At 47.6% G+C, this 57,671-nt stretch carries 46 protein-coding genes (1 of these 46 running past the window's edge); 18 read left to right on the top strand and 28 right to left on the bottom strand.

The genetic code is table 11. From position 1 onward, the window contains the following. Positions 1–196 precede the first annotated feature (196 nt). Positions 197–2,131 (top strand): aconitate hydratase, encoded by a 1,935-nt coding sequence (locus ACYQ2M_RS12635; RefSeq protein WP_459916709.1) that lies wholly within the window; start codon positions 197–199, stop codon positions 2,129–2,131. Between the two features lie 154 nt (positions 2,132–2,285). Here ACYQ2M_RS12635 and ACYQ2M_RS12640 read toward each other — a convergent pair whose 3' ends face one another. The 3 genes from ACYQ2M_RS12640 to ACYQ2M_RS12650 form a co-directional block, all read right to left on the bottom strand. Then, entirely contained in the window at positions 2,286–2,786 is a 501-nt protein-coding gene (locus ACYQ2M_RS12640) for a GNAT family N-acetyltransferase (RefSeq protein ID WP_459916710.1), read from the bottom strand. A gap of 158 nt (positions 2,787–2,944) precedes the next feature. Continuing rightward, entirely contained in the window at positions 2,945–4,555 is a 1,611-nt protein-coding gene (locus ACYQ2M_RS12645; RefSeq protein WP_459916711.1) for a long-chain-fatty-acid--CoA ligase, read from the bottom strand. Positions 4,556–4,788: 233 nt separating this feature from the next. Continuing rightward, positions 4,789–4,974: a hypothetical protein gene (locus tag ACYQ2M_RS12650; RefSeq protein WP_459916712.1), complete on the bottom strand. Its 186-nt coding sequence runs from the start codon at positions 4,972–4,974 to the stop codon at positions 4,789–4,791. 800 nt (positions 4,975–5,774) lie between these two features. On the opposite strand from ACYQ2M_RS12650, the gene ACYQ2M_RS12655 reads away from it, so the two are divergent. Then, positions 5,775–6,770, top strand: coding sequence for an FmdE family protein (locus ACYQ2M_RS12655; RefSeq protein ID WP_459916713.1), 996 nt, complete (start codon positions 5,775–5,777; stop codon positions 6,768–6,770). Positions 6,771–7,201: 431 nt separating this feature from the next. On the opposite strand, the gene ACYQ2M_RS12660 is transcribed toward ACYQ2M_RS12655, so the two are convergent. The 3 genes from ACYQ2M_RS12660 to ACYQ2M_RS12670 form a co-directional block, all read right to left on the bottom strand. Next, positions 7,202–7,888, bottom strand: coding sequence for a response regulator transcription factor (locus ACYQ2M_RS12660; RefSeq protein WP_459916714.1), 687 nt, complete (start codon positions 7,886–7,888; stop codon positions 7,202–7,204). Positions 7,889–7,893: 5 nt separating this feature from the next. After that, positions 7,894–10,080 carry a cache domain-containing protein gene (locus tag ACYQ2M_RS12665; protein ID WP_459916715.1) on the bottom strand — a complete coding sequence of 729 codons (2,187 nt, stop codon included), beginning with the start codon at positions 10,078–10,080 and terminating at the stop codon, positions 7,894–7,896. Positions 10,081–10,319: 239 nt separating this feature from the next. Next, positions 10,320–10,709, bottom strand: coding sequence for a response regulator (locus ACYQ2M_RS12670; protein WP_459916716.1), 390 nt, complete (start codon positions 10,707–10,709; stop codon positions 10,320–10,322). A gap of 1,087 nt (positions 10,710–11,796) precedes the next feature. Here ACYQ2M_RS12670 and ACYQ2M_RS12675 point away from each other — a divergent pair. Next, complete coding sequence (locus ACYQ2M_RS12675; RefSeq protein WP_459916717.1) at positions 11,797–13,440, top strand: ABC transporter substrate-binding protein; 1,644 nt, start codon at positions 11,797–11,799, stop codon at positions 13,438–13,440. A 28-nt stretch (positions 13,441–13,468) separates the two neighbouring features. After that, a complete protein-coding gene (locus ACYQ2M_RS12680; protein WP_459916718.1) occupies positions 13,469–15,307 on the top strand; it encodes a sensor histidine kinase in 1,839 nt (612 codons plus the stop codon). Here ACYQ2M_RS12680 and ACYQ2M_RS12685 read toward each other — a convergent pair. Then, on the bottom strand, positions 15,299–16,717 hold the full coding sequence (locus ACYQ2M_RS12685) for a sigma-54-dependent transcriptional regulator (protein ID WP_459916719.1): 1,419 nt from the start codon (positions 16,715–16,717) through the stop codon (positions 15,299–15,301). The genes ACYQ2M_RS12680 and ACYQ2M_RS12685 overlap by 9 nt on opposite strands. A 16-nt stretch (positions 16,718–16,733) precedes the next feature. Next, positions 16,734–18,503, bottom strand: a complete 1,770-nt coding sequence (locus ACYQ2M_RS12690) for an adenylate/guanylate cyclase domain-containing protein (protein WP_459916720.1) — start codon at positions 18,501–18,503, stop codon at positions 16,734–16,736. A 500-nt stretch (positions 18,504–19,003) separates the two neighbouring features. Between ACYQ2M_RS12690 and ACYQ2M_RS12695 the strand changes: the two genes are divergently transcribed. Continuing rightward, on the top strand, positions 19,004–19,921 hold the full coding sequence (locus tag ACYQ2M_RS12695; protein WP_459916721.1) for a tetratricopeptide repeat protein: 918 nt from the start codon (positions 19,004–19,006) through the stop codon (positions 19,919–19,921). A 110-nt stretch (positions 19,922–20,031) separates the two neighbouring features. Here ACYQ2M_RS12695 and sfsA read toward each other — a convergent pair whose 3' ends face one another. Then, positions 20,032–20,745 (bottom strand): DNA/RNA nuclease SfsA, encoded by a 714-nt coding sequence (sfsA, locus tag ACYQ2M_RS12700; RefSeq protein WP_459916722.1) that lies wholly within the window; start codon positions 20,743–20,745, stop codon positions 20,032–20,034. Next, positions 20,742–21,560: a TIGR02757 family protein gene (locus ACYQ2M_RS12705; RefSeq protein ID WP_459916723.1), complete on the bottom strand. Its 819-nt coding sequence runs from the start codon at positions 21,558–21,560 to the stop codon at positions 20,742–20,744. The genes sfsA and ACYQ2M_RS12705 overlap by 4 nt, the downstream gene beginning before the upstream one ends. A 175-nt stretch (positions 21,561–21,735) precedes the next feature. Here ACYQ2M_RS12705 and proC point away from each other — a divergent pair, with 175 nt between their 5' ends. After that, entirely contained in the window at positions 21,736–22,587 is an 852-nt protein-coding gene (gene proC / locus ACYQ2M_RS12710) for a pyrroline-5-carboxylate reductase (protein ID WP_459916724.1), read from the top strand. Positions 22,588–22,596: 9 nt separating this feature from the next. On the opposite strand, the gene ACYQ2M_RS12715 is transcribed toward proC, so the two are convergent. From ACYQ2M_RS12715 to ACYQ2M_RS12730, 4 genes are all read right to left on the bottom strand, one after another. After that, positions 22,597–23,100, bottom strand: coding sequence for a DVU0298 family protein (locus tag ACYQ2M_RS12715; protein ID WP_459916725.1), 504 nt, complete (start codon positions 23,098–23,100; stop codon positions 22,597–22,599). After that, complete coding sequence (locus ACYQ2M_RS12720; RefSeq protein ID WP_459916726.1) at positions 23,030–23,335, bottom strand: ferredoxin; 306 nt, start codon at positions 23,333–23,335, stop codon at positions 23,030–23,032. Before ACYQ2M_RS12720 ends, ACYQ2M_RS12715 begins: the two co-directional genes overlap by 71 nt. A gap of 199 nt (positions 23,336–23,534) precedes the next feature. Further along, on the bottom strand, positions 23,535–24,083 hold the full coding sequence (locus ACYQ2M_RS12725; RefSeq protein ID WP_459916727.1) for an NADH peroxidase: 549 nt from the start codon (positions 24,081–24,083) through the stop codon (positions 23,535–23,537). 30 nt (positions 24,084–24,113) lie between these two features. Then, positions 24,114–24,341 (bottom strand): hypothetical protein, encoded by a 228-nt coding sequence (locus tag ACYQ2M_RS12730; RefSeq protein ID WP_459916728.1) that lies wholly within the window; start codon positions 24,339–24,341, stop codon positions 24,114–24,116. Between the two features lie 849 nt (positions 24,342–25,190). On the opposite strand from ACYQ2M_RS12730, the gene ACYQ2M_RS12735 reads away from it, so the two are divergent. The 5 genes from ACYQ2M_RS12735 (at position 25,191) to rd (ending at position 28,440) form a co-directional block, all read left to right on the top strand. Further along, positions 25,191–25,370, top strand: a complete 180-nt coding sequence (locus tag ACYQ2M_RS12735; RefSeq protein WP_459916729.1) for a hypothetical protein — start codon at positions 25,191–25,193, stop codon at positions 25,368–25,370. Positions 25,371–25,441: 71 nt separating this feature from the next. Continuing rightward, entirely contained in the window at positions 25,442–26,752 is a 1,311-nt protein-coding gene (locus tag ACYQ2M_RS12740) for a cytochrome ubiquinol oxidase subunit I (protein WP_459916730.1), read from the top strand. A gap of 67 nt (positions 26,753–26,819) precedes the next feature. Then, complete coding sequence (cydB, locus tag ACYQ2M_RS12745; RefSeq protein WP_459916731.1) at positions 26,820–27,836, top strand: cytochrome d ubiquinol oxidase subunit II; 1,017 nt, start codon at positions 26,820–26,822, stop codon at positions 27,834–27,836. Positions 27,837–27,857: 21 nt separating this feature from the next. Next, the gene (locus ACYQ2M_RS12750; protein ID WP_459916732.1) at positions 27,858–28,061 is read left to right on the top strand and encodes a YgaP family membrane protein; all 204 of its coding nucleotides are present in this window, start codon (positions 27,858–27,860) and stop codon (positions 28,059–28,061) included. 220 nt (positions 28,062–28,281) lie between these two features. Next, positions 28,282–28,440, top strand: a complete 159-nt coding sequence (rd, locus tag ACYQ2M_RS12755; protein ID WP_459916733.1) for a rubredoxin — start codon at positions 28,282–28,284, stop codon at positions 28,438–28,440. Positions 28,441–28,785: 345 nt separating this feature from the next. Here rd and ACYQ2M_RS12760 read toward each other — a convergent pair whose 3' ends face one another. The 4 genes from ACYQ2M_RS12760 to ACYQ2M_RS12775 all read right to left on the bottom strand — a co-directional run bounded on the left by ACYQ2M_RS12760 (position 28,786) and on the right by ACYQ2M_RS12775 (position 33,303). Then, positions 28,786–29,139, bottom strand: a complete 354-nt coding sequence (locus ACYQ2M_RS12760; protein ID WP_459916734.1) for a DVU0772 family protein — start codon at positions 29,137–29,139, stop codon at positions 28,786–28,788. Between the two features lie 581 nt (positions 29,140–29,720). Next, entirely contained in the window at positions 29,721–30,701 is a 981-nt protein-coding gene (locus tag ACYQ2M_RS12765) for a DHH family phosphoesterase (RefSeq protein ID WP_459916735.1), read from the bottom strand. After that, positions 30,679–31,794, bottom strand: coding sequence for a hypothetical protein (locus tag ACYQ2M_RS12770; RefSeq protein WP_459916736.1), 1,116 nt, complete (start codon positions 31,792–31,794; stop codon positions 30,679–30,681). Before ACYQ2M_RS12770 ends, ACYQ2M_RS12765 begins: the two co-directional genes overlap by 23 nt. A gap of 132 nt (positions 31,795–31,926) precedes the next feature. Then, the gene (locus ACYQ2M_RS12775; protein WP_459916737.1) at positions 31,927–33,303 is read right to left on the bottom strand and encodes a TIGR01777 family oxidoreductase; all 1,377 of its coding nucleotides are present in this window, start codon (positions 33,301–33,303) and stop codon (positions 31,927–31,929) included. 626 nt (positions 33,304–33,929) lie between these two features. Between ACYQ2M_RS12775 and ACYQ2M_RS12780 the strand changes: the two genes are divergently transcribed. Genes ACYQ2M_RS12780 through ACYQ2M_RS12790 form a run of 3 tightly spaced genes read left to right on the top strand, consistent with a single transcriptional unit; the run spans position 33,930 to position 39,690 of the window. Further along, on the top strand, positions 33,930–35,306 hold the full coding sequence (locus ACYQ2M_RS12780) for an efflux transporter outer membrane subunit (RefSeq protein WP_459916738.1): 1,377 nt from the start codon (positions 33,930–33,932) through the stop codon (positions 35,304–35,306). Next, complete coding sequence (locus ACYQ2M_RS12785; RefSeq protein WP_459916739.1) at positions 35,303–36,598, top strand: efflux RND transporter periplasmic adaptor subunit; 1,296 nt, start codon at positions 35,303–35,305, stop codon at positions 36,596–36,598. Before ACYQ2M_RS12780 ends, ACYQ2M_RS12785 begins: the two co-directional genes overlap by 4 nt. Continuing rightward, positions 36,595–39,690 carry an efflux RND transporter permease subunit gene (locus ACYQ2M_RS12790; protein WP_459916740.1) on the top strand — a complete coding sequence of 1,032 codons (3,096 nt, stop codon included), beginning with the start codon at positions 36,595–36,597 and terminating at the stop codon, positions 39,688–39,690. Before ACYQ2M_RS12785 ends, ACYQ2M_RS12790 begins: the two co-directional genes overlap by 4 nt. Positions 39,691–39,842: 152 nt before the next feature. Here the strand turns inward: ACYQ2M_RS12790 and ACYQ2M_RS12795 are convergent, their stop codons facing one another. After that, positions 39,843–40,508, bottom strand: coding sequence for a class I SAM-dependent methyltransferase (locus ACYQ2M_RS12795; RefSeq protein WP_459916741.1), 666 nt, complete (start codon positions 40,506–40,508; stop codon positions 39,843–39,845). 281 nt (positions 40,509–40,789) lie between these two features. Between ACYQ2M_RS12795 and ACYQ2M_RS12800 the strand changes: the two genes are divergently transcribed. After that, a complete protein-coding gene (locus tag ACYQ2M_RS12800) occupies positions 40,790–41,014 on the top strand; it encodes a hypothetical protein (RefSeq protein WP_459916742.1) in 225 nt (74 codons plus the stop codon). Positions 41,015–41,080: 66 nt separating this feature from the next. Then, positions 41,081–41,914, top strand: coding sequence for an amino acid kinase family protein (locus ACYQ2M_RS12805; RefSeq protein ID WP_459916743.1), 834 nt, complete (start codon positions 41,081–41,083; stop codon positions 41,912–41,914). A 94-nt stretch (positions 41,915–42,008) separates the two neighbouring features. Here the strand turns inward: ACYQ2M_RS12805 and ACYQ2M_RS12810 are convergent, their stop codons facing one another. Both ACYQ2M_RS12810 and ACYQ2M_RS12815 read right to left on the bottom strand, forming a co-directional pair. Next, positions 42,009–42,968 carry an AEC family transporter gene (locus ACYQ2M_RS12810; protein WP_459916744.1) on the bottom strand — a complete coding sequence of 320 codons (960 nt, stop codon included), beginning with the start codon at positions 42,966–42,968 and terminating at the stop codon, positions 42,009–42,011. A 189-nt stretch (positions 42,969–43,157) separates the two neighbouring features. Further along, positions 43,158–44,216: an HAD family hydrolase gene (locus ACYQ2M_RS12815; RefSeq protein WP_459916745.1), complete on the bottom strand. Its 1,059-nt coding sequence runs from the start codon at positions 44,214–44,216 to the stop codon at positions 43,158–43,160. A 214-nt stretch (positions 44,217–44,430) separates the two neighbouring features. On the opposite strand from ACYQ2M_RS12815, the gene tyrA reads away from it, so the two are divergent. Beyond that, on the top strand, positions 44,431–45,564 hold the full coding sequence (gene tyrA / locus ACYQ2M_RS12820) for a bifunctional chorismate mutase/prephenate dehydrogenase (RefSeq protein WP_459916746.1): 1,134 nt from the start codon (positions 44,431–44,433) through the stop codon (positions 45,562–45,564). On the opposite strand, the gene ACYQ2M_RS12825 is transcribed toward tyrA, so the two are convergent. The 7 genes from ACYQ2M_RS12825 to ACYQ2M_RS12855 all read right to left on the bottom strand — a co-directional run bounded on the left by ACYQ2M_RS12825 (position 45,561) and on the right by ACYQ2M_RS12855 (position 55,678). Continuing rightward, positions 45,561–46,868: a TRAP transporter large permease gene (locus tag ACYQ2M_RS12825; RefSeq protein ID WP_459916747.1), complete on the bottom strand. Its 1,308-nt coding sequence runs from the start codon at positions 46,866–46,868 to the stop codon at positions 45,561–45,563. The two genes, tyrA and ACYQ2M_RS12825, sit on opposite strands and share 4 nt — an antisense overlap. Position 46,869: 1 nt before the next feature. Next, complete coding sequence (locus ACYQ2M_RS12830) at positions 46,870–47,364, bottom strand: TRAP transporter small permease subunit (protein ID WP_459916748.1); 495 nt, start codon at positions 47,362–47,364, stop codon at positions 46,870–46,872. Then, positions 47,361–48,458 carry a TRAP transporter substrate-binding protein gene (locus ACYQ2M_RS12835; RefSeq protein ID WP_459916749.1) on the bottom strand — a complete coding sequence of 366 codons (1,098 nt, stop codon included), beginning with the start codon at positions 48,456–48,458 and terminating at the stop codon, positions 47,361–47,363. The genes ACYQ2M_RS12830 and ACYQ2M_RS12835 overlap by 4 nt, the downstream gene beginning before the upstream one ends. Positions 48,459–48,764: 306 nt before the next feature. Next, positions 48,765–49,619, bottom strand: a complete 855-nt coding sequence (locus ACYQ2M_RS12840; protein WP_459916750.1) for an ABC transporter substrate-binding protein — start codon at positions 49,617–49,619, stop codon at positions 48,765–48,767. Between the two features lie 143 nt (positions 49,620–49,762). Beyond that, on the bottom strand, positions 49,763–51,157 hold the full coding sequence (locus ACYQ2M_RS12845; RefSeq protein ID WP_459916751.1) for a sigma-54-dependent transcriptional regulator: 1,395 nt from the start codon (positions 51,155–51,157) through the stop codon (positions 49,763–49,765). Next, complete coding sequence (locus ACYQ2M_RS12850; RefSeq protein ID WP_459916752.1) at positions 51,147–53,414, bottom strand: ATP-binding protein; 2,268 nt, start codon at positions 53,412–53,414, stop codon at positions 51,147–51,149. Before ACYQ2M_RS12850 ends, ACYQ2M_RS12845 begins: the two co-directional genes overlap by 11 nt. 467 nt (positions 53,415–53,881) lie before the next feature. Next, positions 53,882–55,678 carry a methyl-accepting chemotaxis protein gene (locus tag ACYQ2M_RS12855; RefSeq protein WP_459916753.1) on the bottom strand — a complete coding sequence of 599 codons (1,797 nt, stop codon included), beginning with the start codon at positions 55,676–55,678 and terminating at the stop codon, positions 53,882–53,884. Positions 55,679–56,726: 1,048 nt separating this feature from the next. Here ACYQ2M_RS12855 and ACYQ2M_RS12860 point away from each other — a divergent pair. After that, positions 56,727–57,671, top strand: partial view of an ABC transporter substrate-binding protein gene (locus ACYQ2M_RS12860; protein ID WP_459916754.1) — the 5' portion only. Its footprint extends 174 nt past the window's final position; the window shows 945 of its 1,119 coding nt (coding positions 1–945); its start codon is at positions 56,727–56,729; the stop codon falls past the right edge of the window.

Consider the following 57,671-nt stretch of genomic DNA (forward strand, 5'->3'; position numbering starts at 1 on the left):
ACTACCTTTTCATATAACATACATGGCAGTAAACACCTGCCACAACGAAAGTTGAAACTCTCATTATTACAGCACTTTGGACGGAGTTTCTTATAAACATACATGGCAGAAGAACCTGCCACAACGAAAAAAGAAAGTTCTTTAATTCCAGCATATTGGTGAGACTTTCATATAAAAAAACAAAAGGTACAGATGGATGGCGCAAAATATTGTAGAAAAAATTTTAAAGGCTCACCTCAAAGCGGGTGAATATGTCATAGGCAAAGAGATAGGGATAAGAATCGATCAGACGTTGACCCAAGATGCCACGGGTACCATGGCATTCTTACAGTTTGAAGCTCTGGGGTTAGACAAGGTTCAAACCGATTTGTCCCTCTCCTATGTGGATCATAATACCGTCCAGATCGGATTTGAAAACAACGATGATCATGCCTACCTGCAAAGTGTGACACAAAAATTTGGCGTGGTTCACTCCAGGGCAGGGAACGGCATCTGTCACCAGGTTCATCTGGAAAGATTCGGCAAACCCGGGACCACCCTTTTGGGAAGTGATTCGCACACCACCACAGGCGGGGGAATCGGACAATTGGCCATTGGGGCGGGTGGCCTGGACATTGCCGTTGCCATGGGGGGGGGTAATTTTTATACCCTGTGTCCCAAGGTCTATAAAGTTAATTTGACAGGAAAGCTGCGGCCATGGGTGACGGCAAAGGATATTGTGCTGAAAATGTTGTCCATTCTCTCAACAAAGGGAAATGTGGGAGTCATCCTGGAATATGGGGGGGAGGGGGTAGCGACACTATCCGTTCCCCAGAGGGCAACCATTGCCAATATGGGGGCAGAGATGGGGGTGACGACGTCGATTTTCCCTTCAGATAACAATACCAGGACATTTTTAAAGGCCCAGCAGAGAGAATCGGACTGGATCGAGCTGAAAGCGGACCCCCAGGCACAGTATGAAAGAATATTGGATATTGACCTGGCACAACTTGAACCTCTGGCCGCGTGTCCCCATTCTCCGGGAAATATAAAATCCATAAGAGAGCTGGAAGGGATGAAAGTGGATCAAGTATGCATTGGCTCCTGTACAAACGCTTCATACCGGGATATGACAGCAGTGGGTGAAATCCTGGATGGAAATACTGTGCACAGAAATGTAAGTCTGGGAATCGCCCCGGGATCACGGCAGGTTTTTCAGATGATTACCCAGAATGGTACATTATTAAAGATGATCAATTCCGGTGCCAGAATTCTGGAGAATGCCTGTGGCTTTTGCATTGGAAATCATTTCTCCCCTGGAAGTCATGGCATCTCTTTGAGGACATCCAACAGAAATTTTGAAGGAAGAAGCGGCACTCAGACGGCTGAAATATACCTTGTCAGCCCTGAAATTGCAGCACTTTCAGCCCTTAACGGCAAAGTCACACGTCCGGAAGATACCCATGTATCTTATCCCACAGTGATGGATCCGGAGGCCTTCTCCATTGATGATTCTTTGTTTGTTTTTCCTTCTAAAACCAACGAAGATATTAAAATTTTAAGGGGACCAAATATCGGTACTCCCCCGAAAAACGACCCCCTGCCCCCCTATATTGCAGGGGAGGTGATGCTCAAATTGGAAGACAACATCACCACAGATCATATTATGCCCGCCGGCCCCCGGTTAAAATACCGAAGCAATATTGAAACCTATGCCCGTTACGTTTTTGAGCATATTGACGCTGATTTTTCAGAGCGTTGTCTTATCAATAAAAAGGCACAGCGTCACAATATCCTTGTGGCAGGAGAGAGCTATGGGCAGGGTTCCAGCCGGGAACATGCCGCAATGTGTCCCATGTATCTGGGCATCAAGATGGTGCTGGTTAAAAGCATTGAACGGATACATGCAGCAAACCTTGTTAATTTTGGAATTCTGCCCCTTATTTTCAATGATCCTGGAGATTATGACAAGATAACTGCCGGTGATTGTCTGGAAGTAAAGGCCATCGGAACTGCTTTGGAAAATCCCGATACCATATGTGTTCTGAATAAAACTCAAAATTTCACCATGACAGTTTCTTGTCAACTTTCAGACCGGCAAAAGAAAATTTTGTTGGCCGGAGGGCTGCTGAACCATACTCGGCATCAGTGATGAACCGTTCTCCCGGAGGTGGTCATCACATGGGTTTATGCTAAAGCAGCAGCCCCCATAGAGATCCCATGATGGGCCAGGGGAAAATAGGGGGGAGACCGCCCTCTATTTCCCCATTATTCCCAGCCAACTGTGAAACGCCTATGGGAAGGCTTTAAAACTGCTTGGCCACCTTTTTCAAGGTGTCAGGAGCAAACCGGTAAATGCGCATATTGTCAACGCAAAAGGCCCCCATCTCTTTATAAAACCTGATGGATGTTTCATTCCAGTCCAGGCACCCCCACTCCAGACGTTTACATCCTCTATTAATGGCAAGATTTGCAAGAAAAGCCATGGTGATTTTTCCAAGTCCCTTGAATCTCATCTTCTCATCAACGTAAAAACCGTCTATATACATTCCCCGTTGTCCGATAAAGGCAGATGAATTATTGTAGAAGTAAGCAAAAGCAACAATTTCTCCATCATATTCACCAAAAACAGCTTCCCCTCTTTTCTCGGCCAATATCTTTTGCATCTCCCCTTGTGATGCAATGATTTTGTCCTCCATTTTCTGATAGGCACCAAGTTTCCTCATATATGCCACTACGATCCCCGCATTGTCCGGCTGGGCAAATCTGATGCTGAACCTTGGATCTTTTGTTTTTATGGCTTCCACACCTGTCTCCTTTCCTTGAATAAAATTTAGTCCGCCTTACCTACCCACGCCAGCAGAGGCAAGACGCTGATGCTAAATTGAGAACCCTATATTGACTTCCGGGGGTTTCCCCCGAAGGTCAATATAGCAATTCAAAAAAAGGGGGGCCACCTCATTTTTTAATTCACGCGCTGTTTCTGATCGCCCCACTCCTTATCCCGGAGCATGAATTTTTGAATTTTTCCTGTGGAAGTTTTCGGCAGTTCGCAAAACGCAATGGATTTCGGGGCTTTAAAACGTGCAAGGTTGTCTTTACAAAAGGAAATAATATCGGTTTCCGTGGTATTTGAATTGTTTTTAAGGGTAATAAAGGCCTTGGGCACTTCGCCCCACTTGCTGTCCGGCACAGCCACTACAGCCACCTCAAGCACATCCGGATGCTGATAAATCGCATTTTCAACTTCCACAGTGGAAATATTTTCCCCACCGGAAATAATGATATCTTTTTGACGATCCATGATCTGAATATAGTTGTCCGGGTGCATGACCGCCAGATCGCCGGAATGAAACCACCCACCGAAAAAGGCCTTTTCCGTTGCGTCTTCATCCTTATAATATCCCAGCATCACAATATTTCCCCGCATGACAACCTCACCGATGGTCTTTCCGTCCCGGGGCACAGGTTCCATGGTATCAGGATTAACAACATCAAGGAATTGACTCACCGTGTATGCCACACCTTGGCGGGACCGTACCACTGAACGTTCCTGTTCCGGCAGTTCGTCCCAGTGCTTATGCCAGGCACAGACCGTATAAGGACCGTACACTTCTGTCAGACCATACACATGGGTAATATTGGCACCAATCCGTTCCATCTGCTGGATAATTGTTGGTGACGGAGGCGCCCCGCCCACGGCGATTTCCAGGGGCCTGTCCAACTTCAAACCACTGGATGCCGGGTGATTGGTAATCCCTATCAGCACAATGGGAGCGGCACACATGTGCGAAACCTGCTCTGTTTCCAGAAGGCCAATGATTTCCGCCGGGTCCACCTTGCGAAGACACACATGGGTTCCCCCCACCGCAGTAACGGCCCAGGGAAAACACCAGCCGTTGCAATGAAACATGGGAAGGGTCCACAGGTAAACGGAATCACTGTTCATTCCCATTTCCAGGCAATCACCAAGGCCGTTCAAATAGGCCCCTCTGTGATGATACATGACCCCTTTGGGTTTTCCGGTGGTGCCACTGGTATAATTAAGGGCGATAACGTCACGCTCATCTTCCACCGACACAGGGACATCTTCGGTTGAACCGGTTTCAAGAAACGACTCGTAATCGGTACCCGCCAGAGGACATCCCTCTCCGGCATCGCAAATATTGATAAAGGTTTTTATAGCAGGCACCTGGTCAAGGATGGGCAGTACCAGATTTGCAAACTCATTGTCCACAAAACACACCACGGTATCCGAATGATTGAGGATATACCCCACTTCCTGGGAAGATAAGCGGATATTGACAGAAACAAGAACAGCACCGATCATGGGAACAGCAAAATGGGCTTCCAGCATGGGGGGGATATTGGGCGAAATAAAGGCGACCTTATCGCCCTTTCCGATGCCGATATTCTTCAGTGCACTTGCCAGCTGATTCACCCGTTGATTGAACTGACTGTAGGTGAAGCGCTGGGTGCCATTCACCACGGCCAGCTTCTCAGGATAGACTTCTGCACTGCGTTTAATAAAGTTCACCGGCGTCTGCAATTCGTAATTTACTGTTGAAAAAGCCATCAATATCATCTCCTGTAGCTGAATTGTTAAAGAGCCTTATCATGACATCTGCCATTGCGGAATTTAGGGATCCGGCTGTTTTTAATTTACCGTTTTCCCGGGGTAACATGCATAGAATTGAGCAACCCGGGACTGACAAATGGTAAATCAATAAAATCCGACTCCCTTATCATGATTTTGGCTCCCACAAGTGGGTGGGGCAGGCAAAAGAAAATTTACCGTCAACCGCTATACTATTTATGATCATCGGCTGTTAAACGCATGCCCCGGTGGAAAGGAATTTCATTAGGATTCGTTGATTTTACAAGTAGCAGATCACCTAGTACAATGTAAATTGGGGAAATTCTGAAATTTTCATGGGCAGGTTGCCGCAAATGTTCTGGGAAGTTTTCTCTTAAACCATTAGGTAATTTACCCATTGTCTTTCTCTCCCTTGCCAGCAAATGCATTCGCTGGCAAGGGCATCGTACGGTTGAAAAATCGCCTGGGTTTCTTTTCAGCCAGTCACTGTATCCAATACGGTCAGGTCAGCCGTAATCCCCCCTTTCCGGGAGAATTGTTTTCCGAAATTTTATTATCACTTCTTTGTCCGTTTGACACACGATATGACAATATAAAAGAACAGGCATCCTTAGATGTCTGATCTGAGATCTTCACCACAACTTTACATTTCAGCTGAATAGATCTATCTGTTTCATTGGACTTTAGCTCCGTTACCACCGAGACCACTGTAATTTACGGCGCACGGTCAACTCATTCAGAAATATCGTTCAAAAAGCATTGACAAGCTGATTTTTATTTATTACACACTGCTCATAATTCATCAAGAAGATGACTTTGGAAATATAGCCTTATAACTACTTTTTAAAAGTGGTTCGATAAACAAACAAGTGCTCATCAACGCTGATTATCCCATGGCGTTGAGTTTCGGGCCCAACAAAAATGCCACGAAGGTAATGGACGGATGTTATATCTGTCATACCTTTGTGGCTTTTTTTTTGGGGTCGGCTTTTTATGTAAAATTTTATACAGCAGGCTGGAAAATAATAGCTTAAACTTCAATCACAACATAGGGGGCTTACCAGGGTCGTTATTCGTAAAAACAGATTGACTTGAACTCATCAAGTGAAAACTTAGAGCTTGATTAAAACACCGGCAATTGTGACGAGTGGCTGGTATTATAATCATGCCCAAAACTTAACATATGGAGGATTTAGTAATGAAGCGCTGTTTTAAGAATTTTATGTTGGTGATCGTTGTTTTCATGGTTGCTCTGGTACAGGCCAATGCTGCTGAACCTGATCTGAAACAGATGATCAGACAAGGTATGGAGGAGATCCATGTTCAAAAAGGGGCTCCGGATCTGCTGGTGGTGACAAATGCCCCCTACCTCAGGCAGGACAACACCTTCGGCATTGAAAAGGTGCTACTGTTGGAACAGATGACAGGCTGCACAACCGGCGGACAGAATATGCTATTTTTCCAAAGGCCCCAGACAAATCCCCTCAGCATCACGTTGTTCCATAAAACCACCGGAGATGCTGCCATCATTACATGGAGCGATGAAAAAAAAATAAAGGAAACGATGAATCTCTCTCCGGCAACAGTTTCCGAAAAATCGTTCTGGGAGAATAAAGACCGTTTCTGCGGCCCTGATCTATTCACCATTTCCACGATTGCCGGTTCCTGGGCCCTTGGCGCACCCTATGATTATTTTAAGTGTGCCGAACTGCACAACCATATCTGCCCCGGCATAACCTCAGGATATCTCATTGCAAGGATGATTCAAAGAGACTATCCGCTAAAAAAAGGAGAAAAGTACACCATTATCTCCTGCCCGGTGTGGTGCAAGGAAGATGCATTCATGGCCATGCTCGATACCACACCCGGCAAAGGCGGCATGATCGTAAAAAAACTGACCAAGGCACAAAAGGAGAAAATCACCATTGATAACCCTGCTGCCATTGTGCTCATCGCCGACAAAAAAACCAATATTGGAAAAGTTATTGTCTTTTCCTTTGATTTCAGCAAGGTCCAGGCCCTTGTTCCCAAGGAGAGTGCCAAACCCGCCATGGCCTTTGCTCTGCTGAAATTCCTGGATCAACCCGAAAAATTTGTAACAATCTCCGGCACTTTTGCAATGACAGGGGATCTATACGAAAAAATGGTTACGGCCGGCTCCAATCCCTATGAACTAATAGGATTAACCCGATAACACGCCCCACACAAGTCCGGGGGTGGATCTGACTTGGCCAACTTTGTTTCGGTTGCGGGTTACATCGGTTTAAGTCAGAACCACCCTCTTCGGCACGGGCTCCATACTATTCCAACAGGCAATATATTATTGTGTATCAGGAGATATCTAACCTGCCTTATTTATTACAGCACCTTTCAGCGATTAAAAATCGTGTAGCCAGAAAATCACTTTTTACCAAAGAAGGTATGAAAAATAGGACATCCTTCATATAAGCTCAAAAGTGCTTTACATTTTTTTGGGGAAAAATACCAAAAAATAGGGAATGGCCGCAGAAAGTACAAACTACTTTTGAAGGATGCCAAAAATAGATAGATACTTCCGGGCTTGATCATAAGATGGGTCATGCTCCCCATAGTGGCCGATGTTGTGAGCAAGCACAACAAACAAGATCATCGGGCCTTACGGCCCATGCCATTTTCCACCCAAAGGGCCGCAAATCGCACCAACTCCGGAGAATGTCTGATACCCAGTTTATCCTTTATCCGCTCGGTGTGGGAATAAACTGTTTTTGCACTCAAATGAAGGCGCTGGGCAATGGCAGCAGGGACCATCCCATTGCCAATAAGGGTAAATACCTCAAGTTCTCTGTTGGTAAGCACTTCCACCGGCGAAGTAGAAAGGCTATCCGCTCTTTTATGAAATTTGTTTAAAATAGCACCTGTCATGCGTTCGCTGAGAAACACATTACCATTAAAAATCTGCCGCATGGCATGAATCACTGAATCAGAGGCCTCTTTTTTATTAATATAACCCCGTGCCCCTGCCCGCAAACAGCGTTCAGCATAAATCTGCTCATCGTAGGTAGACAGAATCAATATTGGTATGCTCCCATATTCTGGTTTAAGCTGGTCAAGCAAGTCCATTCCATTGCTGGTTTTCAGTGCCAGGTCAAGAATGACTAAATCCGGCATCAATTTAACAATGGCATTAAATCCACTGGAAACATCCTCAGCACTTCCGCAGATTTTAAAATCCTCTTCCTGCTCAATTAAATCCGCCAGGCCTTTTCTGAAAATCGGATGGTCTTCCACGATAAAAATATGCCGGACATCTTTAAAGTTGCGTGCATCTGTCATCGAAATTATTCCACTCCCGTGGGTATAAGATTAAAGGTCAGCGATATATGGGTACCGCCCCCGCTATCAGGCCTGATATCAAGTGCAGCACCAATCCTTCGCGCACGATAATGCATAATCCGGAGCCCCATGCCCCTGCCTTCAATGTCTCTGGAAAACCCGCATCCGTCATCATGAATTTCCAAGGTGGCGGTGGTTCCGGTATTCAAAAGCCTGAGGATTATATTATGGGCGTTTCCGTGCTTCACGGCATTGTAGGCGGCTTCTCTTGCAATATAATAAATGTGGGTGGCCATCTGGGGTTTCAGGGAAATGGAGTCGTCACCATATTCAAGGCGACAGGAAACATCATAAATCTGCTCAATGTCCCGGCAAAAGGCCATCAAAGTCAATTCCAGCTCCTTTTCGGCAATGTGGGTGGGGCAAAGTCCCCGGGAAATCCGATATGTTTTTTCAATGGCTTCTTTTACATGGTGACGGACCTTGTCAACGGATTCCACATCGCTGTATCCATAATCTGATAATTTTCGCAGAATCACCGTGAGCATGACTTCTATTCCCAGCAGGTGGGAAGAAAGATCATCATGGAGATATTGTCCCAGCTGCAGGCGTTCACGTTCACTGATATCAATGATTTCCCGTTCAAGTCGCTTTGTCTCCGTCTGATCCTCCACATTACACAGCACACAGCGCTCACCCCAGATATGAACCGTTTCCGCATGAATCACACCCAGGCGGGTACTGCCGCCGGCATTGACAAATTCCACGTCCATGTCCCTCACCCGCCCGTCCTGATTTAAAAGATCTGCAATCTGGACAAAGCTGGCGGAATGGCGAAACATGGAAAGGTGCCTTAATGATTTATTTACCACCTCATCATGCTGATAACCGATGAAATTCAAGAAACTTCGATTGGCATCAATGAGCAGATGATTGTTGATATTCACAATAAAAACACCACTGGGGCTGGCATGAAATGCTTTGAAAAAGAGTTCTTCCGTCCTGCGTCGATCGTCAATTTCCGTTTCAATTTTTTGGCTGTAAATTGCCAGCTGTTCCATGAAATGGTTGAAATAAACCGCCAGTTTTCCGATTTCATCCTTTGTCTTACTCTCCATTCGTACGGAAAAGTTACCATCCGCCACCTGTGAAAGCTTTTTTTCCAGTTCCTGAAGCGGACGGGTAATCCCCCTTGCGATGATAAATGTGGCAGGAAAAATAAGTATGAGAATGGCCAGGATTGTGGTCACCATAATATTTCTAACCGATTGCAGTGGCGCGTAAAATTCTTCCAGATAACTGGTGGACGCGACAATCCAATCATATTCCTTGATATAATTATATATGACAAGCTTATCACGAAACTTTTTTTCACCGGGATTTTTCCAGGAATAAAACAGTTTGCCGTTTCTGGTTTCGCACTGACGTCGGACCATGGCGCGAATATTGGCATCAGGCGTATCCCACAGGTTACCTGAAAAATGGGGATGAATCACCACATCTCCGTTACTGAACAAAACATAACTATAGCCTGTTTTTCCAAATGTCTGAGAAAGTATACTGTCCCTGAAATCAGAGATATTGATGAGTTGATTGAATTCAGAACGATATGAAGTAACCGAGATAATCCAGTCCCAGGGTGCAAAATAAGTCATGTAAAGAGCCTTGGGCCGGGGATGTTCTTCCTTGGGGTTTTTCCACATGTATTCAAGATAACCTTCTTTGCGGGATATCTGATTCTGAATAAAATTGAATTGGGAAAAATTGATCCCCTCCACGCCTTTGTCCGGATGCATCACTGCCATCCCCTGGGAGTTTAGGCAATAAATATATCCGGTTGTTCCAATGGTCTGGGTGAAAAAAATCTCCTGTAAACGCAATTTTGCTTCTGCCTCGGACAGCATACCGTTCTGCACCCTGCCATAATAAAAGGATGTAATCTGAAGATTTTTTTCAGCCACAGCCCTCAGATAGTTCCGAATGGATGATTTTGCGGTGGTTTCCACAAGTTTCAGGAGGGTTGCGGTGGCATTGGAGAGTTCATTTTCAATATTGCCGGCAATGGTTTTACTGACCTGATAATAGACGCTGCCTCCCACGGAAAGCACCGCAATTAAAACGATGAGGGAATAGGTATAAAACATCTTGAGGCGAATGGGCTTATCCTGAAAACAATTAATAATGGATTTCATAAAAGCCTCATGCCTATGGTTCGGTTCTCTTATCCCTTCAACTGTTACTGACAAACGCAATCATTGTAATGATTATATATTTTATGAAGGATTGTCAATGTCCAGACTCAAGGAGCACCTTTTGGGCAGGGAGCTTGAGATCAGGTCGATCTTGTCATCAAGCTCCGAAAAATTTATAGCTGAGGCGTTTGGGAAAGGTGGTCTTAAAAAAACGAAGAGAAGCAAACATTAAAAAAGGTCTATGAATGAGGTTTATCAAGCAGAGATCTGACAGCCCATGATATTTCATGCATTGTAAATGGTTTAGATAAAAAACCATCAGCTATATCATCTTCAATATCATTGCCCAGGATCTCTTCATCGGAACCGGAACAGAGTAAAATGGGAATGCTGGCGCGTATTTTTCTTATTTCATGTATCAGGCGATATCCATCCATTTCCGGCATGCCCATATCGCTGATCATGAGATCAAATTTTTCAGGATGTAATTTAAACAGTCCAAGGGCCTCTACCCCCGAAGAACAGGTGATCACAGTATACCCGAATCTTTCAAGTTGAAGCCTTACCAATATCAAAATGGTTTCATCGTCGTCCACAAACAGTATGGTTTCAGTTCCGGTATTTTGCATAATACAACTCCATTATTCTTTGGAAACCATGGGACAACACATCTGTAGACTCAAGATCACATATAACTCAATGTGAAGGAGTGGTCAGGCTTGGGTTATGGACATTGTCCATGGTGTTTTGGTTTCGTACCGGGCTTGGTGGATACCCCTCATAACACAAGTCAGACCCCGTTATAGCAATATCAGCCAACAAAAAGTTGAACATCAAGTTTCAGTAAAGAATTTAGTATTGCAAATTACATTCCAACACCACACAGCATCCCCTCCCCTCCTGCAAAGGACTTGATTCTATGATTTTTCAGACAAAACATCGGTATGTGAACAGCGGAAAAGTAATTTTATCAATTGCATATTTTTATAAACAAACATTTAAAAAACATCACATCAATCTGCTAACATCCAATAATTCCAGCACAAATACATTGCCCACCTTTATATGCATGATGCACATATTTATGTGCATTACGAAATATTCCATACCATCCGCTCCCCATTTCTTTTAAAGCGGTTTTAATGTCCACAAGGGGTGCACATAAATCTGTGCATTTTCCAAAAACACCCTGGATTAACCTAGACGGCATTAGTTATTAATATCAAGTGCTTATAAAATAAAATATCATTTTTTTTTAGTGGCACACCCCTTGCTCTTATAAAGAGTCAAACAAAATGAAAGCGATCCATTGATGAACATCAACGACACTAAAAAAAGGAGTCCACAATGAAAAAAATCATGGTTCAATTATTTGTTATCGGCGTTCTGGTTGCAAGCTTTGCCGCACCTGTCCTGGCAACAGGCGGTGGCGGACCATAACCGTCCATGAAAACACAAAAACGATCCATACTGCAGCTTTCAGTCTGATGATCTGCCAGGGAAGATTGATATCATATCAGTCTTCCCGGTCATTTTCCCGCCCATATCTCCCCATATTTAGAAGTCAAAATTTAGAAGTCAAAGGACTCGGTTAAATGCAATGCAATAATTGCTGAAAACCCACGCCATCTATTGCATTGATCAAGTATCTGTGGTAGCGTTTCTTTTCTTTAATGATGCTCATACAATTGAATCACAAGCGCATTTGGAGAAGTAATGATTTCCATGCCACCATCCTGCTATCTGCGTGCTTTTTTCCTTTTTGCCACATGCATTCTGGCTATCAGCGCCTGCACAAACACACAAGACAAGGATTCTGATACAAAAGAGGTAAAAACGACTGCTGAAATCTCAGGTGGTATATACTGTATTCCCCTGAGGAGTAATCCGGCGACACTTGATCCTGCAAAAGTCCGGGACTGGTATGGTGAAACAATTGCCCATCAGTTGTTTGACGGACTTGTCCGGTTTGATCCATACCTTTCCATCATGCCTGCCCTGGCAAAAACATGGCAGGTGGAGGAAAATGGCAACGTATACAGATTCCACCTTCACCCCGATGCCGTTTTCCATGATGGAACGCCAGTGACGGTTGATGATGTTATTTTCTCCCTCACCCGCCTGCTACGGGTTGAACATGCTGCGGTCATACTGCCACATCTGCTGAAAATCCAAGGTGCCAAAGAATTTAGAGAAAACCAAACTGAAAAGGTGTCAGGTTTGGTGGCGGTGGATGACCAGACGCTTGTGGTTCGGCTTACTCAGCCCCATGTTCCCTTTCTCACGGCACTTGGCATGTGCTACGCTAAAATCATCCCCCGTGCCGCAGCACAGCGACTGGGTGAGGACTTTGGCCTGACACCGGTGGGAAGTGGTCCCTTTCGCTTTGTTTCGTGGGACAATGACCGCGTGATCCGCCTTGAACGCTTTCCTGATTATTATGCCCATCCGGCATTTATTAACGGAATTGAGTATAAAATTTATCCCGGCGGCCAAGACACACAAATCTTAACGGATTTTAAAGCCAAGCATCTTGACGAAATGCCGGTATTCGGAAATGCCCGCCTGGAGCTGTCCCAAGCGACAAACCTTCAATGGTTTCACCGCTCTTCTCTAAGCCTTTTTTTTTACGGCATGAACACCCGGCATCCCCACCTGAAAAACAAAGATCTAAGAAAAGCACTGGCACTGGCCGTTGATCGACAAGCCATTGTCAACCGTATATACGATGAGCAATACGATATGGCCACCACTATTCTCCCACCGGGCATGCCGGGATACCATCCTGAAAATCAGCTGAAGGCCAGCAATATGGATATGGCCCTGAAACTGGTCCAACAGGCAATGAAAGCAGATGCGAAAAACATACTGTCACTTGAAATCGTCTCTGCCACCCGATCGCCTTCGTCAACGGCGGAACTGGCCCTTGTCAAAGCGGCATGGAATAAACTGGGCATACAGGTACGTATCAAATACATAACAGACTGGGCTGATTTTGAAGCATATCTCAAATCCGATGCGGTGCAGATCTATCGCTATGCCTGGTTTGCAGATATGCCTGAGCCGGACAATTTCCTGTACGCCCTGTTCGGCTCGGATTCACCCGTAAATTTCATGCGGTTTCACAACGAGACCGTTGACAGCATGTTTACCACGGCAAGAAAGACCGTTGATCCGGTTGAGCGTTCCGGTATATACCGAAACATTGAATCCAAAATCCTTGGAGAGTTTCCATTAATCCCCATGTTCTACATGGCCGTAGACCAGGTATATCAACCCCATGTCAAAGGTATCATGATCAGTGCCCTTGGTGCCCACACCATGACGTTGAACCACATCTGGCTGGATCAGCCGCATTGAACTGAAAAACACATGGAGTCCCGCTTTAATGCCCGAGCCAGACCACCACCGGAAAATCGTTTTCATTCCCCTTCGATATCGATTCATTATCATGATATCCCTGATGCTGTTTCTGCTGCTGGGTTCCCTGAGCCTTGTCTTAGGATCGCTTCAAAGCAAGACCATTCGAAACCGCATAAAAACCCAGGGCCTGTCCATTGCCCGTAACCTTGCCGCTGTTGTCAGGGATGATCTGATGACCTACAACTATATCGCCCTTGAAAAAGCAGCAAACCGGGCAGCTGACAACCCAGATGTACTTTATGTGGTAATCCACGACAAGGAAGGCAAGGTAGCGGGTTTCAGCAAACGACCGGATCTTCAGAACCGATCCCTCACCGATGAGATGAGCCGTATTGCCCTTAAAGCAGAAACAGCCCAGACCAATGAAACAATATCCGGACCAAAGGATACACCGGCAATGAATATTTCGTTTCCTGTTATTCTGGGGGACAGTCGAATGCGTTGGGGAACCATAAGGGTCAGTCTGTCCCTTGCACCCATGAACCAGCAGATACACCAGACCCGATGGATCATTATGGGACTGGGCTTTATCGCCCTTTTCATCGGTGTTTTTATTGCCAACCTGGCCGCTGGAAGGATTACAGACCCCCTCCAGACACTGGTGGATATGACAGTTGAGGCTTCCAGGGGAAATCTGGAACAAAATTTTCATATCCAGACCGGAGATGAAATCGAAATTCTGGCATCTAACTTTTCCACCATGATCAGGGAAATTGTATCCCATAAAGAGGCATTGGAAAATCGACTAAATGAAATCCGCCAACTGCAGCAATACTCTGAGAAAGTGCTGGATACCATGGGAGACGGCCTTTTATCCGTTACTCAAAAGCGCATCGTCGGACAGTTGAACCCGGCGGCCCGTATGATATTGGACATTCCCCGGGATGTCGATACCCGGGGATGTCATATAAGTAAGGTGCTCAATGAACATCCATTGCTTAATGACCTCATGCTGCAGATCCTTGAGAACTCTGACGTCGACACTCAACAGGAAATCACGATTTACAGGAATGGCGATCCCCGGGTGATACTGATGGGATTCGGCGTTCTTGCGGAACAGGGCAACAGAGACATAGAGGTCATATTCAACCTGCATGACATCACGGAATTAAAGCAGTTGGAATCCCGAATGCAAAAGGCCCAGAGGCTGGCAGACATCGGTATTATTGCGGCCGGTCTTGCCCACGAGATCAGAAATCCCCTTTCCGCCATCAAAACCTTTTCAGGCCTGTTACCCCAAAAAGTGAACAAGCCCGGGTTCCTTGAAAAATTCCAGAGAACAGTTCCCCGGGAGATCAACCGCCTTAATGGACTGGTGGAAGAACTTCTGGAGCTGGCAAGAACACCAAAGTATAACTTTACAATACTGGAAGTTGCCGGACTTCTGGAAAACACACTGGAACTTATGGAGGCAGAATTTGATGCCTGCAGCATCACTTGCAGCCGAAAATTTTCCCCTGATTCAGGGAAAATCCGGGCCGATGCCGATCAGATGGCCAAGGTGTTTCACAACCTGATCCGAAACGCCATGCAGGTCATGCCCGACGGTGGTACACTCACGGTGGCGGCATCATGTAAAAATGCCCGTATCACCATTGCCATTGGGGATACGGGGCCTGGCATGTCACAGGAAACCCTCAACACCATTTTTACCCCATTTTTTACCACCAAACACAAGGGAACCGGCCTTGGACTGGCCATCACCCAGAAGGTAATAACCGAACATGGTGGGGAGATAAGAGCCACCAGCACTCTCAACCAGGGAAGCTGTTTTACCATGGATTTTCCATCCCAATCATGTTGATGTCTCACGCCCTGTGTCCATATTTTTCAAATTCAAAGATTTTATTTTCTGGATAAGGGTATTGCGATGAATCTTCAGCTGAATGGCGGTTTGTGTCTGATTCCACTGATTGGTCTGAAGAGCTTTAAGTATATAAAGCCGTTCAAAAGCCTCCCGGGCCTGAATAAGGCCGTTGCCCATCCCCAGGGATGATTTATTGCCTGCAATGGATTCATCACTGAAAAAAATCTCCAGGGGCAGTTCCTTGACGTCAATGAACTGATGGTCCGAGGTCAAGACCACCATCCGTTCCAGCAGATTCTCCAGCTCACGAACATTTCCCGGCCAATGATAGGCATCCATGGCCGCCATGGCCGCCGACGTGATGCCTTTAACATTACGACTCATGCCATGGTTGAACCGATTTAAAAAAAATTCAGCAAGAACAGGCACATCACCCCTGCGCTGTCTCAGAGGAGGCAGTTCCACCGGCACCACATTGAGCCTGAAAAAAAGATCCTCCCGAAAGGTGCCGGCCCGAACCATATCCGAAAGGTTGGTGTTGGTGGCTGCAATGACCCGGACATCGACCCTGACGTTGCGGTTACTCCCCACCCGGGTAAACTCACGCTCCTGAAGCACCCGGAGCAATTTTGCCTGAAATTCCGATTCCAGGCTGGAAATTTCATCCAGAAAAATCGTTCCCTGATGGGCATATTCAAATTTACCCTGGGACTGTTTATGGGCACCGGTAAAAGCCCCTTTTTCGTACCCGAACAACTCGGACTCCATAAGTTCCCTTGGCATGGCAGCGCAATTGATGGCAACAAACGGGCTGGATTTACGTGGGCTTTTATTATGAATTGAACGGGCCACCAGTTCTTTGCCGGTACCGCTCTCTCCGGTGATAAGTACACTGCTGGACGTCTGGGAAACCTTGTCTATAATCCCGAAGACCCGTTCCATCAAACTGGATTTGCTGACGATATTCCCCGAATCATTTTCTTTCTCTGACAGGGAACGATGATAGTGCACTTCACGACTCAAAGAGCGGGTCTGAAGCACTTTTTCCAGTCGATTGAGGATAACCTCATGGTCAAAGGGCTTGGTGATATAATCATAAGCACCACATCTAATGGATTCTGTTGCCTGCTGGGCCCGGTCAATACCTGAAATCATGATTACGTCCAAATCCTTTTCAACAAACTTGATACGCTTCAAAGTTTCAATGCCATCCATTTCGGGCATGACGATATCCAGAAAAACCAAATCAAAAACCTGTTTTTGAACCAGTTCAACCGCTTCTGCACCGTTATCAACGCATGTCACATTATAGGTATCTTCCAGAATTTCTTCCAAAGAATCACGAATTGCAGGATCATCATCCACCACCAAAATGGATGCCGATTTTAGATGTTGTTGTATCTCCATGGCCTTTTATTTCAATTCAGGTAATTAACGTATGGGAGCTGTCAACGGCCTTCGGGGGCTGATGCGCGAGCTCCAAAACATGGAGCAAGACAAGTTCTTCTATGCCTTTAAACTGTGCCTCAAAAGATCGCGCAACCTTCAACTGCGTTTTCAGATGACGGTAAACGGCATCGGAAATAACGATTTCATCTCCCAAAGCCGTAGACTGGATGCGGCTTGTAAGGTTCACGACAGACCCCACAATGCCATATTTTTTCCGGGTTTCAGAGCCCAGGTTCCCCACGATTACAGGTCCTGTGTGGATACCGATTCCCATGTGTATTTCCGGAATTTCTTCTTTCTGGATATTGTGGTTGAACGCAACCATCCGATGCTGCATTTTAACCGCACATTGGATGGTATTCCCAAGGGTTTCCAGAATGGCGGTTTCAGGGGTTGCCGGATCCCGAGGTTCGAAGAAAACCAGAATACCATCCCCCAGGAAATCAACAATAATACCTTTGTGAGCATCAATGATCTCAATGATGTGGGAAAAATATGCATTCAACAGATCAATGGTGGTTTCAGGACTTAATCCTTCTGCCATGCGGGTAAATCCCCGGATGTCCGTCATCATCACCACCACCTCTTTTCGGACCCCTCCCAGCTGACCGGCATCGGGTCGTTTCATCAACTGTCGCGCAAAATCAGGATCCACATACCGGCCAAAGGAGTTACGGATAAAATCCCGCTCTTTAAGGCCCTCCACCATGGCATTAAAATTTGCAACCAGCATGCCCATTTCATCCCGGGTGTTGATCTGAATGGTCTCTCCATATTCCCCCCGTGCCACATGATCGGCCCGGGCCGAAAGCTGGCGAATATTTTCTGTGAGTTTCACAACATGATTACGAATCAGAAAAATGACAATTCCAATGATCAACAGACCACTGATGCCAAAAATATTGCGGTACTGGATAATAGGTTTTAAGATGTCTTCCCCCCGGCCATAGACAATAATGGTCCATGGCACATTATCCAGTTGATAGAATCCTGCAATATGCTCCGGTGGGTGCCCCTTACCGGAAACCGTTGCATGGGATTTGTTCTTCATGGCTTTTAAAACGGCCAGTTCCAGTTCGTTGCCGGAATCTCCAAGAAAAATACGCCCCTCCATTGACTTATCCGTGTGAAAAAGAAATTTGTGATCACTGTCCACAATACAGGCCATTCCACGCTTGAACCAGTCCATGCGATCCAGATGGAGATCTTCAATCAGATTCGAAAACCGCATGCGAATTTCAAGGATTCCCACCAGCTGTTGCTGGTAATCGAACAGATTCAGCTTAAGGGTAAAGGTGGGTCCGCCTTCATGGGTTTCATATTCCGGCCCGGACACGGCCATCACACGGCTGTGCGGATATGCCTGCATGCGCTTCCATGTCATACCCATGGCATCTTTCATGGGTAGAGGCGTTTTCTTTTCGGCATAGGTAAAGGAGACATTTACCACCCCATCCAGGCCATCCAGCGCAGAGAGCAACATTTCATTGAAAAGTGGTGACTGGCCCCGGGGAATGGTTTTAAACATTAATTCAATGAGCTCAACGGGCCTGAGCATGCGCATTTCAATTAGATGGGCCGCCCGCTGCAGTTTCAATACGGCCGATTCATTCCACTGCTGAATCATGGCATCCCGGGTGTAGAGAAAGCTTGCTATACCCCATAAAAGAATAATGCAGAACACCGGCAGGAGCACCATGATCAACAGTCGTCCCTGGAGACTGTTCAATTTTGAAATTTTCAATCTAATTTGTTTTTTCTGTGTTGCTTTTATTTGCAATAAAAAGCCTCATAATCATGGCATATATATTGTTTACTCCTTTGGTTGTTATCTGTAGCACGCCATTCAGGAAAATACAATCAACGACATACAGGGCAAAGGATTCCCAAGACAACAAAATGCCCAATGCTTTCATTTTAATTTTCCCAAGGTTTTATGGTGGGAATTGTTCCGCCTGGGTGGGGATATTGAGCATCGTTTTAAGCCTGTCACGCACCACATCTTTATGCACAAGCACTTGTCACAATCCTGACCCCACTGGCACACCAAAATTATGACGACTGACTGAGGTTATGGTAAGATCTCAATAACCCAGGGTTATAAAGCAGCCTGCTTACCCTTTAAAAACAGGGTACTATTCAAAAGAATACTCTGAATACCCGTACTTATTGATAATTTACATGTCATGACCAATCCCGAACATTCTCGTTATCGAAAACTTAAATTTACAAGGAGGTAATAAAATGAAAAAAATATTCAACCTTTCAAACCTTTTCACAGTTATTCTTATTGGCTTCATCCTCTTCCAGTTCTATATTTCTAATCTTGATGGCTCTAAAATGATCCTCCAGGGCGATACCCAGTTGTTTCATTCAGAATATGATGGAGCCCTTGCATCATTTTCCGCCGCTTTGGAAGAAATCAAACGATCCGGTACAGCCTTTTTTTTTGACAAGGGGTACACCATCGATAAAATGCAAAATCGTCTCAAAGCATGGCATGGAATGGGCAGTGCATATGCGGGGCTGAAAAACTATGAAAAAGCACATGAATATTTCACCCGGGTTCTGCAGGAAAATCCCTTTTACATAAAATCCAGAGCCAAAAGAGCGTCTATTGCCTACAATTTAAAAAATTATCAAGGGGCGGTTTCTGATTATTCAGACATTTTAAGCAGTGCCCCCAAAGACTTTTATTCATTGTATCACAGAGGCAATGCTTATCTGCAACTTCAAGCCTACGAAAAGGCCATTGTCGACTACAACCAAGCCGTTTCCCTGGGTGCCAATGGACCACCGCGGCCCGAGACTCTATACATCACAAATACCCTGGCCCGATTGCTGGCAACCTGCCCCCAAAAATCCCTGCGGAACGGTTCCAGGGCCGTTGAACTGTCTGAAAAAATCATTTTAACAGCCAAAAAAAACTTTACCACGCCACAGGGCATTCTGGCCCTTGCATGGTTCAAAGACACACTGGCCGCGGCCCTTGCCCAGGCAGGGCAGTTTGAAAAAGCCGTTGAAACCATGGAAGATGCCATCTCCTTGATGAAAAAATCACAGGCAAGTCCCCAGACCGTAAACACCCTCTGGGACCATCTTGTTCTATTTCAGGAGAGAAAAACATTGACCGAAGAAATGGACCCCATGGTTTTTCATTGACCCTCGGACCTTCATCATCATGGGCAACATTTCTCTCGATTTTTGACAATAGTGATAGAATCATGCGGGAATAAAAAAGGACGGAAACTGCAGGAAAAGCCTCCCCGGCTTTACAACAACGTCACCGGCAAAGCCTCACCCATGGAAATCATCTCCCGGGTCATCACAGCACTTCTTGCAATGACTTCCACGCCGTTTTTAACCACCCGGGCCAGGCCATCGGCGTACACCGGATCAATGTCTGCCGCTGGCTTGAAGGCCTTGGCATCCATACGCTGGATCAAAAAGAAAATAACGCCCCTGTGACCGTCAGCAACCAGCCGCTCAAGCTCCATAAGGTGTTTCTGTCCCCTGGTGGTGACGGCATCGGGAAACCGAGCCACGCCATCCTCCACCAGGGTGCAATTTTTGACCTCCACATAACATTTTTCCCCGTTATCCCGGGTCAACAGCATGTCCAGCCGGGTGTGATCACTGGTTTTAATCTCTGGTTTAAAGTTTGTATACCCCGACAGTTCCGGCACCCGTCCATGGGCAATGGAGGCCATGACAAGTTTATTGGGCACAATGGTATTGATGCCAATGAGGGTGCGGGGCATCTCCATGAGTTCCCAGGTATATTTGAGTTTCCTTCTGGGGTTATCACTTTGGGAAAGATACACCGGTCGCCCCGGCTCGCAGCACCCGCGCATGGAGCCTGAATTTGGGCAATGGGCTGTCACCGTGGAGCCGTCGGCCAACTTGACATCGGCAAGAAATCGTTTATATCGTTTTACCAGTACCCCCTTGATTAAAGGGGGTAGGGGATGTCCGTCATAGGTCATGAAGCTGTTTCTCCCTGTTTTTCAAGCAAATTCTCCAACTCATTCACATCCATATCCGGATGAATTCCAAACCGGGTCAGGGCAAAATCATATTTCACCGGATCCTCCGGGCACAGCCGGGAAAAGCCCTGAGTTATTTCCCGGGCAGTCTTCATGTTGGCCTGTTTTCTGGTGGTAAATCCCAGCAGCTGGCCGGCCTTGTGCATATGCGTATCCAAAGGAATGATCAACCGGGCGGGTAAAACCGCTGCCCAGCCCCCAGGATCCACTTCATCGGTTCTCACCATCCAGCGAAGAAACAGGCAGCTTCGTTTACAGGCACTTCCCTTTACCGGATCTGCCAGAAGATGACCTGTGTTACGATTTCCCCGTATCTCATGGGTAAAAAAAGCAAGGGCCGGTAAAATAGACGTATCCGTACGGGACTGTCCATGGGCAAAACATGCTTGAAGGGAACCATATTGCTCAACCACCTTGCCAATACCGGCAAGCAGCCCGGCCACATGATCGCCGGTGGCAAATCGATATTTAAAGGGTTCAAATTCCTTTTGAATTTGCGTTTTGTCCTGCCGACATACATAATCCCGGGGATTGTTGCCCATGGGTGCCAACACCCTTTCCACCGCCTTTAAAATCTGCGTCACCCTACCATAGGCCAGGGATGCGGCAATGAGAGCCACAATTTCTCTGTCCCGGACATCCGGATAACGATAAAGAAACTGCAGGGGGTCGGGCGTGACAAGGGACCGTTTGTTGTATTGGTTAAAAATAAGCGTAAGCTTTCTTTTTAACAGGATATCATCTAAATCTGACATAATTATGGTTATCTTCCCTGTTTTATCTTGACTTCAATGAGATCCTGATTTTAATATGCGGGCAATTTCAACACCACCATAAAAATAAGTTGATCACCCGTTGACATAATTAACCTGACATCCACTATTTATCACATGCCTTTCTAAAAAAGGGCAAAAGACAAGGACTGTATACATGCTGCAAAACAAAAAGATTGGATTCATCGGAAGCGGAAACATGGGAGAAGCGTTGATCAGCGGACTTGTTTTATCCAAGGCAACCCAGCCTGAGAACATCATCTGCTCCGATATCCGGGAAGAACCCCTGACGGAAATCAGGCAAAAATACGGTATCCGCACCACCACCGACAACATGGAGGTGGTGAGCCAGTCTGAAATCATCATCTATGCCACCAAGCCCCAGATCCTTGCATCTGTGCTTAAAGAAACCTCCCCCGGGCTTGACACCTCCAAACTCATCATATCCATTGCGGCGGGGGTTCCTCTGGCCGCCATTGCAGCAGGCCTTGGAAAAGAACTGCGTCTAATCCGGGTAATGCCAAATATCTGTGCCTTTGTAAAGGAAAGCGCCACAGCCATTGCCGCAGGAAAACATGTGATCCCCGGGGATATCGAGCTTGCCAAGGCCATTTTTGATTCCGTCGGTGTCAGTGTATTCATCAAGGAAAACACCCTCATGGACGCCTTCACAGGCCTAAGCGGCAGTGGACCTGCCTATATTTTCATGATTGTCGATGCCATGGCTGATGCCGGTGTCAAAATGGGCCTGTCCCGTAAGGATTCTTTGCTCTTATCCAGCCAGACCGTGCTGGGGGCAGCCAAAATGCTTCTGGAATCCAAAGAACATCCCGGACAACTCAAGGATCGGGTCACCTCCCCCGGCGGCACTGCCATTGCCGGTATTCATACCCTGGAGCAGGGGGGCCTTCGAACCACCATGATCAATGCCATTGAGGCCGCCACAAACCGGTCCCAGGAGCTGGGAAGCATCATGATCAAAAACTTTGAAGAAAATGGATTAAACTGATTTCAAAAATTAGAATGACGGGTCAAGAAAATCGGGGTAGACCCCCCTCACCCGATCCATGGCCCAGTCAGCCCCTTGTCTGAGGGGTTCATATTCCAGATAATTGCCCTGGGGATTTGTGTAGGACACAAGGATATTGCGATACTCCCGGGCCAGGGTTTTATTCCGGGCCATGATTTCCCCCATGGCCTCGGGAGCCCCCCAGCCGATGCCCCCGGATTCATCATTGAGGCTCCACATCAGGCGACGCATGAAAACCCTGGCCTGCTCGGGTTTTTCGGTTGCCATAGCCGCCACCACCCGCCCCATGGCTCTTACTGCCCGCCATTTCACGGATTCCGTGGTATGTTGAATATAGGTAAACAATGCATTGACCGCCCGCCGGGGGTCCATGAGAAGAATCTGTTCCATGGCCTTGGTTTCATCCGACATGCAAAGCAGTTCATGCATTCTGCGTTTGAGTTCCCTCATCCCAAAAGATGCAGTCTCCCCGGCAGTTTCTGATGACATCATTGATATCCTCCTCTGAACAAGTAAAAACAGATTCTGTGACTTCAATATACCCGGCGTCATTTTTAATAAATACATCGGGGCACATTTCCACACAAATATCACATAAGACACATTCACTGAGCTCTATTACTGGTTTTTTCATGTCACCCCCCGTACTTTTTTCCAATATTTCTGTATTCTTCAAAAACGTTTCTGAAAAGTATAAACTTGACAATAAAGCATGCCGACTTTTCATTGGGCTTGGTCACAGCATGGGCCACTTTGCAGAGAGGTCAGGCTTGCCTTATTGGCGCTTTTGTTGAACAACTCGCAAAAAGGGCGCTGAGACATCAGGAATGCACGCAGCGCCCATTTCTTTACCGGATACGGAGCCCTTTATCGTTAATCTCTGACAAACGATAATCAGTTTTTAAAAAGGCAGCTGCACCCCGAAATTATGATTTAAAATGTCTTTTCAAAAGTCCCTGGAATGCAAAACCATGACGGGCCTCATCCTTGCACATTTCATGAACAGTGTCATGGATGGCATCCAGTCCCAGCTCTTTTGCCCGGACGGCAATGGCTTTTTTCCCTTTGCAGGCACCATTTTCCGCAGCAACACGGGCAATGAGATTTTCCTTTGTATCTGCCACCAGGACTTCGCCCAAAAGTTCTGCAAATTTGGCGGCATGTTCGGCCTCTTCCCAGGCAATGCGTTTATAGGCTTCTGCAACTTCAGGATACCCTTCCCGATCTGCCTGGCGACTCATAGCAATATACATGCCGACTTCGGTACATTCTCCGGCAAAATTTTCCCGGAGCCCCTGAAGAATCTCTTCATCCACGCCCTTGGCGACACCCACCACATGCCCGTCAGCCCAGACAAACTCTCCGGAGTCCATTAAACTGAACTTCTCCCGGGCAGCGCCACACTGGGGACATTTTTCAGGAGCTGCATCACCTTCATGAACATAACCACATACCGCACAACTATACTTTGCCATTAACTTAATCCTTTACTTTTTTTATTTATTTTAACTGTTTTTTTCAGCTGGCGTTTCCCACCAGCCTTTATTGATGTGAGCCTCCTTTTCCCGCAGTGCCAGGCGTTTCAACTTGTACCCGGCGTCAAGAAGTGTGCCGTAGAGAACGCCGCAACTTATATCCTCCCGCGCCTCATCACCCTGGTGTGCCAGCAAAATCATTTCCTCTGCCAGCTTCAGGGTTTTTTGAATATTTCGATCACATTTCTTTTTCAGCATTGAAAAAAAGATCTCCCATAATAATTAACTACTCAATGTTCAAATTTCTTTGCCTGGTTGCTTGAGAACATTCGGAAACACAAATAAACCTGAGCACCGTGTTTCACAAAAAAGTCACCTGCAATTTGCCATGCAGCATCCGTACCATCACACAACAAAAACAAACAAATGCCGCTCAGGTGTTATAACGCGATGTTCAAGTTCTTTATATTAACAAGGAACTCGACTGTTTTTAATTTACAGTCTTCCTGGGGAGACATTCATAGAGTTCAGTAAACCGGGCTTGATAAATAACAAAGGATAAATCATGCTTAGTCACAGCATGGGCCACTTTGGGATGGGGTCAGACTTGAGTTATGGCGCTTTTATGTGAGTTTGTCTTGGAACAAAACTAGTTATAAAAAGCAGAAACCTGAGCACCTTCTCATGACAATGCGAAGAAGCCCCAACGGGCAACCGATCCAGCCCATTCAGCCTCAAAAGCGATACACCCATGTCTCAATGAGACACTCTTGTTGGTACACCCACTACTGCCATGCCCGTTTTTATATAAAGAAAGGGGCTTGATCACAACATGAGGCATTCATCATCATTGGCGGACCAACGGGGGCAGGCTTGTGTTATGATGTCTTTGACAACTACCTCTGAATAAAGAAAATTTCAAACAAAAGCGTCTATAACGCAAGCCTGACCCCACCCAAGGTGCCCCAAAATGATCCAGGATACTTATGGCACGACCTTTGCTTAAGTTTGCATCTAACAATTTATCATAGTCATACCTGTTCTCAGCACCAGTGGCTGATTTTATACTCAAACCCCAATAATTATTTTTTTTAAAAAGGAGAACACATGGAAGCCAAGATTATTGAAACAATGAAAAAGGCAGACAAACCCCTTCGCCCGGGAGAAATTGCAGAGGCCCTGGACATGGACAGCAAGGAAGTATCAAAAATTATTGGCAAGCTCAAAAAAACCGGTGCGGTAATTTCACCCAAAAGGTGCTATTATTCCCTTCCAGAATCGTCATAATAGTTATATAATCATCACTCGATTTAAAAAAGTATCGGTTTTTTTTGTTTTAAACCACTTGGGAGGACATTATGGATCCTGTTTTACTTTCACGGCTGCAGTTTGCCGCTGCAACCATGTTCCATTTTCTTTTTGTACCTTTAACATTGGGCCTTTCCATCATAATTGCTTACATGGAAACCCAGTACGTCCGAACCGGAGATAAAGTTTACCTGAAAATGACAAAATTCTGGGGCAAACTTTTTCTCATCAACTTTGCCGTGGGGGTGGTTACCGGTATCACCTTGGAATTTCAGTTTGGAACAAACTGGTCCCGTTACTCTGAGTTTGTGGGAGATGTATTCGGATCTTTACTTGCCATTGAAGCCTCTGTGGCCTTTTTTCTGGAATCCACCTTCATCGGCATCTGGGTATTTGGCTGGAAAAAACTTTCTCCCAAGGCCCATGCAGGAGTCATGTGGCTGGTGGCCATCGGCGGGAATATCTCAGCCGTCTGGATCTTAACTGCCAACGGCTTCATGCAACACCCGGTGGGATATAGCATACGCAACGGACGCGCGGAAATGACCGACTTCTTTGCACTACTGTTCAACAAATTCAGCCTTCTTGAAATCGCCCACACCCTTCCGTCTGCCGTATTGCTGGGTGGTTTTTTTGTGATGGGTATCAGTGCCTATCATTTGTTAAAAAAACAGCACATCGATTTTTTCACAAGATCCTTTAAAATTGCCCTGATCTTCGGCCTGGTTGCCTCCTTTGGCGTCGCGTTGACGGGCGATCTCCACGCCGTTCATGTGGCAGAGGTACAACCAGCCAAACTGGCGGCCATGGAAGCCCACTGGGAAACCCAGACCAGTGCCCCCATTGTATTGTTTGCCATTCCCGATGAGGAAAACAGCAGAAACCGTGTGGAATGGGGTTCCATCCCCGGCATCTTAAGCTTCCTTTCCCACCATGATTTCAATTCCGTTGTCAAGGGACTCAATGATTTTCCCAAGGATGAAAGGCCCCCGGTGTGGATTACCTTTGCCGGATTCCGATTGATGGTACTTCTGGGAACCATCTTCATACTCCAGATGATCTACGGCTGGACCAGAAGAAATAAACTCATGGAATCCCCCAAATTTCTTGCCATGATGCTCTATTCAATCCCCCTTCCCTACCTTGCCATCCAGGCAGGATGGGTCCTGGCAGAAGTGGGACGGCAACCCTGGATCGTCTACGGCCTGATGAGAACCTCCGATGCAGCATCGCCTGTCATGGGGTACCAGGTCATGATCTCCCTTCTTGCCTTTATGCTGGTTTACGGCCTGCTGGGCGGGGTGGGATTTTATCTCATTGGTAAACATGCCAGAAAAGGTCCCGTCTCTGAAAATGCATAATGTTTTTCAGACGCACACGCATCCTTTTACCGGTTAATATGAAGATAAGAAAACAGGAGTTGAAATTATGGTTTTAGAAACAATATGGTTTTTTATTTGGGGCCTTTTGTGGGCGGTTTTTTTCATGACGGACGGATTTGATTTCGGCGTGGGTACGCTGTACCCCTTTCTGGGCAAAACAGAGGCAGACAAACGGGCCATGATTAATTCCATCGGTCCCTTCTGGGATGGCAATGAAGTCTGGCTCATCACCGCCGGTGGTGTCACATTTGCCGCTTTTCCCAAGGTATATGCAGTGATGTTCTCCACCCTTTACACCCCCCTTCTTCTGATATTATTTGCCCTGATCCTGCGGGGAGTGGCCTTTGAATTCCGGGGACAGATTGACCATCCCGTCTGGAAGAAAATCTGGGATATCTGCATTTTTGTGGGCAGCTTTGCACCGGCCCTGCTTTTCGGGGTAGCCTTTGCCAATATTTTCAGGGGAATTCCCTTTGACGGCCAGGGACTTTACCATGGCAATATTCTCAAACTTTTAAACCCTTATGGTTTACTGGGTGGGATTCTTTTCCTTTTACTCTTTGTCCTCCATGGTGCCAACTGGCTGGCCCTTAAAACCAAAGGACGATTAAAAGTGGATGCGGCAAAAGTGGCCGTAAAAGTCTGGCTGGCCCTGATTCCGGTGGCGGTTATTTTTCTCATTGCCAGCAAATTTGCCACCTCTTTGTACCTCAACTACCTGGAAACCCCGGCATTCTTTCTGGTGATTGTCATCAGTGTGGTTGCCCTGCTCTCCGTGGGATTCTTCCTCTTTATAGAATCTTATTTCAAAGCGTGGTGTGCCTCGGCTGTCACCATCGTCAGCTGCACTTTTTTTGGCATCATCGGATTGTTTCCAACCCTTTTTCCATCTCTTCTCAATCCGGAGTTCCATCTCACCGCCTTTAATGCATCCTCAAGCCCCCTGACCCTGAAGATCATGCTCTTTGTGGTGGTGGTGTTTATTCCCATTGTCATTGCCTACCAGATGTGGACATACAGACTTTTTAAAGGTGTATTACCCGAAGATGAGATGGAATACTAAAAGTCAAAGGAGGAAACGGCCATGAACATTGATAGAATCGTTTTTGCCGTGGCCGGCAGCCTGATCCTTTTCAGCGTAATCATGGGTGTTTTTCACAGTATTTACTGGCTGTGGTTCACGGCCTTTATCGGTGCCAACATGCTCCAGGCCGCCTTCACGGGCTTCTGCCCCATGGTCGTGATCCTGAAAATAATGGGCATTGCGCCCGGAAAAGCGTTCAAGTAACTTTGAAATTAAGTAAAGGGCATGATATATATAGTAAATATTCGAGTGGTATTGTAAATATTTGGATAGTACCCCATATTCGCCTGTTTGGGACTGCGTAGCATTCGAATGCCATGTGAGCAGGCCAAAACAGGTGAAGATTGACCGGATATTTACGAGATATATGCCCTGTATGTTGTGATAAGTCCCATAAACTTTTATTAATTAAGGAGATGAACTGATGGACAAGTATGTATGCGATCTTTGCGGTTATGTGTATGACCCTGCAGAAGGTGACCCGGACAACGGCGTGGATGCTGGCACCAGCTTTGATGATCTTGCCGATGACTGGACATGCCCCATCTGCGGCGCTGGAAAAGAAGACTTTTCCAAAGAATAAGGCGCTTCTCAGAGTTTCGTCAACAACCCCTGAGCTAAAGACTCAGGGGGTTTTTGCCAGTTTTCTATAAACAGCCATGTCCTGACGGACACAACGAATATTGAAAATACGATCATGCCGCCCCCGACGGGCAATGGTCCCGGCCCGGAACCGTAGACGGCTCAATTGGTCAGTTCCTATTGCCCATCGGGGGGGGCTCTGCTGAGGATTCCCGGAAATTTTGTTTTCTAATAAAAAAAAGGTATGACAGAAAAGTTCCTGTCATACCTTTTTTTTATTGATGTTTCTATATCTGATTATAAATATTCGGCTTGCTCACTCTGGAAACAGGGGTCACAGGATATCTCAGTTGGCCAACTCCTTCTGCAGCCAGGCCTTGACTTCACCTTCCACGGCAAATACCCCTTTATGCGGTCCAAATGACTCCACAAATATTTTTTCCAGGCGTTCTGGCAGTCTCAAGGTGATCAATTCCTCAGAGTCAAACCCCCTGCGCCGGACCAGACTCACCAATGGATGCTCTTTCCAGGTATTAATAACAAAATAAACGGTTTCATTGTTGGAATCCCTGGAGTTATAATAAGACAAATCACGCAGGGGGCCCCATTCCAGATGCAGGGCTACTGCCTCCTCCGGTGTCATGTCCCAGTCAACAGCATTTACAATACTCAAATCTTTTTTTATATCTTCAAGTCTCATTAATAGTACCTCCATGAACCTCATAATCACCTGTGTCTACCCCAAGTGATAGTTATCAGCTTTATGGATATATTATGCAACATGTGTGCCATCTTACTCTGGATGAATGGATAAAGGTAAAGTAAAATAAAATAAAGGGATGAAGGGTGAAGAAGTAGACGGATAGACAGGCATGGGGATTTTACACGAGATGCCTTTTCAGGCGCTTCCCCCCTTAAATAGTGGATGGGGGCAAAATAGCAAGGAAGCTTATTAAGCCGATCCTCCTTAGAAGAGCCACAATCGTCTCAATCTTAGAGAGACAAACATGTCTCTTTCCATTAGAAAATAAAACGTTTGGGCAACCTCTGCAGAGCCCCCCCGGGAGGCAATAGGAATCGGCCAATTGAGCCGTCTACGGTTCCGGGCCGGGCCCCATTGCCCCTCGGGGGGACTACTGCATGGTCAAGGCTAAAATTTAGGATTGTACATACCCCAGAGTGTTACACCACGGCATCTTTGAAAATCGGAAATCCTAAAATTAAGTGATGACAATGCACTACTTTTCCATGCTTCGTTGTATCGGCTGACCGGCATGACCGTTATTCAAATTTAACCCCAGCATGTTTTTCCACCTGGTCGATGATCCACTGGCTGATCATGTCATCCTCGAGCACCTCTTTTTCAAGCTCCGTCATCTGAATTTCCACCCTGGCCATGGTACGATGCCCCCCGGCGGACCCGATGTGGGAAAAAGCATCTTTGACGGTGTTTCCGGCACTCCTGCGCAGACCGTCATTGCGCATGATGATCACCAGTTTTTCTTCATATATACCAGAAATGATACTCCAGTTGGCAGATTCAATGCGCATAAAAAAATCCGCCACAATGACGCACTGATCTGGATTTTCTATCTTGCCGGTGTGGGCGTACACCCGATGATTGATAATTTTTCTCTGTTTGATGGCATGCCCGATGAACTCAAGGTCCGTCTCCTTGAATTCCGCCTGTTCGATGCGGGCCATGAGACAGGTATTGGCAAATTGATAAAGATATTGAAAAGCCCTGACATCCTCCATGGCAGCCTGTCGAAATCCACCAGTGTCTGTTTTTATCCCCATCAAAAGGCCTGTGGCAAGCTTTTGGGAAGGCTTTACCCCGGCAGACTTTAAATACTCCGTCATCATGGAAGAGCAGGCACCATATTCTGGCCGGATATCATTGAATTTCCCGGAATCACAGGAAAGGGGATGATGATCAATGATGGCATCGTAGGCAAACATGGCAAAGCATTCATGGTGATCCGGCTGGGAATCCACCACCACAAAGCGGTCAAAGGCCTTTTCATCCACCTCATTAATGTGAATCATCTCCAGATCCAGCACCCGGATCATGGTAAGATTGTCCGGGCGAGTCATCTCATTAAAATAGGTGATGGTTACGCTGGTCACCTTTCTCCAGAGCAGCCGTTTCACAGCCATGGCACAGGCCATGGCATCGGGGTCTGCATTGATAACGATCAATACATTATTTTCTTTGGAAAAAAGCGCCAGTAATTTTTCAAGTCTCTGGATATTCGTCATTAAAACCCCTCTTATCCTTACTGAAAAACAGGGTAAACACGATGAAGATATAGCCGGCCACCGCAAATAAAGAGATAAAAGCAATACCTGTACCAAGGGGGGCCAGCACCAGAGCCGTCAGCCAGTGTACAGCAATGACCAGCCCCGAATGAAGCCGGATGGGAAAATCCCGAAACCGACAGATCACGGCTAGGCCGCACAGATTCCAGCCGTAAAGGGAGACAAAGGTATGAATTTTAAGCAGCCATCGGGTATCTTCGTGGGTATATCCCGGAGACATCTGATAAAAAATATAAACAATACCAGAGATGGCCGTGACAATGAGAAAACCGACGCCTGAAGAAAGAAATTCCTTTTGCTGCATTTTCTGCCCATACCGCACATAAAGACCCAGCACCGTTACAACGGCCACAAACAGTGCCAGGGTCACGGCAATCTGGGGATAAAACCGCTCAAACAGAATAAACATAAAAAAAATAATCACACCCAGATTGATGGTCCAGAAGCAGATCAGGGATAAAATACCGATTCTGGAGGTACCGTTCTGGCGGATCATGGAAAAAATAACGGACAGGGTAATCAGGGAAAGGGGAAAGGAAAAACCCAGAAAAAAGGTATTGAGCACCAGTTTTTCCATGGTGACCACATGGAGATACTCGTTGTTAATGATCACCGCCGTAGACATGAGAAGACCAATGGACAGACACAGCAAAGATGCCTGGTGAAACTTTGCCGACACCGACTCCTTTAAAGAGAAGAAATTCCAGGGAAGAAGTGAAAATTTTTCAATTCTGAGGCTCTCCACAATGGATGTCAGGCCAAGGGAGATGAAAATAACCATGGGATAGATATTTAAAAAGGCAAACAGAGCATACAAAAGGGAGAATACCAGAAAACAGATGGTGCGGGGTGAAAGGCGTCCGGTGCCCTCTGTGAAATAAAGAATAATGGTACCGCCGGTGCAAAGGTTAAACAAAAAGATATGGAGGCGCTCAAAATCATAGTGCTCCAGGGGAAAATAAATGCCGGCATAGCCGAAAATAAGAGCCATGATCATCATGGCAGCAAAAAAAAATTTTAACAGGGGATTCATTTATGTAGGGTCTCCCGGATTTATGGATGTTGGGTGTTTGGTGCTGGGTATTGGGTACTGGGTTCATGGTTGCTGGACCCATGGGTCTTGGCTCCATGGGGGGTGGCTTTATGGGTATTGGATTTGGGGGTTTCAAGCATTTTGTTTTTTTCCCATAACGTGGCGAAGAGCCTTATCCAGACGATCATGTTTGAATTGATAACCGAACACCATGAGCTTTTCGGGGTGCACCCGGGTGCTGGCCAGCAGCACTTCCTGCCCCATTTTTCCCCACACAAGCGTCACGGCCCAGGCCGGAACGCTGAAAACAGCCGGTCTTGAAAGAACTTCGGCCATGGTTTGGGTAAATTGCGCATTGGTGACCGGATGGGGGGCAACAAAATTCACCGGGCCCTGGATACGCCGGTTATGGATGACGTAGTTAATGGCATAAATAAGATCGTCCATACTGATCCAGCTCAGATACTGTTCCCCCGAGGCAATGCGGGCACCCAGTCCCATGAGAAAGGGGGGCATAAGTTTTTCCAGAATGCCGCCATTGGGACTCAAAACAACGCCGATGCGGGCATACACCGTCCGAATGCCCGATCCTTCCACCATTTCCGCGGCCTGTTCCCAGTCGGCACACACCCGAGAGATGAAGAGATCCCCGGGTCCACAGGCATCATTTACCACGGTTTCCCCCAGATCCCCATAATAACCGGTGGCCGAGGCAGAAATAAACAGCTCAGGTTTTTCCGGAAGGGCCAGCAGGGTCTTTGCAATAAGTGCCGTGGAAAGATTACGGCTTTTAACGATCTGTTTCTTGCGTTTGGGGGACCACCGGCCCGAGGCAATATGATAGCCATTAAGGTTGATCACCACATCAATGGGTCCTGCCGGTGACAAATCCAAAATACCCTTATAAGGATCCCAGAAAATTTCATCTGTTCCCCGGGGAGGCCGTCGCACCAGCCGGATGACCCGGTGACCGCCGGTGGTGAAAAAAGGAATCAGGGCCTTGCCGACAGGGCCACTGGCTCCAGAGATCACAATGGTGAGGGGGTCGGAACCGTTTTTATGGGCTTCAAGATCATTGTTCATCACGGTGTGGCGATAGGCAAACATCCGGTTGAGTTCCCTGTCCACCATTTCGGCCCAGCGGGGGGGCAGGTGAAGGGGCAAACGGTATTGAACCTTGTCCTCAAGACAGGACTGATTGCTCCCCCGGGAATGAAACAAATGGGTGTGAATCCACTGGGAAAAGGGACCCTTGACCATGCGATCCTGAAAAAGGGTATTCTTTACATAGGCCGTGTGTTCCGCCACCATTTTCATGGACCCCAACGGGGCACAAAGGTCCATTTCCACGGTGGCACCGGTTTTAATTCCCCCGGATTTACGAATGTTTTTCATGACCACCCAGGGCGGTGTCAGACGTTCCAGGGCACCAGGACGTTCATGCCAGGCAAAGGCCTCGGCCACCGGAACCGCCATATCCATTTTTCGGATAAAATAGTTTGTTTTCAAGGACATCTCCTGAAATCTTTGTAAATATTCGGTCAGCACCCCAAATTCGCCTGTTTTGGTCTGCTCACATAGCATTAAGTATGCTACGCAGCCCCAAGCCCCAAACAGGTGAAGATGGGGCACTGACCAAACGTTTACATGAACAAGCCGAATATTTACAACGCTTTGAATTTGGGGCTTGATCATTAAGTGATAAAAGTATTATGTTCCGGATCTTTTATCAAGTACCATTTTTTATCCCGAACGAAAACACCCTGGATACTTTTTACCCACTTAAATCCAAAATACTGGATATAAAAGAGTCATATATTGCATCAATCATACCCAACGCCCAAAACACACACACTTTATTTCACTAATTTTCAATAACTTAAAAAATAAAATAATATCACCTAAAAATGGCATGTTAGTTGCTTTATTTTAATCATTTTGGTAAAAAAGCCCAAAAATCATATTCAGGTCTGTTGCCAATTTTCACACGCCTGAAAAGGAATTAAAAACAGTGGCCCTGTTTCCATTTTTGCCCACATGAACCCTAAAAAAAGGGTACGGGTTCTGATTTTCACCACTTCATGGCTGGCATCAGAACCCGGGCCGAAAAGATGACACCAATGCTGAGCCGTTTGATGAAAAATTTACCCGTGTGCCTGGCCGTCATATGTTTTCTACAGGGCTGCCGGCAGTTCCCCCCCCCCCCCCGGGACATCCATCCCCGGACATTTTCCGGAACAACGCTGTTTTCATCTCCTGCCATGGGAACCGCCTCATCCGGATGGTGGACCCAGTTTAACAGCAATGAACTCACCAATCTTGTGGAAACGGCCCTGGCAGAAAATTTTTCCCTGCGGGAAGCCGCTGCAAGACTCGACCAGGCCAGGTCCCAAAGTGCATCCACAAGAGCAGGCCTGTTTCCCACCATCACCCTGAACGGTGATTACACCCGTACCCAAACCGACAGACACACCACTTCTTATAACACCTTTGTCATGGGTCCGGCAGCATCCTATGAGGTAGATCTCTGGGGCAGAATAAAGGCAGATGTGGCCGCTTCCCACCAGGAAACCCTGGCATCCGGATACGACCTTGGAACCGCAGCCATGTCCGTGGCTGCTGAAGTTGCCAATACCTGGGTGTCCCTGATTGCCACCCGGAAACAGCTCAAACTTCTAAAACAGCAACTGGATGTTAACACCACGGTGCTGGACCTTCTGGAACTGCGGTTTGAAAAATCCATGTCTACGGCCCTGGATATTCTCCAGCAGCGGGAGGTGGTGGCCCGGGCCCAGGCGGAAATACCCCCCATTGAAAACCGGGCAGCAAGCCTTGAAAATACCCTGGCCCTGCTCCTTGGCAGAACTCCGGATCAATGTCCCCGGATCATGGGAGACCTGCCGGAACAGCTGCCCCCCCTTCCCGTCAACGGACTGCCAGCCAACCTGCTGGCCCTGCGCCCGGATGTACGCGCCTCAGGTTCCCGACTTGTGGCTGCCGACTGGGATAAAATCCGTGCCGGGGTTAACCGTCTGCCCGATTTCTCCATCACCGGCAGTTTTCTGTTTCGGGAGACAAGCCTTAATCTCATTCTCCAGAACTGGATACTATCCCTGGGTGCAGGACTCAGTGCCACTGTGTTTGATGGCGGCAAAAAAGAGGCTGCACTGGCAACGGCAACCGCCGTGGTCAAAGAACGTCTGGCCACCTATGAGAAAACCGTTCTAACCGCTATCTTAGAGGTGGACAACAGCCTGGCAGCGGAACACCACCAGGCCCGCTATGTCGACCTTCTCCTTGTGGAACTTGCAACTGCCCGCCAGGCATTGGAAGAGGCACGGCGAAGATACATCAAAGGAATGGACCCTTTTATCCCCTTTTTAACCGAACAGCTCAATGTTCAGAAACTGGAAAGCAGACTCATTGAACAGAAGGCGCTCCTGATCAAGGACCGCATCGCCCTTTACCGGGCTCTGGGAGGAGACTGGACCCAACAATTGGAAATGCCATGACTTCACACACCCCCCCCCGACGTCGTCACCCCTTGGTCCGGGTGATCCGGTTCCTGATCCCCATCATCTTTATTGCTGCAAGCATTGTCGCAGCCAACTATCTTTATGCCACCAGACCCGTGGCCCGCCGGGGGCGCCCCCAGATTCCCTTGCCCCTGGTGGAAACCATGACCGTCACCGCCGGTACGCACTTTGTCAATCTGTCGGCCATGGGAACGGTCATCCCCTCCCGGAGCATCACCTTGAAATCCCGGGTGGGTGGATTTGTAAAGGAAAAATCCGAAAAATTGATCCCCGGCGGACTTTTCAAAAAGGGGGAGATCATGCTCCAGCTGGAAGAGGAAGATTTTCTGCTCAATGTGGCCCGGCAAAGGGCAGCCATTGAAAGGCTCCGGGCAGGACTGCGTCTTGAAATGGGTAAACAGGAGGTGGCAAGGGAAGAACTGAAAATTCTTCAAAACGGATCAAAAAAAACTATTTCCAATGCAGATCTGGCCCTGCGGGAACCCCAGCTGGCCCAGATCAAGGCCGACATTGCCGGGGCAGAAACCGATCTTGCCCGGGTGACTCTGGATCTTGAACGTACCCGTATCAAAGCCCCCTTTAACTGCATGGTCATGGCGGTGAACGTGGAACCCGGTTCCCAAATCTCCTCCCAGGATACCCTGGCCTCCCTGACCGGTACCGACGACTACTGGGTTCAGGCCACCCTTCCCACAGATCAGCTGAAATGGGTGGATTTTCCCCTAAAAACCCACGGCCAGGGAAGTCCTGCCTGGATCACCGCCCGAAACAATCCCCCCCGTCCAGGGCATGTCATCCGGTTGCTGGGAGAGTTAACAAACGAAACCCGACTTGCAAGGCTTCTCATCACCATTGAAGATCCACTGGGGCTGGAAATTCAGGGGAGTCCCCCCCTGCTGCTGGGCAGCTATGTCAACATCCGCATACAGGGGGCACAACTGTCCAAAGTCATTGCCCTACCCCGAAAACTGGTAAGAGATGGAGACCAGGTGTGGTGTGTTGACGATAATCAGACACTGATCATCAAACCCATTGACGCCGTGTGGCGGGATGAACAGCACATTTTTGTCAGTGGCGGACTTGCACCAGGGGATCGAATTGTTGTTTCAGACATGTCCTCCCCCGTTGCAGGCATGACCCTGCAGGTTCAGGCACACCCCCTTTCCCTGCGCCCAGACACCTCCTCTGCCCCACCGAGCAAGGCCGATCCCCCCCTTAAAAACCATCCTGCCACAACATCCACTGCTGCCACAGGTGAAGAGAAATGACCACACACTCCCAGACACCCGGATTAAAAGGTCCCCTCCCGTGGATGGCCGGAAATTCCGTGGCGGCAAACCTACTGATGCTTGTTTTTCTGGTGGGCGGCATCGTCATCGGCAGTTCCATTAAGCAGGAAGTTTTTCCCGACTTTGAAGTCGGTGCGGTTAACGTGTCGGTGACATACCCCGGTGCCAGCCCCGAAGAGGTGGAGCGGGGCATCATCCTGGCCATTGAAGAGGCCGTCCAGGGACTGGACGGTATTGACGAAATGCAGGCCACGGCCTCCGAAGGCCGGGGCAGTGTCACCATTGAAGTCCGGGAAGAAATGGATATCCAGCGCTTTGCAAGGGAGGTGGAAACCGAGGTCAATGCCATCACCTCCTTTCCCGATGAAGCTGAAAGACCCATGACCACCGTTGTCACCCGTAAACGCCATGTCACCTCCCATGCCATTTACGGGGCTCAGTCCCAGGCGATTCTCACGGAATTTGCCGAATCCTTCAGAGACCTTCTGCTCCAGGACCCCACCATTACACAGGTGGATATGGAAGGTACCCGGGAGCACGAAATCCATGTGGAAGTTTCCCAGGAAAACCTCAGACGCTATGGCCTGACACTGGGGGGCATCGCCGAAGCCATCCGCAATGCGGTGGTGGAGCTTCCCGGAGGCAGCATCCGCACCCGGGGCGGGGAAATCATGGTACGAATGAAGGAACGCCGGGAACTTGCTGCTGAATACGCACGCCTGCCCATCATCACCGGCAAGGACGGCTCCCGGATACTGCTGGAGGACATTGCCACCATCACCGAGGGGTTTGAAGAATCAAATACCTATGCCACCTTCAACGGCAAACCAGCCATCATGGTGGAGGTATACCGGGTGGGGGATCAGAAACCCATTGAAGTGTCAAACGCGGTCAAGGAACGGGTGGAAACCTTTAAAAAAAGCCTTCCCCAGGGCATTGATATCGCCATGGTCAGTGACCGCTCCGAGGTTTTTAAACAGCGGGCCGAACTGCTCATCAAAAATGGCTACATCGGCCTGACCCTGGTATTTCTGTTCCTGGCCTTTTTTCTGGAAATTCGCCTTGCCTTCTGGGTTGCCTTGGGTATTCCCATCTCCATTCTGGGGGCATTTGTGTTTTTTCCCCTCACTGATTTTTCCATCAACATCATCTCCATGTTTGCCTTTATTGTCACCCTGGGTATTGTGGTGGATGACGCCATTGTGGTGGGGGAAAACATCTACAAACACCGGGAACAGGGAAAACCATTTCTGGAGGCGGCCATTGCCGGGGCACAGGAAGTGGCCATGCCGGTTATTTTCAGCATTCTGACCAATGTGGTGGCCTTTCTGCCCATCATGTTTGTCACCGGCACCATGGGCAAATTTTTCAAGGTGATCCCCCTGGTGGTAATTGTTGTGTTTCTCATCTCCCTGATCGAAAGTCTTTTTATTCTACCAGCCCACCTGTCTCACCAGGGACGGCAGCCGGGAAGGCTCATGGCCTGGCTCATGGCACAGCAGCAGAAGATCAGCCGGGGGCTTGTGCGTTTTGTGGAAAAGGTTTACAGCCCTGCCCTGGAATTCATGGTGAGAAACCGCTACATCACCGCCAGCGTGGGTCTGGCCGTTCTGATCATCGTACTTGGCTATGTCAAAAGCGGCAGAATCACCACCACCCTCATGCCCCGGGTGGAATCAGACTATGCCTATGTCATGGTGACACTGCCCTATGGGGCATCAACCCAAAAGGCCGCTGCCGTGCTTGATATCATTTCAGCATCGGCAAAAAAGGTGGTGGAAAACAACGGGGGCGAAGCACTTTCCGAAGGACGATATGCCCAGGTGAACGAAAATATCATCACCGGACGGATTCTGCTCACCCCTCCGGATGTCCGTCCCCTGTCAACGGCCAGGGTCACTGAACTGTGGCGGGTGGCCACAGGGACCATTGCCGGTCTGGAGTCCATGGTGTTTCAGTCCGACCGGGGGGGACCCGGCTCCGGGGCATCCCTAACCATTGAACTGAGCCACAGAGACTTTGAAACCCTTGATGCGGCCAGTGAAAAACTGGCCGATGAGCTGGGTGGATTTCCGTCCACAAAGGACATTGACGACGGCTCGGCCCTGGGCAAACAGCAGTTTGACTTTAAAATGCTGCCCGAGGGACTCTCCATGGGCCTTCGGGCAAGGAATGTTGCCCTCCAGGTGCGATATGCCTTTTATGGTGCCACCGCCCTGAAACTCCAGCGGGACAGAAATGAGGTCACCGTAAAAGTGCGCCTGCCAGAAGCGGAACGCACCACGGAAAACCAGCTGGAAACCATGATCATAAAAGCCCCCGACGGCAGGGAGACCCTGCTCCGGGAAGCCGTCTCCATGGAACGGGGCCGGGCCTACACCTCCATTAAACGACGGGCCGGACGGCGGGTGGCCACCATCACGGCCAACGTGGTACCCCGGGTGGAGACCAACCGGATTCTCTCTGTGGTAAAATCAGAGATTCTACCCGCACTGCAGCAGGAATTTCCCGGCCTCACCGGCAACTTTGAAGGCCGCCAGGCCAGCATGCAGGAGAGTACCCAAAGCCTGATCCGAGGACTTTTAATGGCCCTGTTCGGTATTTATGCCCTGCTTGCCATCCCCTTTAAAAGTTATTTCCAACCCATGGTGATCATGGTCTGTATTCCCTTTGGCATTGTGGGGGCGGTGCTGGGACATATCCTTCTTGGATATTCCCTGTCATTGATGAGTCTGTTCGGTCTTGTGGCCCTGTCCGGGGTGGTGGTGAACGATTCCCTTGTCATGGTGGATTTTGCCAACCGAAAACGACGGGAGGGAATACCGGCCCATAAGGCCATTGCCATGGCCGGCACCCAGCGGTTCCGGCCCATCATGCTCACTACCCTCACCACCTTCGGGGGGCTTGCCCCCATGATCTTTGAGACCTCCCGCCAAGCCAGATATATGATTCCCATGGCCATATCCCTGGGGTTTGGCATCGTATTTTCCACCCTCATCACCCTGGCCCTGGTCCCCTCGTTTTACATGATTCTGGAAGATATCTTGAACTTTTTCAAGGAAGACCGCTGAGGGCACAGGCAGATCCTCTCTGATTAAGCGTCTAACCCGGAAAATGGGAATGCACTCACTGCTGACGACTCAGGAAGATATGCACCATGATCCCCTTCCCATGTGGACCATTGATCGCTTGTACTGAGAGCGAGGTGGGTCCACTGGGTTCATCATTTCGGCTCCATGGCAGGCCCCTCACCGCATGCCAGCTTTTTTAAAACCCCCAGGGATTTTGTCATGGAAACCGGTTTAAAAAGCCCCGAAGCCAGGGCGTATTGGTACACCTGGTAAGGGGCCTGTCCGCCATCCTCGGGGTTAGGAAAAATATCATGGATCACCAGAAAACCGCCGGGGATAATATGACGTGCCCAGCAGTTATAATCGTTGAAGGCCGCTGCAAACGAGTGACCGCCGTCAATAAATACCAGACTTAAAGGTGTGGCCCAGTTTTTTGCCGCCACATGGGAGTCGCAGACCAGGGGAACCACTGAATCGGTGAGAGCAAAGGTTTCAATGGTGTTTCTGAAAAATTTGAAAGTATCAATGCCCTGGAAATTCTCATCGTAAAGGTCCGGGTCAAAATATTCTTCTCCCTTCTGCTGCTCCTCCGAGCCCCTGTGATGATCTATGGAGTAGAGCACCGTATCATTTGCCTGACAGGCGGTACCAAGATAGATGGCGGATTTGCCGCAATAGCTTCCAATCTCCAGACAAGGCCCCCTTTTACCGGCCTCCAATGCGGTTTCATAGAGACGATGGGCCTCTTGGCTATCAAGAAAGCCCTTTACCGCGCAGATCAATTTTTCTTCAAATATCATCTTGTCTTTAAACAGCATGCTACTCTCCATATTCTTTTAGAATCATTAATTTTTTTGCCACCGGTATTGCCATATAACCGGATAATGACTATAGTGAATTCATTGTTCAATTTCATTTTTCACAATCCCACTGATGCGGATGGCTTTTCAAAAAATCCGGCTGCATTGATTTATCGACCAATCACAACCACGATTATCAACAATTATTTTAAAAAATTCAATACGTTATACAATTACATTCTCTGATTGTCCTCGGACAGACAGTATCATCTTTTAATGACTCAAGGGAGGATAAAACCATGGCTGGAAAAATATTTTACAGAGAAAGAAGGAAAACCAAAGAAGGCGAAAAAAAACCACGTTTCAGGGTCGTTGCCGTATTTGACTCCAATCTGAAAGTTTACTCAGACCATCTGCGATTAAAAGAACTTGAACAGATTGCACAGGCCACCGGTGCCGAACTGATCGCCTTGCAAAGAGACACAAAGGAAGACGACAATAAAAAACATAAGACGGACCAATAATTACAAAAGGGCGATTTATCACACCAACCGCAAATTGGGTGGAAACCCAGGCCCGAAAGGGGGACCATGGCTTTAGTTCGAGATAAAGACGGTAAAAGACTCCACGTAAAAAGCAAACTGATGGGAGAAAGTCTGGTGGGCAGGCAATTTCTCAACCAGCTAGAAATTGCTCCCCAGGAACGCCTGTATCCAGATGTTGCCATCATGAAAATAGGGGGGCAGTCCATCTGTGACAGGGGCGCCAAAGCACTTCCCGCTATTTTAAAGGAGATTGTGGCAAACAGGGAAGCGCACAAAATGCTCATCACCACAGGCGGTGGTACCAGAAGCAGACACATCTATACCATTGGCCTTGAAATGGGCATGCCCACGGGCATCATTGCCAAGTTCGGCAGCATGATCTCCGACCAGAACGCCCTGATGGTGGCCACCCTTTTGTCCCCCTGGGGGGGCATCAAGGTATCCCACAGCGATATCGTAAAGCTGCCCACCTATTTTGCCGAGGGCATTATTCCGGTCATGGCCGGTATGCCGCCCTATGACTACTTTGCCATCAAGCCGGAAAAGGGAAGAATTCCCATCCACCGCACCGATGTGGGCTTGATCATCCTGGCGGACCTCATCGGATCTAGAAGGGTATTGTTCATTAAAGATGAAAACGGTCTTTACACCGATGATCCCAAGAAAAATCCCGATGCCGAATTCATCCCCAAAATCGGGGCAAGGGATCTCATTGAAAGGAATCAGGATGACCTGGTCATTGAGCGACCCTGTCTGGAAATTATTCAAAACAGCGAAGTTCTGGAGGAAGTACAGGTAATCAATGGTATGATTCCAGGCAATATTACCAAAGCCCTTGCCGGTGAACATGTGGGGTCCATCATTTACAAGCAGGAATGAGCCACAGACAGAAAGCACAGGTAGCCGTAACACCCATGCACATTTTTCCGGAGCCGAATTCCTCAGCGGGTGCAGGAATCCGGCCCACGGATCATCAGTGGGTCAAATGAAGCCAGAGGGTAAATGTCACGGCGGAAAAAAGGGTAGTTGAAGAAATGGCCGCCACGGCGAACTCGGCATCTCCATTCATTTCCCGGGCCATGACGTAACTGATGGTGGCCGAAGGAGATGCCAGCAGAATAAGCCCGGGGACATACAGCTCCGGGGAAATCTCCCAGAAAGAATACAACACCCATCCCACCCCGGGCAGCATCAGAAGCTTTATAAAATTGGCCAGCAGCAGATGACGTAACCGGGATCTCATTAAATCAAAGCTCAGGGATGCTCCGATGAGAAGCAAGGCAAGGGGCAGGGACATGCCGCTGATGATATTAAGGGTACGCACAACGATCACTGGCAATGCAGCACCGGTCAAGGCAAAGCTGATCCCTGCAATGGCAGACACAATCACGGGGTTTCCCACAATTTTCATCATTATTCTGCGGGGGTTATGAAGGGATGGCATGGCATCCGCATAATACTGCAGCACAAACACCGATAAAAAATTCTGCAAAATCATAATAAAACCGGTTAAAATACTGGCTGCGGCAAAACCATCACTCCCCAGAAAATAGTACACCACGGCCAGACCGATGTAACCCAGATTCCCATGAAAGGCATTTTGAACAAAGGTTCCCGATCGACTGGGGGGCAGATGAATGCTTGTGCTGATCAACCAGGTCAAACCAAAGGACACAACAATGGCCGCCAGGGTTAATCCCAGCACCAGGGGATTGAAATCGGTTTTCAGTGAACTTTTGGCAATGGCTCCGAAGACCATGGCCGGAATGGCGATGTAGAACACCAGACGGTTGGCCGGTCCCAGAAATTCCGGTGGTATAAATCCCCTTTGCCTGGCAAACCAGCCAAGGATAATCACTGTAAAAATGGGAATAATGGTGTTTAATATTTCCATCGGGTCAAAATAGAGACAAGCCTCTGGTCTGTCAAGCAATTATAATACTGGCCACATGAAAAATTTTCTGTCCTTGAAGGGTAGAAACCCGTTTTATTTTCTGGTTTACTGCAAAACAGACATCACTTATTTGAGCTTGGTCATAAGATGGGCCAATCTGGAGGGGGCAGGCTTGCCCCCATTGGACCGCCAATTATGACTGGTGGCCCATCTTGTGAGCAAGCCCACTTATTTGACCGAAAGTATCGTGGATTGTGACACAACCAGAGAAGCCGCTTCCGCCACCCCGCACCGATTATTGGATGCCACCATCTCAAAACCCTTCTGCAGATCCAACGGTGTATTGGCCACCACAAATCCCCGGGCCGACCATTGCAAAAGATCCAGATCATTATAATCATTGCCCACTGCCGCCACATCGTTTCGGGACACACCAAGGCGCTTGCAAAGCCATGCCACAGCCTGGCTCTTGGACACCCGTGGATGAAACACCTCAATCCACATGGATTTTCCATCCAGGGGAGAGGTGGCTTTAATAACGCTGAAATCAGCAAGGGCCTGCTGAGCCCGGTCCGCGGTTTCATGCCCCAGACAGGAAGGGACAATGGCCAAAATTTCCGTTGACTCACCAAAGGTTGCCGCGTCTGTTGCCGTCATGGGTCTGCAAAATTCATGGTACAGGGCAATGCGGGCATGAAAATCCGGGTTTGCCGGCAATTTCCCACGGGATTCCCCACCAAAACGGGTATCTCGGCATCCATGGGGGCCGGCAGGTACATTCCCGTTCAAGGATAGATGCACACATCCTCGGTCTTTGACAGCCGCACTTTCCATGAAAACCCGCACATTTCGGGCGGATTTATTTTCATCTTTTCCGCCCATGGAGGTCGAATCAGCTAGTTTATAGACAAAATTGCGGGTATCCGGTACCGGGCGGTGGACCATATAATCCAGGCCAAGGCCATCAAAAACCTTGGCAATGCGCCAGACATCCCCCGGCCCAAGGTTTACCTTCTTGATAATTTCCCCATGGGTACATTCCATGATAGCAGCCCCGGTGGAAAAAATAACATAATCCACGGGCATATCTTCTCCGGTGGAGGAAAAGCCCATACCTGAGACAGCCTTTTGGAAAGAGTAAATAGACCGTCCCGTGGCAAACACCCTTGTTATTCCCTTCCTTCCAAGGGATTCCAGGGCGGCCAGATCCCTGGGATGAATGATTTTATCATCGGTAAAAAGGGTGCCGTCCAGATCCGTTACAAACATTTTTTTCTCAACATTCATTGTAATTGCCACTTCCCCGGGCTTCTGCCGGTTTTCAAAAGCGTTGGCTTATTTTGACTTTTGCAGGGAATTTGGGTATGAGAGGAGCTTGATTCCAATACCGGCCATTCACGTAAGTGCATGGTCCACCCCGGACGTACCGGGAGCACAACCGGACCTGACTCTATCAGCAAAACACAAACGAGTAAATTGACTTTTTATAACAGGGATGACCATGGACAAGGTGTTTGACACTGAGATAAAGAAATTAAGGGACAATATTGATGACATCGACCGGCAGATCCTGGGATTGATTTCCCGGCGTCTGACACAGGTCCAGGAAGTTGTGGCCCTTAAAAAAGCCCACAACATCCCGGTGTACCATCCGGCAAGGGAAGAAGATCTGATTTCAAGACTGCGCAGCCAGGCCGCATCTTCGGGCATTAATCCCGACTTCATGGAAGAATTGTACCGCGTAATCCTGAGAAATTCACGCATGGAACAGACCGTGGAGATGAAACAGCAGGGTACCCGGGCAGGAGCCAAGGTGTTGATTGTGGGGGGGGCCGGACAGATGGGGCGTTTTTTCGCCGACCTGTTCCGGACATCGGGATACATTGTCAGGATTCTCACCGAAGAAACCTGGGACCAGGTGGAAACCCTGTGTGCCAAAACAGATCTGGTGCTGCTGTCCGTTCCCATTAACGTCACCCTTGACACCATAAAACGTATTGTTCCCCACGTGCCGTCCACGGCTATCCTGGCGGACATCACCAGTATCAAGACAGCGCCTGTGGATGCCATGCTCCGTCACTTTTCCGGAGCTGTCATCGGGCTTCATCCCCTGTTTGGACCTTCATGTGCCAGCCTGGACAAACAGATCATTGCCGTCACACCGGGACGGGACAATGAAAAATGTCAATGGCTTGTGGAACAGCTTACCCTGTGGGGAGCTGTGATGGTCAGTGCCGGACCTGAAGAACACGATGACATCATGGACATTGTCCAGGCCCTGCGCCATTTTGCCACCTTCTGTTTTGGCCGATTTCTTTGCCAGCAAAAGGTGAATCTTGAGAGATCCCTGGAATTTTCAAGCCCCATTTATCGCCTTGAGCTTGGCATGGTGGGACGACTCTTTGCCCAGGACAGCAGCCTGTACGCTGAGATTATTTTTGCCACCCCGGCCCGCAGAAAGCTTTTAAAGCAGTACGTGGCGGCCATGAACGAACAGATGGAACTGGTGGAAAACAATGATAAAGATCTTTTCATGGAGCGATTCGCCGAAGTGAGCCAATGGTTCGGCCCCTTCGGCGATCAGGCCATGCGGGAGAGTGATTTTATAATCAACAAGTTGATTGAACGGTTTTAAACCATCAACTCCGGCAGCCAGGTCACAATACCGGGAAAAATCATCACAAGGGCAATGGTGACGACATCCAGCACCATAAAAGGCACGGCTGCCTTGAAAAGCCCCCTAAGGTTGATTTCATTGGGCATCAATCCCTTGACAATGTATAAATTTAATCCCATGGGTGGTGAAATATTACCGGCACACATGTTAATGGCCATGAGTACACCAAACCACAGAACATTTATTTCAAGGGCCAGAAGAATGGGCAGGATAATGGGCGTGGTCATCATGACAATGGCCGCCGGATCAAGAAACATGCCCATGAAAAGAAAGCCCAGCATCAGGATAATTACAATCACGGTGCTTGGCACCGGCAGAGAAATCACCCAGTCGGTGAGTTCGGCAGCACACCCGGAGTATATGATTACATACCCAAACGAAGTGGCACCGATGATAATCCACCCAATCATGGCCGTGGTTTTCACCGTCTGCATCAGCGCAGTTCTCACCGTTTCAATGCTGAGACTTTGTTTCACAAGGGCAATAATAAAAACGGACAGGCAGGCAATGGCGCTGGCTTCGGTGGGAGTTGCAATACCGGAATAAATGGTACCCAGAAGCATCAGCACAACAACAAGCAGTGACCACACCTTCCAAAGGGATGAAAACTTCTCCTTCCATGTATAGCGTACTTCATCCCTGGGTGCTATTTCAGGATTCATCATGACCCGAACATAGATATAAATAAGCGAAAACACGGTCATCAACAGCCCCGGGATAATACCGCCGGCAAAAAGAGCTCCAATGGATTCATTGGCAAGGGTTCCATAAAGAATCAAAATGACGCTGGGAGGAATCAGAATGGAAAGTGCCCCGGAAAAGGCCACAATGGCCCCGGATATACCCGACTGATATCCCCGTTTCATCATTTCAGGCAGAGACAAAAGCCCCACGGTGGCGGTACCGGCGGTGCTGGCTCCGCACACGGCACCGAATATGGCTCCAAACACCGCACTGGTCATGCCAAGCCCACCGGGCAGCTGCCGCAGAAACCGGTCCGCCACCTCATAGCTGTCGGTTCCCATGCGGCTGTGCATGACCAGTTGGGCCATGAGAATAAACAAGGGCACACAGACAAGGGTATAATTGCCCATGTGGCCATAGCCCGCCAAGGCCACCCCATAGAGTCCGGTGGTGCCGGGCCAGAAGACAAGGGCGCTCAGCATGCTCAGAAATCCCAGGGAAAATGCGACGGGAAGTCCGATGAACAGAAAAAGCGTCAGCGAAATAACAAGGATGGCAAGTACGATATACCACTCCATATCAGGCAGCTCCTTTAATGGTCTTTAATTTTACAGTATCTTCGGTTATTTTAATCATGTACTGGATGGACAGCATGGTACCGCCCACAACCAAAAAGATGCGGATGGGCCACAGGGGCCAAGCCAGATATTCCGTGCTTCTAATTGCATTTTCCCAAGCATCCCAGGTAAAAACCATGGATTCCCAGGTAAACATGAGCATGTAGACACAGGCCATAACCGAGGTGACAATGTCCAGAATCAGCTTTCTTTTACCGCCCATATTTTCCGTCAAAAGATCCACGCTGACATGTCCCCCGGCTGCCAGTGTCCATGGCCCACCCATGAACACCACCATGATAAGCATGTAACGATTGACCTCAAAACTCCATGTGGTGGGGGCATTGAACAGATACCGCATGGCCACATCAAAGCTGATGGTCAGCATCATGGCCACCACAATCCAGCCAGCCATTTCCCCCATGATTTTGTTGAACTGAGAAATTGTTTTCATCATTTTTTATCCCACTCCTTTTCTTTCACCTTGATGATTTTCACAAGTTCTCCACATCCCGGGCTTTCACTGGCATACCAGTCCCAGACCACATTGAGCATTTCCTTGGATTTTTGAATATTCTCCTGATCAAATTCTACAAATTTCACGCCGTTTTCCAGGCACCATTTTTCATTTTCCGCTTCATAAGCAGGCCAGTATTCACAGCTGGCCCATTTGCCCCATTCATGGGCAACCTTTATAAGGATATCTCTTAAATCCTGGGGGAGTCGTTCCAGGGCATCCTTGTTGATCCAGAGATCGTCGGCCCAGGTAAAAACAGGTGGCCGGGTAAAGGTTTTCGCCACTTCAAAAAACTTGTAATCCTTGAGGCCATAGGCATAGAATAAAAGGGCATCCACCGTTCCCCGCTGAAGGGCCGGATAAATTTCCCCCGTTGCCATGGTAACCGGACATGCACCCCACGCCTTTGCCACCCGGGTACTGACCCCGCCTGCCGCTCTGAGCTTGATATTCTTCAAGGATTCAACCGTATTATATTCCGTATTCCCCCTGCCTATGATCCCTGAACTGCCGCAGATGACATTGGTCAGCCACACGGCATTGGCCTTTGTGAGATAAGAATCGTAAATAATATCGTGGAATTTGCCCTTGTCTCCGCCGCCTTTATTGTTCATCAATTCCCAGAAAGCCTCTCTTCTGTTCAAAGAGACATAGGGAAGCCAGTCCACATCGCCTTCGGGAACCATGCCATGGTAATAGGCACCGCAACTGCCCAGCATATCAATGGTACCGTTTTTCAGTCCGTCCAGGGCCTCATTTCTCCCGATGAGCTGACTTGCCGGGAAAATGGTGAATTTCAACTCTCCATTGGTGGCTTCTTTTACTCTTTTGGTGAACTCCAGATAGGCCTTATACTGTGGATGCTGGGTGTGCCAGGCCATTTGAAACTTCAATCGCCAGGTTTTGCATTCTCCCTGGTCGGCAATGCCGGCTGCGAAAACAAAGGAAAGGGCCAGACAAATAATTACGGCGCACTTCATGGAACATAACCGTTTTTGAAAATGAAAATCAGGTACGATGCATTGCATTACCATGTTAAAAAGCTCCTTTTGATGTATTAAATGATGATGTTGTGACCAAATTCCGAACCGCAGTGGTTGCAGGTCAGAATCAGTTCCCCGTACGAGGAAACAGCCCGTCAACAAAACCAGGCAATGGGATGACAGGACGATATTACCCGCCATTCAATGAGCAAAGAAGAGCAACAATAATGCCATCGGCACAAATAATTTTTAAACGCTTTAAAAACAAATAGTTAAAGAAAAGAAGCCCATTTAGACCTAAAAAGACAGTGCGTTTTCCGAACCTTTGAGGCGTGCGCAATTCGCACATATCAAAGATTATCGCACGATAACATCAGAAATAATCAGAAGAGATGTGGGAATCTGGACACCAATCTTCCCGGCGGTATTCATATTGACCACAATGCGAAAATAATTCAGGGTGGAGCAGGGAATATCCCCCGGTTTTTCGCCATCAAAAATTCTGATGGCTTTCAATGCGGCAAGGGTACCAAGATCATAGTAGTCCGGCACAAGCCCCATGAGGGCATCATCATGGAGTACCATACTTTCCACTGCAGCAAAGGAAGGTATTTTAAGATGATTCACCTGGTGCATGATATTTTTTCCAAGGGAACTAATTCTGGAATCTGAAGGAAAATAGATGGCATGTGCCTGATTTTCCATGCTTAAAACAGCCCGGTCTATGTCCGTTGCATGGGTAATGGGAAAGGCCTTAAGCTTAAAATCCATCCGGGTACTCAATTTTTGAAGAAGCTGCATTTGTATGCAAGAATTGGGTTCCAGCGGATTATACATCACGGACAGCACTTTGTAGTCCACCACTTTTTTCAGGGCTTTGAGCTGGGACCCCAGGGGCACCATGCTGCTGACGCCGGTGGCATTGTTGCCTGAATGTTCCCAGCTGTCAATAATACCGGCCTTTACAGGTCTTGTCACCACATTGAACACAATGGGAATATCCGTTATCCGGGATATCACCTGCCGGGTGGCGGTGGTACCGAAAACATAAACAAGATCAGGGGGCATTTGGAGGAGGGTGTCAATGATTTCCCCAAGCCTATTGAGATTCTGGTCGGCATGGTACATATGACACCTCACCGTATAAGGGCTTTTGGCAAGACACGCTTTAAATCCCTGTTCTGCCGGGGTTTCACTTCTCCATGTAATCATGGCAATGTCATATGATTTTGTGCGGGCCCGGCCCGGGGGGACCGCACAGAACACAAAAAGAAACACAAGCATGGAGATCAAAAAAAACGGGACAGCCGCAGCCTTCTTAATACTTTCGAAAAAAACAGCCGGATCCCCCCCATTCATCGTCGTGTCATCCCGTTCAGTCGCTGGAGTCTTCTGTTCAGAGCAAATCGGCTGATACCCAGGATTTTAGAGGCTTTTGTCTTGTTATGATCGGCCTTTTCAAGGGCTGTTGTAATCAGGTCCATCTCTTTTTGCGCCAAAGCCTGGGAAAGGGTGTCTGGGGCACCCAATGGGGCTGATAGCCCTGGGCCCGGGGTAAAATGTCCCACACCGTTCCGGGAAAATTCAGCACCCAGGCTTCCAGGCCCGAGGGTGGAATGCCGGGCAAATATCACGGCACGCTCCACCACATTTTTCAGCTCACGTACATTGCCCCGCCATGGATGCCCGGAAAGCAAGTCCAGTGCTTCCCGGGCAAAGACCATATTTTTTTTACCCATTTCTCTACAGAACTGTTCCAGAAAATAAGCGGCAAGCAGTGGGATATCACTCCTTCGTTCCCTTAACGGCGGAATAAAAAGGGTAACCACATTCAACCGATAATAGAGATCTTCTCTGAAGAGTCCCTGGGTAATGGCCTGTTCCAGGTTCCGGTTGGTTGCAGTGACAATGCGTACATCTACCTTGATATCCCTGGCTCCGCCCAGGCGCTTGAACTGTTTTTTTTCCAGAAAGCCCAAAAGCTTCACCTGGATGGAAAGGGGCAGCTCTCCAATTTCATCCAGAAAAAGGGTTCCTGTATCCGCCAGTTCAAACAGCCCTTTTTTCATGGACCCGGCATCGGTGAATGCCCCCTTTTCATGGCCGAACAATTCACTTTCCAGAAGGGTTTCCGGCAGAGAAGCACAATTAATCTCCATGAATGGGTGAGAATGACGGGTGCTTTTATGGTGAATGGCCCCGGCCACCAGCTCTTTTCCAGTGCCGCTTTCCCCCCGGATGAGCACGGTTGTATCCCTTGTCTCTGCTATGCGATCAATCTGGCTGTAGATTTCCTGCATGACCGGGCTTTTCCCGACAATATCGCCATATTTTTCAAATTTCTTCTGGCGATACCTTAAATAGTCAACCTCGCGCTTAAGTTCAATATTTTCAAAGGCATTGTGGACAAGGGCTTCAAGTTCTTCGAGTTCAAAGGGCTTGTTAATAAAATTGTATGCTCCGCATTTTACGGCTTCCACAGTGGTCTGGGTATCACCATAGGCGGTCATGATAATCACATTGATATCAAGATTTACCTTTTCGATCTGTTTTAACACTGAGATACCGTCCATGTGGGGAAGTCTCAGATCCAGAAGTATCACCATGGGTGAAAAAACATCTACCAAATCCATGGCATCCTCACCACTGGCTGCGGTTTTCACATTAAAACCGACGATCTTAAAATTTGTCTCAAGGGATGTCCGCAACACGTCTTCGTCATCCACAATCAAAAGCCTTCTATCCTGCATGTGTATCTCCATGGCAGCTTCCAAGATCCGGTTCCATGACTGGGAACAACAGGGTCACCCTGGTGCCTTGCTTTTCTCTGCTTTCTATGTTGATCTTTGCCCGATTCTTTTCCAGCAATTTCTGAACAATGGACAACCCCAGACCGGTTCCACCGGGGTTGGTGGTGAAAAAAGGGTTAAATATTCTGGAGATGATCTCTTTTTTTATTCCATGGCCTGTATCCTGAAAAATCACTTCAATCTGTCTTTCGTGCTTTTCCGGCAAAGTAAACGCCTTCGATTGAAAATTTTTTTCCATCCGATCCTGTCTCAATTTAATGCTAATCTTCAAGGAACCTCCCTCCGGCATGGCATTTAAGGCATTGAGAAGAAGATTCAAAAAAACCTGTTCAATCTGTTCTTTGTCCACAAACACCCGGGGCAGATCCTGATCCACTGTTTTGACCATGCCGACATTGGCCTGCTTCATGTTTTTCCAAACAAGGGCCAAAGAGCGTATAATAACATCTGAAAGATCCACACTGGCAGGAAGGGGTTTTTTGGGTCTGGAAAAATTAAGCAAATCCGTCACGATTTTATTTAGACGATCAATTTCATGCAGTATCCCCTGGATCAACACCTTCCCCGATGCATCAGATATACCTCTGGCAAGAATCTGGGTGGCGGTTTTCATACCGGCCAGGGGATTTCTGATTTCATGGGCCATGCCCGCCGAGAGCTCTCCGAGGGAGGCCAGGCGATCCACCCGGATCATTTCTGCCTCCATTCTTTTTTTCTGTGTTATATCCCGGATTACCGCTATGGCACCCACGGTTTCTTCATCCACATTCTTTAGAGGTGAAGTATTGAGTTCAATCACCTTTGAACGCTCCTGGTCCGTCTTACCGGAAAGCTGCTCTATTTGCCGGTTTGTCATAACAATGTTATTTTCCACACAGGCTTTTAAAAACCCAAGAATTTCGTCCACATGGGAAGAAAGACAAGCTTCTGATGGATTTTTCGGATTTTTAAGGCCATGGACAGACATTTCCGGCATTCCAAGAATTTTTTCGGCGCTGCTGTTAAATGAGGTGATTTCCATATCTTGATCAATGGTTATGATACCGCTTGGAACGCTTCTTAAGACATCTTCATTAAAGCTTTTCAGCGCCATGATTTCCCGTATGCTTTTTTTTAAACGTGAGGTCATTTTATTAAATTCATCGGCCAGGGAACTGAGCTCATCCCCAGATTCTACAGTAATGAAATGATCCCATTTCCCGTCCCCCACGGCCCGGGCTCCGTCAATAAGGCGGCTTATGGGAGTGGAAATGCTTTTACCAAAGGCATAGGAAGCAAGGACAATTAAAAATGTAATGATCCCACAAAAAGAAAGCATCCTATAACGTAAAGTAGTGATATCATTCATTAACTCTGACTTTTCAAGGGACACGCTGATCCGCCAGTTCATGACCTCGCACTGGGTAAAAATCATCCTTTTTTTAATACCGTCCAACTCATAATCTCCACGCCCTTTTTCACCATTCACCATTCTTTTTATCAATGTGGACAAGCCGGAACTTTCTTTTACGGCAAAGGCCAAATTTCCTATCATTACTTTTTCAGGATGGAACATAAGCTCCCCCCGGTGATCCCACAGGCAAGCATACCCCCGGGCACCAATTTTCAGAGAAGAAACAAACTGGGTAAAGGATGGAAGATGAATATCAAAAACAATCATTCCCACTGGGACTTGATTGTCTTCAAAGTCATATACCCATTTTGATATCAGTACCACAGGGGGACTACCACTGTCCTGACTTGGAATATAGGTGGTATTGAGATTGTCATCGCTCATAATGCTCCACCCGGCGGGATCATTTAAGTAAAGCGGATCATTATTCCCGATTTCAGGTTCGATTAAGATTGGTTTTCCGCTCAAATCAACAAGATAAATCCGGTTAAAATAACGATTTTGTTTTTCATAATCCGACAAAAGACGTTTCACCGTATCAAGACGCTGCCCAAATTCAAACTGAAGAAAAGAAAGCTGTATGAATGGGTAATTGGACAAAAGGGATATTTCTTTTTCCCTGGCTTCAAAATAAAATTGAATCTGCTCGGCTGTTTTATCAACCAGCTTGGTAATCTGCTCATTGGTCTGAATCATCATGGCGCGTGACATGGTGTGATAGGCAAAAAAGACAGATATTAAAAGGGGAAGAAGTCCCAGGAAGAAACAGATGAAAAACAGTTTGGCTCGGATGGTTGAAAACATTTTTTTGCCTGGCTGGCAACAATGGCCGGTTAACATTACCGAACCCCGGAAAAGGGGCCCATCTCGTACAATCGTTTTTTTCAATATCACAGAACAGCCCTGAAAGATACATGGCAGTCACCATCTGCCACAACGAAAGTTAAAACGCTTATCATTCCAGATTCTTGGACTGACTTTCATATAAAATGGCATTATGCCGCCCCCAACAGCACCCGTTGGGGGCTCTGCTGTCGGCAGTTTAACATAAAAAAATCATCATTCCTTTCACACTTTTTAAGGAGGCCCCATGCCCCAGGGATCCACAATAATATTTTCAACCAATTCACCGGTGCTTTAGGATCCCGGCACCCAGGGCAATGGAGGATCGGTATGCCTATAAAAAATCAATTCTTTTTGTCCGCCAGGATATCTTCATGGTGGTCCAGGCAATCGGGCTTGATCACAACATGGGCCACTTTGGGGTGATGTCAGGATTGTGTTATCAATTTTTTATTCACACATGGAAGCGCAAGGCTTCCAGGAATTTCTCCATTTTTAACACCCACCAAGGCCACCAACTGATTCACCATCGATTTCATCTGCTGGGCCTGAACGCTGAGCTCTTCTGAAGCACTTGCCGACTGTTCGGCATTGGCCGCATTGTGCTGCACAACTTTGTCCATTTCGCTGACAGCTACGTTCACCTGTTCAAGTCCCTGGGCCTGTTCATTGGAAGCCACGGTGATTTCACCCATTAGCGCAACCAGCTTTTTTGACCCCTCGGCCACCCGTGCAAATGCGGCATGGGTCTTGCTGACCCGATCAGTTCCTTCCGTCACTTTTTTTGTAATATCTTCAATAAGTTCAGCGGTACTCCCGGCGGCCAGAGCAGCACGCATGGCAAGATTTCTCACCTCTTCTGCAACCACTGCAAATCCAGCTCCAGCCTCCCCGGCCCGGGCTGCTTCCACCGCCGCATTCAGCGCCAGGAGATTGGTTTGAAAGGCAATCTCATCAATGGTCTTAATAATTTTTGCCGTTTCCTCACCCGCCTTTGAAATTTCCGTCATGGACAGTATCAAGACATCCATGGATTCATTGGCATTTTCTGTTTCAGTATTTGTGTTCTGAATGAATTCATTGGCCTGGACAGCAGTCCGGGCATTGGAACGGGTCATGGAGGAGACCTCTTCCAGTGAGGCGGAGGTCTGCTCAATGGAAGCCGCCTGTTCACAGGCACCCTGTGCCAGGAACTGACTAGATTTTGATATCTCTTCCGATGCCGCAGCCACCTGGAATGCACCCTGATTAAGGCCAGTAATGGCACTGGACAGCACCCGGGTGATGCCCCGGACAATCAAGAAAGAAACGCAAACTCCGAACAGAATGGCTGTCAGCGCTCCCATGATCATTATACGCATAGAGGAGGTAATCTGTGCCACCATCTTTGCCTTTAGATCTGCTCTGACCTCATCGCATATTTTCTGTACACCACGGGCTGTTTCAAGCATCCGGGCCTCGGCTGCATGTTGTATTTCTTTCAAAGACACCATTTCTTCAAATGCCCGTTGATAGGTCAAGACCGACATAGCAATAAGACCCGCATCGACTTTATTATCATCCCGAAAATTTTCAGGTTCCAACCCTCGGGCCAGACCAAGGATATCTGCCACATGCCCCTGGACACGATCCACATACATAGGATCATCGCGAATAATGAAATTTTTTTCCTGTCGCCGGCATTGAAGTATCCATCTGACAATTTTCTGGGCATCATCTGCTGTGGCCAGTTTAGCGTCAAGCACATTTTGCGAAACATTTTCTTTCAGAAAAACCCTGTACTGCCGGATTTGTTTCTCTTGCATTTCCACGGCAATTTTTTCAGCGGTTCTGGCTGCGTCAACCATAATTTTATCTGCCGCCAAGGTCCTGTCATGGGAATCCACAAAAGAGCTGAATGCTGTACCATAGGCTAGCAGCCGGGCCTGGAGTGCATCCATCTGCCGAATATCCTCCACATCCCCGGATTTTTCTTTAACAATTTCTGCCTGTTTTTTTATCTCAACAATCTTTTTCTCAACATCTCCTACATATGCCCTATCCCCACGGAGCATGAAATTTTTTTCATGCCGGCGAGCCTCCAGCATGTATTTAATCATTCTGTTAACATCATCAGCCAGATAAACCCTTTGCGCCACTCCGGACAGACCCCGGGAGCCCACAAAAGCGATAATGCTGCCCAAAAATAACAGGACACCGGCAAGTAAAGCAATCTTTGTTCCCATTTTCATAGCCTTGAACACTTGAATAATCTCCTCGACCCTGACCGTTCTCGTTTAAGAAAAACCGCGGATTCAACTTTTTAGAACCTGACCATAACCAGGCCCGATTTTTTAGACGTCCGGCCCTGATTCTTTGGCCCAGAAATAACTCCATATAATTATGGCATCCTTCACATCCATGCAAAAACGCTTTACATTTTTTTGAAAAGTTATCCTCAAAATGGCAATATTGCTCTTGAAAGTTCAAAGCGGAAATGAAGCCTGCCAGAATTGTATGATATAATGTCCATAGAATGGGAATGCGCCCCATCCATAATGCTCAAAAATAGTAACAATAAAGCAAAGAATATACCGAAAAATCAAACTCGCACGCCCAAACACCTAACGCGCTTAAATAAAAAGATTATTTAATTTAAAAATCAATTTTATCAGGAAAAATAATACCTGGGCACATTCTCATTTTCTCGCTTTGATCAAACTATGATTGCCTTATCATAGTTGGCGGGACCAATGGGGTCAGACTATGTGGTATTAGAGCCTGAGTTTAAAGACAATTTTCAACAAAAGCCCCGATAACGCAAGGCTGCCCCTCTCTGATTAAGCGTGAAACCGGGAAAATAGAAATGCACCCTAATAGCTTGGCACATCACAGTGTTGATCAGCCTACAAACCATATGCTGTCTCTTAAAAATCAGAAACGCACAACATATAGGCCATTGCGATCTTGCTCAAGGCGCATTTTCAAAATTTAGTGAAGGGAAAATTTGGTGAAGGGATTGAGAAAGATGTCAGTTAATTTTACACATTGCTAATATTTCCGTCAGCCACCGATCCATGCAATCCTGGAACTTCAGGAAATAACGCCCATAAGCCAAGCATAACCCCACTAATAAACCCATTCAACCTGAATTTTCAGATCCGATGTTTACAGACGGACTGCATCTGTATATGATCAATGGGGATTGGTCATAGGAGCAATTATGCTTACTGGCAGCTGCCATGACCAAGCCCTGTAAAACCTAGACTGCAGGACGTAAAAAATGAGGCATATATGAAATTATCCTTTTTATTCTGCTGGATTATATTACTGGCATGGACACCGCCGGCCATGCCCATGGAATCCCCCGTCACAGTTGCTGCGATTTTATCCACCACCGGCATTGCTGCCCCCCATAATCGACCCCTTATCCCTCTGATTGAGCTTGCCGTGGATGAAATAAACAGCCAGGGAGGATTGCTTGGCCATCCCCTAAAGCTTATGCTGATAGACAATTACAGTACCCCCATTGGTTCAACAAAGGCCGCCCGAAAAGCCGCGGGCAGCAATGCAATTGCCGTCATCGGAGCACATTGGAGTTCCCATTCCCTGGCCATGGCCCCCCTTCTTCAACAAGCTGAGATTCCCATGATTTCCCTTTCTACAAATCCTGGCATCACACTTACAGGAAATTATATTTTCAGTATTAATTTCAATGATATCTTCCAGGGGCAAATGGTGGCAAAATTTGCAAAAGAAACCCTGGGTGCCACCAACGCAGTGGTGTTAAAAAATCTCAATGAAGTCTATTGCATGACTCTGGCAAAATACTTTAGTAAAAAATTCAAACAAATGGGGGGAACAATTCTTTTGGAAAGTGGCTATAAGGGTGATACCGTGGACTTTCAGGACATCATTTCCCGGATAAAAAACGTTCAACCAGATGTTGTCTTTATACCAGGGTATTCCAGGGACAGCGGCTTTTTTATCAGACAAACCATAAGGAACGGTCTTTACAGCATATTCATAGGCGCAGATGCATGGGATGATATACACCGTTATGCCGGGGATGCCCTGGAGGGCAGCTATTGCACCGCCGTATGGCACCCCCGGCAAAACACCCCCCAAAGCCAACATTTAAAAAACCAGTACCGACATCAATATCATTCCGATGAAATTTATTTCAGTGCAGTACCATGGTATGATGCATTCATGCTTTTAAGGGATGCCGTAAACCGT

This window comes from Desulfocicer niacini (assembly GCF_054657595.1).

Coding starts and splice junctions, on each gene's coding strand:
- ACYQ2M_RS12740 (WP_459916730.1), top strand. CDS start 25,442: ATGGATCCTGTTTTACTTTCACGGCTGCAGTTTGCCGCTGCAACCATG.
- ACYQ2M_RS12720 (WP_459916726.1), bottom strand. CDS start 23,335: ATGAAAAGTCGGCATGCTTTATTGTCAAGTTTATACTTTTCAGAAACG.
- ACYQ2M_RS12725 (WP_459916727.1), bottom strand. CDS start 24,083: ATGGCAAAGTATAGTTGTGCGGTATGTGGTTATGTTCATGAAGGTGAT.
- ACYQ2M_RS12760 (WP_459916734.1), bottom strand. CDS start 29,139: ATGAGACTTGAAGATATAAAAAAAGATTTGAGTATTGTAAATGCTGTT.
- ACYQ2M_RS12795 (WP_459916741.1), bottom strand. CDS start 40,508: ATGCTGTTTAAAGACAAGATGATATTTGAAGAAAAATTGATCTGCGCG.
- sfsA (WP_459916722.1), bottom strand. CDS start 20,745: ATGACCTATGACGGACATCCCCTACCCCCTTTAATCAAGGGGGTACTG.
- ACYQ2M_RS12680 (WP_459916718.1), top strand. CDS start 13,469: ATGCCCGAGCCAGACCACCACCGGAAAATCGTTTTCATTCCCCTTCGA.
- ACYQ2M_RS12850 (WP_459916752.1), bottom strand. CDS start 53,414: ATGTTTTCAACCATCCGAGCCAAACTGTTTTTCATCTGTTTCTTCCTG.
- ACYQ2M_RS12645 (WP_459916711.1), bottom strand. CDS start 4,555: ATGGCTTTTTCAACAGTAAATTACGAATTGCAGACGCCGGTGAACTTT.
- ACYQ2M_RS12790 (WP_459916740.1), top strand. CDS start 36,595: ATGACCACACACTCCCAGACACCCGGATTAAAAGGTCCCCTCCCGTGG.
- ACYQ2M_RS12830 (WP_459916748.1), bottom strand. CDS start 47,364: ATGATGAAAACAATTTCTCAGTTCAACAAAATCATGGGGGAAATGGCT.
- ACYQ2M_RS12670 (WP_459916716.1), bottom strand. CDS start 10,709: ATGCAAAATACCGGAACTGAAACCATACTGTTTGTGGACGACGATGAA.
- ACYQ2M_RS12635 (WP_459916709.1), top strand. CDS start 197: ATGGCGCAAAATATTGTAGAAAAAATTTTAAAGGCTCACCTCAAAGCG.
- ACYQ2M_RS12800 (WP_459916742.1), top strand. CDS start 40,790: ATGGCTGGAAAAATATTTTACAGAGAAAGAAGGAAAACCAAAGAAGGC.
- ACYQ2M_RS12665 (WP_459916715.1), bottom strand. CDS start 10,080: ATGAAATCCATTATTAATTGTTTTCAGGATAAGCCCATTCGCCTCAAG.
- proC (WP_459916724.1), top strand. CDS start 21,736: ATGCTGCAAAACAAAAAGATTGGATTCATCGGAAGCGGAAACATGGGA.
- ACYQ2M_RS12705 (WP_459916723.1), bottom strand. CDS start 21,560: ATGTCAGATTTAGATGATATCCTGTTAAAAAGAAAGCTTACGCTTATT.
- ACYQ2M_RS12840 (WP_459916750.1), bottom strand. CDS start 49,619: ATGATTACATGGAGAAGTGAAACCCCGGCAGAACAGGGATTTAAAGCG.
- tyrA (WP_459916746.1), top strand. CDS start 44,431: ATGGACAAGGTGTTTGACACTGAGATAAAGAAATTAAGGGACAATATT.
- ACYQ2M_RS12845 (WP_459916751.1), bottom strand. CDS start 51,157: ATGCAGGATAGAAGGCTTTTGATTGTGGATGACGAAGACGTGTTGCGG.
- ACYQ2M_RS12770 (WP_459916736.1), bottom strand. CDS start 31,794: ATGAATCCCCTGTTAAAATTTTTTTTTGCTGCCATGATGATCATGGCT.
- rd (WP_459916733.1), top strand. CDS start 28,282: ATGGACAAGTATGTATGCGATCTTTGCGGTTATGTGTATGACCCTGCA.
- ACYQ2M_RS12765 (WP_459916735.1), bottom strand. CDS start 30,701: ATGACGAATATCCAGAGACTTGAAAAATTACTGGCGCTTTTTTCCAAA.
- ACYQ2M_RS12675 (WP_459916717.1), top strand. CDS start 11,797: ATGATTTCCATGCCACCATCCTGCTATCTGCGTGCTTTTTTCCTTTTT.
- ACYQ2M_RS12685 (WP_459916719.1), bottom strand. CDS start 16,717: ATGGAGATACAACAACATCTAAAATCGGCATCCATTTTGGTGGTGGAT.
- ACYQ2M_RS12650 (WP_459916712.1), bottom strand. CDS start 4,974: ATGGGTAAATTACCTAATGGTTTAAGAGAAAACTTCCCAGAACATTTG.
- ACYQ2M_RS12805 (WP_459916743.1), top strand. CDS start 41,081: ATGGCTTTAGTTCGAGATAAAGACGGTAAAAGACTCCACGTAAAAAGC.
- cydB (WP_459916731.1), top strand. CDS start 26,820: ATGGTTTTAGAAACAATATGGTTTTTTATTTGGGGCCTTTTGTGGGCG.
- ACYQ2M_RS12750 (WP_459916732.1), top strand. CDS start 27,858: ATGAACATTGATAGAATCGTTTTTGCCGTGGCCGGCAGCCTGATCCTT.
- ACYQ2M_RS12835 (WP_459916749.1), bottom strand. CDS start 48,458: ATGGTAATGCAATGCATCGTACCTGATTTTCATTTTCAAAAACGGTTA.
- ACYQ2M_RS12785 (WP_459916739.1), top strand. CDS start 35,303: ATGACTTCACACACCCCCCCCCGACGTCGTCACCCCTTGGTCCGGGTG.
- ACYQ2M_RS12855 (WP_459916753.1), bottom strand. CDS start 55,678: ATGGGAACAAAGATTGCTTTACTTGCCGGTGTCCTGTTATTTTTGGGC.
- ACYQ2M_RS12660 (WP_459916714.1), bottom strand. CDS start 7,888: ATGACAGATGCACGCAACTTTAAAGATGTCCGGCATATTTTTATCGTG.
- ACYQ2M_RS12730 (WP_459916728.1), bottom strand. CDS start 24,341: ATGCTGAAAAAGAAATGTGATCGAAATATTCAAAAAACCCTGAAGCTG.
- ACYQ2M_RS12780 (WP_459916738.1), top strand. CDS start 33,930: ATGAAAAATTTACCCGTGTGCCTGGCCGTCATATGTTTTCTACAGGGC.
- ACYQ2M_RS12695 (WP_459916721.1), top strand. CDS start 19,004: ATGAAAAAAATATTCAACCTTTCAAACCTTTTCACAGTTATTCTTATT.
- ACYQ2M_RS12715 (WP_459916725.1), bottom strand. CDS start 23,100: ATGATGTCATCAGAAACTGCCGGGGAGACTGCATCTTTTGGGATGAGG.
- ACYQ2M_RS12655 (WP_459916713.1), top strand. CDS start 5,775: ATGAAGCGCTGTTTTAAGAATTTTATGTTGGTGATCGTTGTTTTCATG.
- ACYQ2M_RS12825 (WP_459916747.1), bottom strand. CDS start 46,868: ATGGAGTGGTATATCGTACTTGCCATCCTTGTTATTTCGCTGACGCTT.
- ACYQ2M_RS12735 (WP_459916729.1), top strand. CDS start 25,191: ATGGAAGCCAAGATTATTGAAACAATGAAAAAGGCAGACAAACCCCTT.
- ACYQ2M_RS12815 (WP_459916745.1), bottom strand. CDS start 44,216: ATGAATGTTGAGAAAAAAATGTTTGTAACGGATCTGGACGGCACCCTT.